This window comes from uncultured Mucilaginibacter sp. (genome assembly GCF_903893715.1).
Lineage (GTDB): Bacteria > Bacteroidota > Bacteroidia > Sphingobacteriales > Sphingobacteriaceae > Mucilaginibacter.
Genome location: NZ_CAITNG010000048.1, coordinates 1 through 53,782, shown reverse-complemented (window position 1 = coordinate 53,782; position 53,782 = coordinate 1). Strand labels below are relative to the sequence as shown.

The 53,782-nt window shown below is 46.4% G+C and carries 51 protein-coding genes and 1 pseudogene; 33 read left to right on the top strand and 19 right to left on the bottom strand.

Annotated elements, in window-relative coordinates; translation table 11 throughout:
* Positions 1-253: 253 nt before the first annotated feature.
* The 9 genes from QZX97_RS06925 (at position 254) to QZX97_RS06885 (ending at position 9,985) form a co-directional block, all read left to right on the top strand.
* A complete protein-coding gene (locus QZX97_RS06925; protein WP_295652540.1) occupies positions 254-892 on the top strand; it encodes a hypothetical protein in 639 nt (212 codons plus the stop codon).
* A 166-nt stretch (positions 893-1,058) separates the two neighbouring features.
* Entirely contained in the window at positions 1,059-3,296 is a 2,238-nt protein-coding gene (locus QZX97_RS06920) for a carboxy terminal-processing peptidase (RefSeq protein ID WP_295652539.1), read from the top strand.
* An 88-nt stretch (positions 3,297-3,384) separates the two neighbouring features.
* Positions 3,385-3,921 carry a GNAT family N-acetyltransferase gene (locus QZX97_RS06915; protein ID WP_295652537.1) on the top strand — a complete coding sequence of 179 codons (537 nt, stop codon included), beginning with the start codon at positions 3,385-3,387 and terminating at the stop codon, positions 3,919-3,921.
* Positions 3,922-3,972: 51 nt separating this feature from the next.
* Positions 3,973-4,722: an SDR family NAD(P)-dependent oxidoreductase gene (locus tag QZX97_RS06910; protein WP_295652535.1), complete on the top strand. Its 750-nt coding sequence runs from the start codon at positions 3,973-3,975 to the stop codon at positions 4,720-4,722.
* A gap of 162 nt (positions 4,723-4,884) precedes the next feature.
* On the top strand, positions 4,885-5,232 hold the full coding sequence (rplS, locus tag QZX97_RS06905; RefSeq protein WP_295652533.1) for a 50S ribosomal protein L19: 348 nt from the start codon (positions 4,885-4,887) through the stop codon (positions 5,230-5,232).
* Between the two features lie 138 nt (positions 5,233-5,370).
* Positions 5,371-7,962, top strand: coding sequence for a glycoside hydrolase family 2 TIM barrel-domain containing protein (locus tag QZX97_RS06900; RefSeq protein WP_295652532.1), 2,592 nt, complete (start codon positions 5,371-5,373; stop codon positions 7,960-7,962).
* 189 nt (positions 7,963-8,151) lie between these two features.
* Positions 8,152-9,003: a methylated-DNA--[protein]-cysteine S-methyltransferase gene (locus QZX97_RS06895; RefSeq protein WP_295652530.1), complete on the top strand. Its 852-nt coding sequence runs from the start codon at positions 8,152-8,154 to the stop codon at positions 9,001-9,003.
* Positions 9,003-9,275, top strand: coding sequence for an Ada metal-binding domain-containing protein (locus QZX97_RS06890; RefSeq protein ID WP_295652529.1), 273 nt, complete (start codon positions 9,003-9,005; stop codon positions 9,273-9,275). Before QZX97_RS06895 ends, QZX97_RS06890 begins: the two co-directional genes overlap by 1 nt.
* Positions 9,272-9,985: a 2OG-Fe(II) oxygenase gene (locus tag QZX97_RS06885; RefSeq protein WP_295652528.1), complete on the top strand. Its 714-nt coding sequence runs from the start codon at positions 9,272-9,274 to the stop codon at positions 9,983-9,985. The genes QZX97_RS06890 and QZX97_RS06885 overlap by 4 nt, the downstream gene beginning before the upstream one ends.
* A 112-nt stretch (positions 9,986-10,097) precedes the next feature.
* On the opposite strand, the gene eutC is transcribed toward QZX97_RS06885, so the two are convergent.
* The 3 genes from eutC to eat form a co-directional block, all read right to left on the bottom strand.
* Entirely contained in the window at positions 10,098-10,841 is a 744-nt protein-coding gene (gene eutC / locus QZX97_RS06880) for an ethanolamine ammonia-lyase subunit EutC (protein WP_295664493.1), read from the bottom strand.
* A 146-nt stretch (positions 10,842-10,987) separates the two neighbouring features.
* A complete protein-coding gene (locus QZX97_RS06875) occupies positions 10,988-12,364 on the bottom strand; it encodes an ethanolamine ammonia-lyase subunit EutB (RefSeq protein ID WP_295652524.1) in 1,377 nt (458 codons plus the stop codon).
* Position 12,365: 1 nt separating this feature from the next.
* Complete coding sequence (gene eat, locus QZX97_RS06870) at positions 12,366-13,739, bottom strand: ethanolamine permease (protein ID WP_295652523.1); 1,374 nt, start codon at positions 13,737-13,739, stop codon at positions 12,366-12,368.
* Between the two features lie 69 nt (positions 13,740-13,808).
* Here eat and QZX97_RS06865 point away from each other — a divergent pair, with 69 nt between their 5' ends.
* Complete coding sequence (locus tag QZX97_RS06865; protein WP_295652521.1) at positions 13,809-14,588, top strand: hypothetical protein; 780 nt, start codon at positions 13,809-13,811, stop codon at positions 14,586-14,588.
* Between the two features lie 51 nt (positions 14,589-14,639).
* Here QZX97_RS06865 and QZX97_RS06860 read toward each other — a convergent pair whose 3' ends face one another.
* From QZX97_RS06860 to QZX97_RS06845, 4 genes are all read right to left on the bottom strand, one after another.
* Entirely contained in the window at positions 14,640-15,623 is a 984-nt protein-coding gene (locus QZX97_RS06860) for a type IX secretion system membrane protein PorP/SprF (RefSeq protein WP_295652519.1), read from the bottom strand.
* Positions 15,624-15,645: 22 nt separating this feature from the next.
* Positions 15,646-16,590, bottom strand: a complete 945-nt coding sequence (locus QZX97_RS06855) for a gliding motility-associated C-terminal domain-containing protein (protein WP_295652517.1) — start codon at positions 16,588-16,590, stop codon at positions 15,646-15,648.
* 76 nt (positions 16,591-16,666) lie between these two features.
* Positions 16,667-17,353 carry a hypothetical protein gene (locus QZX97_RS06850; RefSeq protein ID WP_295652514.1) on the bottom strand — a complete coding sequence of 229 codons (687 nt, stop codon included), beginning with the start codon at positions 17,351-17,353 and terminating at the stop codon, positions 16,667-16,669.
* A gap of 28 nt (positions 17,354-17,381) precedes the next feature.
* A complete protein-coding gene (locus tag QZX97_RS06845; RefSeq protein WP_295652513.1) occupies positions 17,382-18,467 on the bottom strand; it encodes a hypothetical protein in 1,086 nt (361 codons plus the stop codon).
* Positions 18,468-19,134: 667 nt separating this feature from the next.
* On the opposite strand from QZX97_RS06845, the gene thrA reads away from it, so the two are divergent.
* The 3 genes from thrA to thrC all read left to right on the top strand — a co-directional run bounded on the left by thrA (position 19,135) and on the right by thrC (position 23,970).
* Entirely contained in the window at positions 19,135-21,582 is a 2,448-nt protein-coding gene (gene thrA, locus QZX97_RS06840; protein WP_295652510.1) for a bifunctional aspartate kinase/homoserine dehydrogenase I, read from the top strand.
* A 145-nt stretch (positions 21,583-21,727) separates the two neighbouring features.
* Entirely contained in the window at positions 21,728-22,660 is a 933-nt protein-coding gene (locus QZX97_RS06835) for a homoserine kinase (RefSeq protein ID WP_295652509.1), read from the top strand.
* Positions 22,660-23,970 carry a threonine synthase gene (thrC, locus tag QZX97_RS06830; RefSeq protein WP_295652507.1) on the top strand — a complete coding sequence of 437 codons (1,311 nt, stop codon included), beginning with the start codon at positions 22,660-22,662 and terminating at the stop codon, positions 23,968-23,970. The genes QZX97_RS06835 and thrC overlap by 1 nt, the downstream gene beginning before the upstream one ends.
* Before the next feature lie 143 nt (positions 23,971-24,113).
* Here thrC and recG read toward each other — a convergent pair whose 3' ends face one another.
* The 3 genes from recG to QZX97_RS06815 form a co-directional block, all read right to left on the bottom strand.
* Complete coding sequence (recG, locus tag QZX97_RS06825; protein WP_295652506.1) at positions 24,114-26,222, bottom strand: ATP-dependent DNA helicase RecG; 2,109 nt, start codon at positions 26,220-26,222, stop codon at positions 24,114-24,116.
* A gap of 94 nt (positions 26,223-26,316) precedes the next feature.
* Entirely contained in the window at positions 26,317-26,694 is a 378-nt protein-coding gene (locus QZX97_RS06820) for a RidA family protein (protein ID WP_295652504.1), read from the bottom strand.
* Positions 26,691-26,834 (bottom strand): DUF6728 family protein, encoded by a 144-nt coding sequence (locus QZX97_RS06815; RefSeq protein ID WP_295652503.1) that lies wholly within the window; start codon positions 26,832-26,834, stop codon positions 26,691-26,693. Before QZX97_RS06815 ends, QZX97_RS06820 begins: the two co-directional genes overlap by 4 nt.
* 173 nt (positions 26,835-27,007) lie before the next feature.
* On the opposite strand from QZX97_RS06815, the gene QZX97_RS06810 reads away from it, so the two are divergent.
* The 3 genes from QZX97_RS06810 to QZX97_RS06800 are packed head-to-tail and all read left to right on the top strand — an operon-like array spanning position 27,008 to position 28,994.
* The gene (locus QZX97_RS06810; protein WP_295652501.1) at positions 27,008-27,229 is read left to right on the top strand and encodes a hypothetical protein; all 222 of its coding nucleotides are present in this window, start codon (positions 27,008-27,010) and stop codon (positions 27,227-27,229) included.
* The gene (locus tag QZX97_RS06805; RefSeq protein ID WP_295652499.1) at positions 27,229-27,687 is read left to right on the top strand and encodes a type II toxin-antitoxin system VapC family toxin; all 459 of its coding nucleotides are present in this window, start codon (positions 27,229-27,231) and stop codon (positions 27,685-27,687) included. The genes QZX97_RS06810 and QZX97_RS06805 overlap by 1 nt, the downstream gene beginning before the upstream one ends.
* 50 nt (positions 27,688-27,737) lie before the next feature.
* On the top strand, positions 27,738-28,994 hold the full coding sequence (locus QZX97_RS06800; protein WP_295652497.1) for an aminotransferase class I/II-fold pyridoxal phosphate-dependent enzyme: 1,257 nt from the start codon (positions 27,738-27,740) through the stop codon (positions 28,992-28,994).
* Positions 28,995-29,036: 42 nt separating this feature from the next.
* Here QZX97_RS06800 and tnpA read toward each other — a convergent pair whose 3' ends face one another.
* Positions 29,037-29,465, bottom strand: coding sequence for an IS200/IS605 family transposase (tnpA, locus tag QZX97_RS06795; RefSeq protein WP_295652495.1), 429 nt, complete (start codon positions 29,463-29,465; stop codon positions 29,037-29,039).
* Between the two features lie 123 nt (positions 29,466-29,588).
* Complete coding sequence (locus QZX97_RS06790) at positions 29,589-29,954, bottom strand: DUF3127 domain-containing protein (protein ID WP_295652494.1); 366 nt, start codon at positions 29,952-29,954, stop codon at positions 29,589-29,591.
* Between the two features lie 81 nt (positions 29,955-30,035).
* On the opposite strand from QZX97_RS06790, the gene QZX97_RS06785 reads away from it, so the two are divergent.
* From QZX97_RS06785 to QZX97_RS06775, 3 genes are read left to right on the top strand one after another with little or no spacing between them, the layout of a single operon-like run.
* Positions 30,036-31,211, top strand: a complete 1,176-nt coding sequence (locus QZX97_RS06785) for a class I SAM-dependent RNA methyltransferase (RefSeq protein ID WP_295652493.1) — start codon at positions 30,036-30,038, stop codon at positions 31,209-31,211.
* Positions 31,211-31,711 (top strand): hypothetical protein, encoded by a 501-nt coding sequence (locus QZX97_RS06780; protein ID WP_295652492.1) that lies wholly within the window; start codon positions 31,211-31,213, stop codon positions 31,709-31,711. Before QZX97_RS06785 ends, QZX97_RS06780 begins: the two co-directional genes overlap by 1 nt.
* A gap of 13 nt (positions 31,712-31,724) precedes the next feature.
* Positions 31,725-32,378 carry an HD domain-containing protein gene (locus QZX97_RS06775; RefSeq protein ID WP_295664490.1) on the top strand — a complete coding sequence of 218 codons (654 nt, stop codon included), beginning with the start codon at positions 31,725-31,727 and terminating at the stop codon, positions 32,376-32,378.
* A 141-nt stretch (positions 32,379-32,519) separates the two neighbouring features.
* On the opposite strand, the gene QZX97_RS06770 is transcribed toward QZX97_RS06775, so the two are convergent.
* Entirely contained in the window at positions 32,520-33,038 is a 519-nt protein-coding gene (locus tag QZX97_RS06770) for a hypothetical protein (RefSeq protein WP_295652488.1), read from the bottom strand.
* Between the two features lie 174 nt (positions 33,039-33,212).
* Between QZX97_RS06770 and QZX97_RS06765 the strand changes: the two genes are divergently transcribed.
* The 13 genes from QZX97_RS06765 (at position 33,213) to QZX97_RS06705 (ending at position 48,541) form a co-directional block, all read left to right on the top strand.
* Positions 33,213-34,124, top strand: coding sequence for a hypothetical protein (locus QZX97_RS06765; protein ID WP_295652486.1), 912 nt, complete (start codon positions 33,213-33,215; stop codon positions 34,122-34,124).
* 58 nt (positions 34,125-34,182) lie between these two features.
* Positions 34,183-35,007 carry a GMP synthase gene (locus QZX97_RS06760; protein WP_295652470.1) on the top strand — a complete coding sequence of 275 codons (825 nt, stop codon included), beginning with the start codon at positions 34,183-34,185 and terminating at the stop codon, positions 35,005-35,007.
* An 81-nt stretch (positions 35,008-35,088) separates the two neighbouring features.
* Positions 35,089-35,250 (top strand): FeoB-associated Cys-rich membrane protein, encoded by a 162-nt coding sequence (locus QZX97_RS06755; protein WP_295652468.1) that lies wholly within the window; start codon positions 35,089-35,091, stop codon positions 35,248-35,250.
* Between the two features lie 42 nt (positions 35,251-35,292).
* Entirely contained in the window at positions 35,293-38,655 is a 3,363-nt protein-coding gene (locus QZX97_RS06750) for a glycosyltransferase (protein ID WP_295652466.1), read from the top strand.
* A 176-nt stretch (positions 38,656-38,831) separates the two neighbouring features.
* Positions 38,832-39,815: a pyruvate dehydrogenase complex E1 component subunit beta gene (locus tag QZX97_RS06745; RefSeq protein WP_295652464.1), complete on the top strand. Its 984-nt coding sequence runs from the start codon at positions 38,832-38,834 to the stop codon at positions 39,813-39,815.
* Positions 39,816-39,895: 80 nt separating this feature from the next.
* Complete coding sequence (locus QZX97_RS06740) at positions 39,896-40,684, top strand: hypothetical protein (protein ID WP_295652462.1); 789 nt, start codon at positions 39,896-39,898, stop codon at positions 40,682-40,684.
* Between the two features lie 78 nt (positions 40,685-40,762).
* Complete coding sequence (locus tag QZX97_RS06735) at positions 40,763-42,055, top strand: hypothetical protein (protein WP_295652461.1); 1,293 nt, start codon at positions 40,763-40,765, stop codon at positions 42,053-42,055.
* A gap of 135 nt (positions 42,056-42,190) precedes the next feature.
* Complete coding sequence (locus QZX97_RS06730; RefSeq protein WP_295652459.1) at positions 42,191-42,673, top strand: nuclear transport factor 2 family protein; 483 nt, start codon at positions 42,191-42,193, stop codon at positions 42,671-42,673.
* Positions 42,674-42,737: 64 nt separating this feature from the next.
* Positions 42,738-45,209 (top strand): gliding motility-associated C-terminal domain-containing protein, encoded by a 2,472-nt coding sequence (locus QZX97_RS06725; protein WP_295652458.1) that lies wholly within the window; start codon positions 42,738-42,740, stop codon positions 45,207-45,209.
* The gene (locus QZX97_RS06720) at positions 45,206-46,183 is read left to right on the top strand and encodes a type IX secretion system membrane protein PorP/SprF (protein ID WP_295652456.1); all 978 of its coding nucleotides are present in this window, start codon (positions 45,206-45,208) and stop codon (positions 46,181-46,183) included. Before QZX97_RS06725 ends, QZX97_RS06720 begins: the two co-directional genes overlap by 4 nt.
* Before the next feature lies 1 nt (position 46,184).
* Positions 46,185-47,912: an OmpA family protein gene (locus QZX97_RS06715; protein WP_295652455.1), complete on the top strand. Its 1,728-nt coding sequence runs from the start codon at positions 46,185-46,187 to the stop codon at positions 47,910-47,912.
* Positions 47,913-48,009: 97 nt separating this feature from the next.
* The gene (locus QZX97_RS06710; protein ID WP_295652453.1) at positions 48,010-48,225 is read left to right on the top strand and encodes a hypothetical protein; all 216 of its coding nucleotides are present in this window, start codon (positions 48,010-48,012) and stop codon (positions 48,223-48,225) included.
* Positions 48,215-48,541 carry a type II toxin-antitoxin system RelE/ParE family toxin gene (locus QZX97_RS06705; RefSeq protein ID WP_295652451.1) on the top strand — a complete coding sequence of 109 codons (327 nt, stop codon included), beginning with the start codon at positions 48,215-48,217 and terminating at the stop codon, positions 48,539-48,541. Before QZX97_RS06710 ends, QZX97_RS06705 begins: the two co-directional genes overlap by 11 nt.
* A gap of 15 nt (positions 48,542-48,556) precedes the next feature.
* Here the strand turns inward: QZX97_RS06705 and QZX97_RS06700 are convergent, their stop codons facing one another.
* The 6 genes from QZX97_RS06700 to QZX97_RS06680 form a co-directional block, all read right to left on the bottom strand.
* A complete protein-coding gene (locus QZX97_RS06700) occupies positions 48,557-50,302 on the bottom strand; it encodes a S41 family peptidase (protein WP_295664487.1) in 1,746 nt (581 codons plus the stop codon).
* Positions 50,303-50,388: 86 nt separating this feature from the next.
* Positions 50,389-50,604, bottom strand: coding sequence for a hypothetical protein (locus QZX97_RS06695; protein ID WP_295652448.1), 216 nt, complete (start codon positions 50,602-50,604; stop codon positions 50,389-50,391).
* A 60-nt stretch (positions 50,605-50,664) separates the two neighbouring features.
* Positions 50,665-50,955: a type II toxin-antitoxin system RelE/ParE family toxin gene (locus tag QZX97_RS19070; RefSeq protein WP_363152070.1), complete on the bottom strand. Its 291-nt coding sequence runs from the start codon at positions 50,953-50,955 to the stop codon at positions 50,665-50,667.
* Positions 50,955-51,170: a hypothetical protein gene (locus QZX97_RS06690; RefSeq protein ID WP_295652446.1), complete on the bottom strand. Its 216-nt coding sequence runs from the start codon at positions 51,168-51,170 to the stop codon at positions 50,955-50,957. The genes QZX97_RS19070 and QZX97_RS06690 overlap by 1 nt, the downstream gene beginning before the upstream one ends.
* 28 nt (positions 51,171-51,198) lie before the next feature.
* Entirely contained in the window at positions 51,199-51,717 is a 519-nt protein-coding gene (locus QZX97_RS06685; RefSeq protein WP_295652444.1) for a biopolymer transporter ExbD, read from the bottom strand.
* A gap of 139 nt (positions 51,718-51,856) precedes the next feature.
* The gene (locus QZX97_RS06680) at positions 51,857-52,582 is read right to left on the bottom strand and encodes a hypothetical protein (RefSeq protein ID WP_295652443.1); all 726 of its coding nucleotides are present in this window, start codon (positions 52,580-52,582) and stop codon (positions 51,857-51,859) included.
* Positions 52,583-52,736: 154 nt separating this feature from the next.
* Here QZX97_RS06680 and QZX97_RS06675 point away from each other — a divergent pair.
* Positions 52,737-53,782: pseudogene (locus tag QZX97_RS06675) on the top strand (glycoside hydrolase family 65 protein); the annotation flags it as partial.

Here is a 53,782-nt window from a genome sequence, read left to right as displayed (position 1 = left end):
TTCGGGCTCGTGTTGCCACCTTAATCCTTCCAGATATCCAATACAGGCTTCCTGAGTTGAAAATCTCGTAAATACTTCACTTACATTCATTTGCATAAATATACAAAAATTAAATGTCTATTCATGGGCTATTACTCTCAAGAGGGGAACCGCACTACCCAACCCTCTTTTTTATTCTTTCGAACACTCCAGGTTTCAAACCCATCGCTATTTGTGTTAAAAATCGTTATATTTGAAAATTACTCAACAGTTGATGATGTTTAGAGTTTTTATACTCGTCCCTTTATTGTTTATATTGGTTTTGCCTGCCAGCGCGCAGTTTGCCTGGCTCAAAAAAAAGCCGGCGGTGGTTGTTGTTCGTTACCCGGATTTGCCGGAAGCGCACAGCCTGGGTATCCGGATTGATGCGGCAAATGCGCTGAGCCATCCTGAAATTAAAGCTGATTTGGTGTTTGGGATGACGGAATATGGCTTTGACCTAACTGAGGCCGCGCTTTTAAAGGTTTTATATCATACGCTGCGTTTTCATCAGGACGGTGAGAGCATTGTGAATTATCATAACCTTATCGACTTGTACGTGAGTCAAAGCCATTACTCGGAAGCTAAATGGCATTTGCTGCAATGCAACCTTTTGGCGCAAAAGATTGGCGATACCGACGCTATTATTTATACCCTGACCAGCCTGGCCATGGTAAAAGGCGAAATTGGTGAGTTTGAACAGGCCGCGCAGGACCTTGCTGATGCCCGCTCCATCGCTTCATCGCTCGGGCGGTTTAATGATATTGTGCTTATCGATAAAAAACTAAGCAAACTAAAAGCCCGGCAGCTTACGTATGTTAAAAACGAAAGCAGCTACGCCGAACTTAACCCTGATAAAAAAAACACGCAATAAAGTAACTTCACCGCACCTGCATCGTCAAACAAATAAAACAATAGTGTAAAATTGTTAGTTGTATTTGTAACAGCTATGGTGCTGTTTCTTTTTTTGTATACTTTAGGCAAAATATTACGTTTAATAAATGTTTGATTTGAAATTTAATTTAACTACAGTAAAAGATATGTTTAAGAGGATATATGTACTGCTGATTTTGGGAGCCGCGCTGGCATGTAATGCAGCTCCGGCAGGTTCGGGTAACGAGATTGATTTGGGTTCGTTGCACTTGGAAGATGGGTTGGGGAAAGCAGTTAAAACTCCCAAAAAGGTTGACGGCGATGATTTGCAACCTGATGAAAGGCAAAGCCTTGTTTCGCGGGTGGTGTCGCAGATGATTACCAACAACAATTACAAAAAAGTAAAACTGAACGACTCGCTGTCGGCAGTGATTTTTGACCGCTACCTGAAAAGTTTGGATGACAACCACGACTACTTTTTGGCTTCGGATGTGGACGCTTTCCAACAATTCAAATACAAACTGGACGATGACCTGAAGACAGGTGACCTGAGCGATGTTTTCTACATGTTTAATGTGTACCAAAAACGCTTTAACGACCGGATCAATTTTTCGATAAACGCGTTAGCCGGAGATTTTGATTTTAGCAAAAACGAAACTTTTGCTTACGACCGTGAAAAACTGCCTTATGCAAAATCGGCAGAAGAGAGCGATAAACAATGGATGCTGCGTGTAAAGTACGATTTGCTTAGCCTTAAATTGGCTGAACCCAATTTGGCCAAGGATAAAGAAACCCTTAAAAAACGTTACCAAAACCTGTTGAGCCAATCGGAAAAATTATCATCGGCCGATGTGTTTCAAAAATACATGGACGCGGTTACCGAAGCTGTTGACCCGCATACCAATTATTTTACGCCCTTTAACGCTTCGCAGTTCAATATGGAAATGTCGCGGTCACTTGAAGGTATAGGCGCTACGTTGACTACCGAAAATGAGATGGTAACCATCGCCAGCATTGTGCCGGGTGGCCCTGCCTACAAAAGCAAGCAAATTGACGTTGGCGACCATATTGTTGGCGTGGCACAAGGAAAAGATGGCGAGTACCAGGATGTGATAGGCTGGCGCCTGGATAATGCCATCGGTTTGATACGTGGCCCCAAAGGCACTACTGTTCGCCTGAAAGTTATCCCGAAAGGAAAGGCCGCTTCTGACCAACCAAAGATTGTGGAGATTGTTCGTGAGAAGATCATCCTGCAAGACCAGTCGGTTAAAGAGGAGATAAAAACTTATAACAGCAATGGCAAAACCCTGAAGATAGGGGTTATCAATATCCCTGCCTTTTATATCGATTTTAATGCTTACCGCTCCGGCGACCCTAACTATAAAAGTACCACGCGCGATGTGCGCCTGATACTGGATACTTTAAAACAAAAAGGGGTTGATGGTGTGGTGATTGATTTGCGCGAGAACGGAGGTGGTTCACTATCGGAAGCTATTAGTTTAACAGGCTTGTTTATTAAGACAGGCCCCGTGGTACAGGTGCGTGATGCGGAAGACCGCATAGAAGTGGATACCGATGATGACCCATCAATAGCGTACGATGGCCCAATGGCCGTATTGGTGGACCGTTTTAGCGCTTCGGCATCCGAGATATTTTCGGGCGCCATACAGGATTATGGCCGCGGATTGATCATCGGCACACAAACCTATGGTAAGGGCTCGGTACAAAACGAGATTGATTTGGATAATGTGATCAATCCATCGATAAAGAAAAAAATTATTGAAGATATGAACGCCCGCAATACAAAGCCGGGTGCTGATGGAAAACCAATTACTGTTAACCCTGCTGCGCCTACCAATCAAAGCACTTTTGGTCAGCTTAACCTGACCATTGCCAAGTTTTATCGCATCAGCGGCAGCTCGACACAACATAAAGGGGTTATGCCGGATATTGTGTTCCCGTCATTGATTCCACTGGATAAATATGGCGAAGACACCGAACCATCGGCCATGCCCTGGGATACCATAGCGCGCAGCAGCTATACCAAAGTTGGCAGCTTTACCGCGGTGATACCTAAGCTTACCCAGTTATACAAAGCCCGTCAGGTAAACAGCCCTACGTATAAATATATGACAGAAGTTATTGCCGATTACAAAAAAGAAGACTCGGAAAAGACACTGCCTTTAAACGAGGCAGCGCTAAAAAAACAACGCGATCAGGATGCAGAGAAAAACCTGGAGCGCGAAAATATCATCCGCGTGGCCATGGGCTATCCTGCCTTAAAAAAAGGCGATAAGAAACCGAAAGAAGAAGATCTGGACTTCATCAAAAAAGAAGCCGGCCAGATTTTGACCGACTATATTTCGATGGACAATAAACTGACTAAAGTGAACATGGCGCATTAAGGAGCCTGTTCCCGTTTTACAAAAAAGCCCGCATTACGCGGGCTTTTTTGTAAGCTTTTTTATAGTTAATAATTGATTTTTTTGAGTCATGCAACTCACATCGCGTTTGGCCACTTTTGATGATATCCCCGCGTTGCAGCAACTGATCGCGGCATCTGTGCGGAAATTGAGTATCGGTTATTATACCGATGCGCAAATAGAAAGTTCCATCAAGTACATTTTTGGTGTGGATACACAACTGATAGTTGATGGAACTTATTACGTTGCCGAAGCGGATGGTTTATTGGTTGGTTGTGGCGGGTGGAGCAAACGAAACACCTTATATGGCGGCGACCAGCATAAAGCCACTGAAGACCCCCTGTTAAACCCGGAACTTGACGCCGCCCGTATACGGGCTTTTTTTGTACATCCCGATTATGCGAGGCGTGGTGTGGGTACTTATATTATGAATGTTTGCGAAACTGCGGCAAAAGCCAACGGCTTTAAAAGACTGCAATTGGGTGCCACTTTACCGGGTGTACCGCTTTACAGCAAAATGGGGTACGAGGCTTTTGAACTTGTGGACGAGACTTTGCCTGATGGCGAGTTTTTGAGTTTGGTGAAGATGCGAAAAGCTTTAGCCTGAGTAAAACCACCAAATCAAATAATTATTACCTTAGCCCATCTATTCAATAACATGACCTCAAAAACATATCTCATTAGCGGCGCGGGCAGTGGCATTGGCCGGGCTATTGCGCAAAAACTAAGTGAAAAGAATCAATGTATTTTATTGGGCCGCAATGAGGGTAACCTAAAACAAACGCTTGCCACTTTAAATGGTGCCGGGCATAAAATTTTGGTTGCCGATATCCGCAGTATTGAAAGCCTTGCCAAAGCTGTCAAAAGTATTGAGGATGTTGCCATACATGGTTTGATAGCCAACTCGGGCATTGGAGGTGAAAACCAATGGGGGCCTAACGATCGCTGGGACGATATCATCGGTACCAACCTGACCGGGACTTACAATTTTGTGAATAGTTTTTTGCCGAATCTGAGAAATGGCGAGGATGAGAAGCATATCCTGATTACCTCATCGGTACTGGCGCGTTTGGGTGTGGCCAATTATTCGGCTTATTGCGCTTCGAAAGCGGGTTTGCTGGGGCTGATGCGAAGCTGGGCGGTACAATTTGCTCCCGAGAAGATTTTGGTAAACGCTATTTGTCCGGGTTGGGTGGATACGGAAATGTCGCAAGAGGGGCTACAGGGCATTGCCGATGGGATTGGCATTACCGAAGACGAGTTTTATGATATCGCGATGCAAAGCGTGCCATTAAGACGCATGAGCAAGCCGGAAGAAATTGCTGATTTGGTGGCTTATATGGTCAGTCAGAAAGTAATAACCGGCCAAACCATGGATATTAACGGCGGTGCGGTGATGAACAGCTGAGGCGCTTTTGCGTAGGGAAAATGGCAGATGGAAGACGGAAGATGTGGGTTAGTGCCGTTCTTTTTCAAAAAAAATAAAATCTGTTTTTTTAAATCAAAAAAAAGCCCTATAATTGCAATCCGATTTTCACGGGTTGAAAATTGGCTTTAAGCGCTAAAAATCATGAATTTAGTAAAATTTGTTGAAGAACAATCAGTAGAAAAGAAAGTACACCCAAGCTTTAAAGCTGGCGATACCATCAGTGTACACTATAAAATAAGGGAAGGTAACAAGGAACGTATCCAGGTTTACCAAGGTGTGGTTATTCAACGTAACAGCACCGGCAGCACCGAAACATTTACCGTACGTAAAGTATCAAACGGTATTGGTGTTGAGCGTATTTTCCCATACAACTCGCCAAACATCGATAAAATTGAGCTGAACAACCAAGGTAAGGTGCGTCGTGCAAAACTATACTACCTGCGCGAACTGACCGGCAAAGCCGCTCGTATCAAATCAAAACGCGTTTAGTTTTCGGTTTAAAATATTAAAAAAGCCTTCCTGCCAAACAGGGAGGTTTTTTTTGTTTTAAAAAAACATAACAGTGCAGGATGGGCATAATTTGATAATGATTGATTTTTACAAAACCAAATTATACCTGTTTAAGCCATGAAAAAAACTTTGAAGCGAGTTAACCTTGCGGTGTTGTTGCTTGTGTCGCTTTTTTATTCCAATACAGTGTCGGCGCAAAGTAATACAACGCCTGTCCGTCAAAAAATCAACATTAACCGCGAATGGAAATTTATACTTGGCGACCAGCAAAACGCCGCCCAACCCGGCTATGTGGATTCGGCATGGAAAAACGTCAATTTGCCGCATAGTTTCAGCACACCGTATTTTGGAACTGGACAATGGTATACCGGTTATGGCTGGTATCGTAAATATTTTAACGTACCTGCCAGTTGGAAAGGCAAACGCCTGTTTGTTGAGTTTGAAGGCGCTTTTCGCGATGCGGAAATATTTGTGAACGGCAAACCTGTGGGCCATCACCAAAGCGGCTATACCGGTTTTAGTTATGATGTGACCGATGCGGCGGTGCCCGGCAAAAACGTGTTGGCCGTTCGGCTGAACAATTTGTGGAACGCGCAACTGGCACCACGCGATGGCGACCATAATTTTTGCGGCGGTATTTATCGCGACGTGTATTTGGTGGTTACCAATCCGGCCCATGTTACCTGGTACGGTACTTTTGTAACCACGCCGGTATTGTCTAAAGCATCGGGCACGGTAAATGTGAAAACGGAGGTAGTCAATCAAAGCAATTTGGCAAAAACCTATTTGCTTAAAACTTTGGTTATCGACCCGAACGGGAAAACGGTGGACAGTTTTTCATCGTCCATAAAAATTGACGCGGGCGCTACGGTCAATTTCGACCAAACGGGCAACGCTATCCCAACGCCAAAACTTTGGCACCCGTTACATCCTTTTCTGTATAAAACTGTAAGCCGGTTGTACGATGGCAAAGCATTGGTTGATACCTACGAAACGCCATTTGGTTTTCGTTGGGTAGAGTGGACGGCTGATAAAGGCTTCTTTTTGAATGGCGAACATTACTATTTCCACGGCGCGAATGTACACCAGGACCATGCCGGTTGGGCCAGCGCTGTTACCAACCAGGGTTTTGCCCGCGATGTTAAAATGGTAAAAGATGCCGGTTTCGATTTTATACGCGGTTCGCATTACCCGCACGACCCGGCCTTTTACGATGCCTGCGACACGTTGGGGGTGATGATGTGGTCGGAGAACAACTTTTGGGCAGCGGGCAATTTTACGAAGGAGGGCAGTTGGTACGAACGCTCAGGCGCGTACCCTATCCACCCGGAAGACGTAAAGCCGTTTGAAGAAAGTGTAAGAACCAGCTTACGCGAAATGATACGCGTAAACCGCAACCATCCTTCGGTAGTGATATGGAGCATGTGTAACGAGGTGTTTTTTGCAGAAACTTCGACCAAGCCCCGTGTAAAGGAATTTTTGAAAGAGCTTGCGGATTATTCACATCAACTCGACCCAACACGCAAGGTGGCTATTGGCGGTTCCCAGCGTGGGGGTATTGATAAGCAAGGCGATGTGGCAGGCTATAATGGCGATGGCGCAAGGTTGTTTATCAATCCGGGTATACCGAGCGTGGTGAGCGAGTATGGCTCGACTTTGGCCGACAGGCCGGGCAGGTATATACCGGGCTTTGGCGATGTGCAGGCCACACCATTTGATTGGCGCAGCGGGCAAGTGCTTTGGTGCGCTTTTGACTATGGCACCCATTTTGGCGATGGGAAGTTTGGGCGTATGGGCATGATAGACTACTTCCGCCTGCCAAAGCGCATGTGGTATTGGTACCGTAACGAATATTTGCACATACCACCACCTGAGTGGCCGGTTGAAGGAGCGCCGGCGGGCTTATCGTTAACCGCCGACAAAACAAGCATCAGCAACACTGATGGCACGGATGATGTACATTTGATTGTTACGGTTTTGGATAAGAACGGCAAAGCCATCAGTAATTCGCCGGATGTGACGCTGACGCTTGAGTCGGGGCCGGGGGAATTTCCTACGGGTAGCGCCATTAAGTTTTCGGCGACGTCGGATGTGGCTATCCGTGCGGGGCAGGCGGCCATTGAGTTCCGGTCGTACTATGGCGGCAGGAGTGTGATCAGGGCCAGCTCGCCGGGTTTGAAAGACGCGCTCATCACCATCGAAACCAAAGGATTGCCGGCTTTTATACCCGGCAAAACACCGGTTAACGCTTACGTTCCTTATGTAAAATATGGCGACTATAAAAACTTTTCGCCCGTAGTGAGCAAAAGCAATATCATTTTCCAAAAACCAACAAGAGCCAGTAGCGAAGCTGAAGGACACCCGGCAGGTATGGCCGATGATGAAAACGCTGCAACTTATTGGGCCACTGCACCTAATGCCACCGAAAACTGGTGGCAGGTAGACATGGAAAGCCTGACCAGCATCACCAAAGTGAACCTTACCTTTGCGGATGATACCGATTTTGGGTACAAAATGCAGGTTTCGTTCGATGGGGTGCAATGGACGGATATTTATACTGCCCCGGCAAGCCATCAAACCGATAAAAAACGGACCATCAACATTAGTAAAGCTCCGGAGAGCCGGTTTTTAAAGATTATTTTTACCGATGTGCCGCCGGGCAAACAAGCTAACGTGAGCGAGGTGGAGGTTTACGGGAAGAGTAATTAATTGGTTCACTTGTTCATCCCGATAGCTTTCGGGAGTTGATTGGGAATGTAGGTGAGGGAACATTTCCTGTTTTTTCCCGTTGACTTCGTGCCTAACCGCTGCTTTATAGGTTAAATATTTAACTTGGCAAGAACCGGGTTTTATAGCAGTGTGCGGCCGGGTACATTTGTATCGTTAAAATAAAAAACGATGGAAAAACAAACCGAACTGGATTATAAAAGGATAGCCGAAGCCATCGGCTTTTTACGGTCGAACTATAAACGTCAGCCTGCATTGGAAGAGGCAGCGGCCCATGTACACCTGAGTCCGTTTCACTTTCAGCGCATGTTTAAAGATTGGGCGGGGGTTACACCTAAACAGTTTTTGCAGTACCTGAGCATTGAACATGCCAAAAGCATGCTGAAAGACAAGCAAGCCTCGCTTTTTGATACGGCCTTTGAAACCGGCTTATCAGGCACCGGTCGCCTGCACGACCTATTTGTAAAAATAGAGGGAATGACGCCCGGTGAATACAAGAACGGGGGCGAACAATTGCACATCAACTACAGCTTTGCCGAAAGCCCTTTCGGGAGTGTGCTGGTGGCGTCGACTAACAAAGGAATTTGTTATATGGCTTTTGCCGATGAGGAGCATGACGAAGCTTTTGCCTTGCTGCAACAACGTTTCCCGAATGCCAGGTATCACTGCTTGTTGGATATGATACAGCAAAATGCAATTTTCATTTTTACGCAGGACTGGGGCAAGCTGAGCGAGATAAAACTTCATTTAAAGGGCACGGCTTTCCAAATAAAAGTGTGGGAAGCCTTGCTTAAGATACCAATGGGTGGTTTAACCAGCTACGCGGACATAGCGGACCGTTTGGATTATCCGAAAGCTAACCGGGCGGTTGGCTCGGCGGTGGGCGATAACCCCGTGGCGTTTCTTATACCTTGTCATCGGGTCATCCGGTCGACCGGCGAGATAGGACAGTACCATTGGGGCAGCGACCGCAAAAATGCCATCATCGGCTGGGAAGCATCCAAAACATTCGCGATGGTTTAATGTGGCGGCATACGCAGTTGGGTGAAACCAATTTTGCCCGAAAGCGCGAACTGTATCGGCTTATCAAAAGTGGACAGATAACGCTTGGCGGCTATAGCAAAGCTAAAATTTACGGCACGCTCAACTGTTCATCGGGCAAACGGATGAAGGCGGAAAACCGTGTTTTCTTTAGCTGCGACAACGAAGCTATTGAAGCGGGTTACCGCCCCTGCGGACATTGCCTGCCCGAAAAATACCGGCTTTGGAAAAACAATCGGACAAACAAATTATGAATAAAATAACTGAACGCCTGCATGTTAAGAACTGGGGCGAAATTACAGGCAACCTTGACCAAGAGGGCTACGTTGTTGTGAGCGATGTGCTGACAAAACAGGAGTGCGATGACCTGACAGCCAATTATGACGCAAGCGATATTTACCGCAAAACAGTTTTGATGGAGCGTTACCGTTTTGGTAAAGGTGAGTATAAATACTATCAATACCCGCTGCCGCAGCTTGTTACCGACGTTAGGGAAACGGTTTATCCGCACCTGGCAAAAGCGGCCAATAAGTGGATGGAAGAGTTGAAGATGGATACTGTTTTCCCGGATACGCATGCGGAGTTGAAAGCGAAATGCCACGAGGCGGGTCAAACCAAGCCTACGGCATTGATACTGAAGTATGGCGAGGGCGGGTTTAATACCCTGCACCAGGATTTGTACGGCGATATCTACTTCCCGATGCAGGTGGTGCTGTTTTTAAACGAACCCGGCAGGGACTATACCGGCGGCGAATTTGTTTTAACCGAACAGATACCGAGGGCACAATCGAAAGCGATTGTGTTACAGCCAAAACAGGGCGATATGTTGATTTTCACCACAAACTTTCGTCCGGTAAAAGGCAGCAAAGGTTATTACCGGGTGAATATGAAACATGGTGTAAGCCCGTTGCACAGCGGGCAGCGCCATACGTTGGGTATTATTTTTCATGATGCATTAAGCTAATCCCGATTAAGGGCCAACGATACTCCCTTTGTTCTTTATCGTTTTTTCATATCGTAAAATGAAAGGTCAGTTAATAAGCAAAAACGCCCGCCCGAAGGAGCGGGGGGTGTTTTTAAGATAACAAACCGGCGTTGTCTTTCAGGTTGACGCCCGATAGTTGGAGTTGAAAAGCCTTTTGAACCAAATAGAATATCTTTTGAGCGGCAGCAGCACAAGGCAGTCCCTCGGGACGGATGTTGGATATGCAGTTGCGCATCTCGTCGGTTAGGCCGGGCCGGGGGTTAAAGGTGAGGTAGGCGCCCATGCTATCCGCCGAACTGAGGCCGGGACGTTCGCCGATGAGCATGATGGACAGTTTAGCTTGCAGGCCATGCGCTATCGGGTCGCCCAGGGCTACGCGGGCTTGTTCGGCCAGGCAAATGGGGGCTATTTTATAGTTAAGCATGGGCAATAAAGCTTCCAATAGGGGCAGCGCGTTTTGGTTTACTGCTGTTGCTGATAAGCCATCGGCAATAATGATGCATACATCGCAGGGGTAGGCGCTTTCGCTGATAAGTTGTGCGGATGTATCATTCAACAGGCGTCCGTAATCGGGGCGCTGCAGGTATTGCGGGCGGTTTTGGGCTTGGCTATGTAGTGCCAGCCTTGGCAAGCCGAAAGTTTTGATACGTTCCATAAGGGCATCCACATCTAAAGCGGAATATACCGCATCGCGGGCGTGGGCATGCGCCAGTTGAAACTCGAGCGATTGTTTGAGCGGGATGCTGCTGCCCACGCGGCCCATGGCAATACGCGCCGCGGTAAACGCTTTTAGCGATTCCCATCCATCGGTGGTGGTGCGTTGTATCTTTTTCATAAGTCATTTTTTTCATGGCACACCCCTGCCTCCCGAAACAAGTTCGGGACAGGCTCTCTCGAGAGGGGAGCCTTACGCTCAAGGCCATTTATGTTACTTACATCTTCCTCCCGATAGTTATCGGGATTACGTTTTACATTTTCCATTTAAAAAAGGTGTTCTATCATACGGTTCATGGTTTGGGTATGGGCCAGTTTGCCTTGCGCGTCGGTGATGCCTTGTTTGAGCAACCATTGTTCAAACTCGGGCGCAGGGCGCAGGCCAAGTACCTTACGGATGTACAAGGCATCGTGAAAGGAGGTGGACTGGTAGTTAAGCATGATATCATCAGAACCGGGTATGCCCATCACAAAATTGCAGCCGGCAACGCCCAACAGGGTAAGCAGGTTGTCCATATCGTCCTGGTCGGCTTCGGCGTGGTTGGTATAGCATACATCCACACCCATGGGCAGGCCCAGCAATTTGCCGCAAAAGTGGTCTTCGAGCGCGGCGCGGATAATTTGTTTACCATCGTATAAATATTCCGGTCCGATAAAGCCTACCACTGTGTTTACCAATAGGGGATTGAATTTACGGGCTACGGCGTAGGCGCGGGCTTCGCAGGTTTGCTGGTCGATGCCATGATGCGCGTTTGCGGATAGGGCGCTGCCCTGCCCGGTTTCGAAGTACATGACGTTGTTGCCGATGGTGCCCCGGTTTAGGGATAGCGTAGCTTCGTGCGCTTCGGACAATAAAGCGAGGTTGATGCCAAAGCTGCTATTGGCTTTTTGCGTGCCCGCGATGGATTGAAAGCACAGGTCGACAGGCGCACCGGCATTGATCAACCCGATGGTGGTGGTAACATGGCTCAGCACGCATGATTGGGTTGGGATATCGAACTGCCGGCGCAGGGTATCTATCAGATTGAGCAGGTTGGTTACGGCGGCAGGGCTGTCGGTGGCGGGGTTAATACCGATGACGGCGTCGCCGCTGCCATACAGCAGGCCGTCTATCATGCTGGCGGCAATGCCCTTCGGGTCATCTGTCGGGTGATTGGGTTGCAGGCGGGTAGAGAAATGCCCGCGCAGGCCAATGGTGTTGCGGAAACGGGTAATTACTTCGCACTTTTTAGCTACGGCAATCAGGTCCTGGTTGCGCATTAGTTTGGATACGGCGGCGGCCATTTCGGGGGTGATGCCCCATTTCAGGCTTTGGAGCACGGGGCCATCGGCTTCGTCGCCCAGCAGCCAGTCGCGCAGTTGGCCAACGGTCAGGTGGCTTATATGGTCGAAAACTTCATGGTCGTGGCCATCGATGATGAGGCGGGTAACTTCGTCATCCTCATAAGGTACCAGCGTTTCGTTGAGGAAGTTTTTAAGGGGTACATCGGCCAGCGTCAGCTGCGCGGCTACACGTTCTTCGTAAGTTTCGGCGGCAATCCCCGCAAGGGCATCACCGGTGCGGAAGGGCGATGCTTTGGCCAGCACGTCCTTCAGGTCGGTAAACCGGTAAACTTTATGGCGTATGGTATGCTGATAGGCCATCTTAGTCGTTGTTTATCATTACGGCGGCGGGTTGGAGCAATACATCGTCCTGTATCTGTATTTTGTGGCGGCCCATCGATACAAATATCAGCACAGCGGCAGCCATCCCACCAAAAAAGATAGAACTCACCACGAGGTGAAAGTACATAATGGCAAACAGGCATACTGCCGAAAGCACCAACGCGATGAGTGGAAAAGCCGGATAGAAGGGCAAGTTAAACGGGCGGGGCAAAGCAGGTTCTTTTTTGCGCAATACAAACAGGCTGATCATGCTTGCTAAGTACATCACGATAGCACCTAAAGCAGATAGCACAATGACCGGGTTAATGACGTTATCGGGATTGGCGGCAAATTTATTGGCGATGTATAGGGTAATAAAGCTGACCAACCCACCGGCAATTAAGGCCCAATGTGGCGTTTTAAAGCGGTGGTTAATGGCAGACAAACCGCGGGGTAAATACCCACCCCTCGCCATGGCGAATACCTGGCGTGATGAGGCCAAAACCATACCATGAAAGGATGCCACGAGCCCGAACAAACCTATCCCCGCAAAGGCTTTGGTGAGCGTATTGGTTTTGCCTAATACAAGGGCAATGGCATCGGGCAGGGGGCTTGCGGTGCTGCTGAGTTTATGCCAGTCGGTAATGCCGCCTGTCAATACCATTACGCCGATGGCTAAAATGGTAAGCGTAACGATGCCCGATATATACCCTTTCGGGATGTTTTTGGAGGGGTCTTTTACTTCTTCGGCCACCATAGCTACGCCTTCGATGCCGAGATAAAGCCAAACAGCGAACGGCAAAGCGGCGAAGATTCCCGCCCAGCCAAACGGCAAAGGATTGGTAACATAGTTGGCCATTTTAAAGTGCGGGCCTATGATGCCCATGAATAACAGCAGTTCGGCTACAGCCAGAATGGTGATAAAAACTGAAAACACGGCCGACTCTTTAATGCCCAGTATATTGATGATGATAAACACGATATTAAAAGCTACCGCCGATTGGAACACCGAAATAACCGGGTACAAAAAGTGCATGTAACTGCCGAGGGCATAGGCAATGGCGGGCGTGGCCAGCAGGAAATCGATAAGGGTGGCGTAGCCTGCGATCAGTCCGCCGAAAGGGCCCATGGCGCGGTAAGCGTAGGCAAAAGCCCCGCCCGCGTGCGGTATACTTGTGGTGAGTTCGGTATAGCTGAAAATGAAGGCGATGTACATCACTGTGACTACGAGCGTCGCGATCAACAAACCGATGGTACCTGCTACGCCCCAACCTAAATTCCAACCGAAATACTCGCCGGATATGACCAGGCCTACGGCAATGGCCCACAGGTGGATGGGGGTTAAGGTGCGTTTAAGGGTGTCGGTTTGAGACATTGTTAGGGACTGTTTTTTTCAGGTTTAAGATAGGAAATACTCCGCACAATTTTATTGTATATTAGATTTATGGAATTACAAAAATTGACCCATGAGTTGTTGACGGCAGCGAACGAGCAAAACCAGGCTGTTCGCCAGTTTGTTACGGATGCGATGACAGTTGCATCTAACATCCAAATAACCTCAAATACCGCTGTGCTCGCAGCAAGTGATATGGGTGCGGTAAAAGCTATAGTAGCTGCATCGGATGTAGGTAGTCAACTTGCAAAACTATGTAATGAAGCTGCTGATATGATGAACAAAGCTGCTAATGCCGCTGAATTATGCAGTGAGGCAGGAATGGAAATTGCTATGTTGGCCTCGCCAATATCATCCGCGAGACCCTTGGATGAGATGAAAATGATATCGAGCCTGCTTGAAAATTATAATGTGTCGAGTTTATCCGGGCTTAATTCGAATGAAAGGAGTCAAATTGCGTTCAGTGCTAATGATTTATATCAAAACTCCGAAATTGTTTTTCGGGAAATAGCCGAGGCATATCTAAAAGCAGACGACCTGTTTGAGAAAATGGAAAAGTTAAACCATCAACTGAGAACAAGTGGCGAATTGATACACGCGCTAAATCAAACCATCATCAAAAGAAAGTCGCTTAACCCGCTTATACCCGATGACCTTGTTGCGCTTATCAATAAGGCGGCAAAAGATATTGATGACGCAATAGCATTAAATAGCCCTGCCCTAAAGTTGGTAAAGACTATAAAAACGGCTGCGGGAGATTTATCGGGAAAGTCGGCCGATTGCCTTGATTTGGCAACAGGGCTTAGTAAGTCGGCACAGACATTAAAGTAATATTGAGCAGCGTTTATTATCTCCACTTGGCGGAGGCCTGGGTACCTTTTCTTAAAAATAGCAGTGCCTCGAAATGTAGTAATCGCGTTTTGATGATTTGATGATAAAATCGAGGGAGAGCTCGTGCGAACCATAGCCGTAACCACCCAGTTTGTTGAGCGAATAATCGAAGGCGTAGCCTACGCGGAAATCGGGACTGACGTAAAACGAAGCCATGCCCACCAAGGCACTTGATGGCGGCAGGCCCGATTGCAGGTTATTGTTAAATATGCTGAACCCCGTGCGGTAAGTGCCGCCAACCCATAGTTTATCGTTCAGCAAAACAAAAGTATTGATATCGATACTGGTGGGCGTGCCGGAGGCTTGTTTTATTAAAATAGAAGGCTTGATCTTGGTTTGATCGTTCAAATCGAAAAGAGCGCCAACGGTGAAGTATTTGTGCGGCGATGGTATGACAACGATAAGGCTTTGATCGCTGGAGGAGGGGTGCATGTATTGCGCCAACAGGTTATCGACAGACAGGCCGGCGAAAAAGTTATTGGCGGTGTACAATACGCCCACCCGGGCATCGGGCAAAGCTGTTCCCTGATAAGTTGTGGGGACATTTGGGTCGCCGCTTTGCGTGGCATAAAGCTTGGATCCGTCGATGCCGGTTTGCAAAACCCCAAAGCCTAAACCGAACGACAGCCAGGATGCATCATCGTGTTTGCCGAACTTGATACGATATGAACCATTGGCATAGGCCGCTGTAGTACTTTGCGCCCCTAAAGCATCGTGGCTTGCCAAAACGCCTAAGCCTACGGTACCGTCTAAAATGGCAACATCGGCAGCACTCGAAAAGGTTTGCGGCGCGCCCTCAAGGCCCGTCCATTGCGAGCGGTAAAAGCTGTTTATCTGCAAGTCCTGCTTGTATCCCGCATAAGCTGGGTTGATGTAAATGCCGTTAAAAATATACTGGCTAAACTGGGCGTCCTGTTGTGCCCGGGCGGTTAAAAACCCGCCGAGCAGTATGGTAAACAATATGATCCTTTTCATCTTCATCGTTTTGTAAAATGTATTATGTCTTCTTTCGCAACAGGGTTACATAGCCTTTGTAGGTTTCCCAATCGCCTAAGGGGTTTTTAGCTTTTAACACGTAGTAGTAGGTTCCTTCCAACAGGCCTTCGCCGGTCCAGTCGTTGGTGTAGTTTTTCTTTTGATAAATTGTATTGCCCCAGCGGTTGATGATCACGATTTCGTTTTCGGTATACTGGTCGAGGCCGGGTATCATAAAAGTGTCGTTAATGCCATCGCCGTTAGGCGTAAAAACATTAGGAACTTTTAAGCCCGATATTTCCTGGGTATCGGAAGCCTGATTGTTATCCATAATGGGGTCCTTTTCTTTACCGCTCACATACACCGTACTGGTAATAGCCCCGGCTTTGGTTATTTTCACCATTGTGTTTAAGCTTATAGAGGCGCCGCCCTTCAACTCGGAAATAAACCAGGTAAAGACATGGGTACCTGAATCGTACGTAAAATTCCCTACGGCCAGCACATTTGATTGCGGTAAAAACTGCAATATATTAGGCAAGGGATATTTTAAAGTGACATTATGCCCGGTAGGTATACTATGGTTAGTGATGGTCAATCCGTAAACAAAACTTTCGCCCAGGCGCGCGTTTTTATTGGATGAATGAATGGTTACGCCCAAATCGACCAGGGTGTCTGCTTTGGTAATTATTGATCCGATAACGACGATGACCTGTACCTCATCCGACTGGCTGGACTTGCAACCCTCGCTATTAAACGCAACAACCGAATACAAGCCCGCGGCGCCTGTTGTATAAGTACTATTTATAGCGCCCGGTATTTTAACCCCATCCTTATACCATTGATAGGCACTTGCATTGGCACTGCCTGCACGTAAGGTAATGGTTGCCCCCTGCAGAATAGTATAGGCAACAGGATTGTGCTGAGATGGAAAACTACCCGCCTGCGAAAAGGCTAAGGTAGTCTCCATCAAAAAAAGTATGCTTATGCAAACAATTTTCCAGCAAAATTTCATGCCACGGTTTGTTACATTGGTGGAAGTACTATTAGTTAATTACAATAGTTGGCTTGCCTGGTGTAGGTGTAACCGTTACGCTTTGTGTAGCCGTACCCGGACATCCGCCATTTAACGAGTAGCTTATCACTACACCTATGGTTACCGAACCGCTATTAGTTTCGGACAGCGAGTAGGTGTTGCTTGTAGCACCGGCTATGTTTACCCCATTCCTTGTCCACTGGTAGGTGTAGGTATAGGTTGTTGGGTTTGATGGCGTAGCAGTTAGCAAGATAGAGCCTTCGTTTTGGGCGCAAATGGTATTGTTTGCAATGTTTGATGAAATGGTTGCTGTAATTGGCGGCAATACGTATATCTTGATGATATCGGACATGGGTGAAGTACAACCATTAGCGTTTACTGTAACCAATTGATAGTTGTAATAGCCCGGCGTGGTTGGCGTTTCTGTATAAGTACGGGTTGTAGTTGTTGTTAGATGCGCCGTGCCCGATGCATCCAGTTTGTACCATTGGTAGGAAGGGTAGTCGACCCCGCCAACGTCTTGCGGGCCTGTTAACGAAATGTTTTGGCTGGAGCAGATAATCTTATCTGCAGTGCCGGTAGGTGGCGGAGCCGAAGTTCCGTCGCTTGGCCCCGCTGTTTGCGAGAAGCCGGTTTTGGCAATCACTAAGAACAGCAAAGTGATGATAATGCGGGGGATGATGTTGATGTTTTTCATATTGTTGTGTTTTTTGTTTTGATGCGTTTTAAGGAATTATTACAGGCTTGCCTGGTTTTGTATTGATGGTTAAGTTTACTGTTTTGGCTGTTGATACGCAGCCGGTAGCGGTATTGGTTTCGGTAATGGTGTAGGTACCGCTTAGCGTGATGCTTTGTGCTGCGGCGGTAGTGATAACCGTGCCCGAGGGGTTTTTAAATGTATAGGTGTAGGTACTGGTGTCATAACCAACGATGGCTGTGGTGAGGTCGTACGTGGCGCATGATGCCGGCGATGCTATCACACTCAATACCGGTATGGGGTTAAGTGTAACTTGTATGGTATGGCGGTACACCGGCGAGAATGAAATGTCGTCGATAGCGAAATCGTTACCACTGGCGGCGGTATTTTGGTTAACCAAAGAGATAACTGCCGATGTACTGCTGCCCGAGCTCCATCTGGTGGTGAAATTTTGCCAGAGCCCTGTTGTTGATGATAACTGGATGGTGGTGCCTAACTGAACACCGTTAATTGAAAAATTTAGTTGCCCTGGGCTTGCAGGGTTTGCCGAAGCGAACCACACGGAAAAGACGTAAGTATTGTTAGGGACGACGGTGATATTTTCGGACCATACGTTTACATTGGCTGTTGAGGCGCCGTTGATGACCATCATTTTGCCCGATGCAGTGCCAATGGTATGGTCGAAAAAAGAGGAGAAGCCGGAGTGTACGGTATTGGGGTTGCCGATAACGTAATAAGTACCCTCGGGATATAACAGGGTATTGTTAACGGGCCCACCCGGCACTACGTAACTGCTGCTAAAGCCGGTAAAGCCCGACGAGAAGTTTCCGTTTACAACTTTGTTGTTGGTATAATCCACTGTTTCCCACCAGTAAGTGCCCGATGTGGTGGCCGTGATGCTCTGCGTAGTTGCCCCGGTGCTCCAGGCATAGTTGGTTAAACCGGAAGTTGCACTTAATACCACACTGCTGCCGCAAACTGTGGTATCGATAAATGAACGGTGAAAAGATGCGCCGGACAGGCCAAAACCCGATGCAAACAAGCAGCAAACCATCCAAATTGAGGACAGGAATGCTGTTTTTGCCGTAAACGAGTTTTTGTAGCAGTTGTGCATAAATTTCCCCATCTGGTTTTTGACAGAAATCTTATCCTGATCAATGCCCAGATGAGCCTATTTTTACGGATTTGTGCACCAGCGAGTTGCCTTTTTTGGTGTAAAACCAAAAGAAATTTTACTCTTAATTAAAAATTAACATATATTAAATAATAATTATCAAAATGATTGTAAAAAGCTTAAAATATTATCATTTGGTGAAATAAACGGGCGTTTATGCAATCATATCACTTACTTTATAAGTTGGTCAAAAAGGGGGTGTCTTTTTTTGATGTTTTTTGTCGTTATACCGGATCCGGTTTCGAATAAATACCCGGTATGGGGAATTTTTTACCGAGCGGTTGTTGGTTGATAATCTACTGATTCTATATACTATCTATAAAAAATTAAACTTTGTTTTGCTATTTTAAAATAATACTGCTTACTTTACAGCCGTAAACCATAGGCTTACAAACAAACATGCTATTTAACACATCAATTACTACAACAACCATTACCACAACCACCGGCAGCGAGCAGGAGGAAGGGTAAATATTGGGATAGTAAATGACGAAACCATAAAGAAGCCTTCCTCCACAAGAGAAAGGCTTTTTGTTTTATTAATAACTGAGCCAAACCGTAAAGCCATCCATCGCAATACGCAATACGCTCTACTCAATACACAAAAATGAAAGTTCTAAAATTCGGGGGCACATCGGTAGGCTCGGCAGGTAGTATCAAAACAGTGCTCGGCATTTTAAAGCAGCAAAGCGCGGACGGCAATAACCCGGTAACGGTGGTATCGGCCATGAACGGTATTACCAATCTGCTCATTAACATGGCCGAACACGCTGCTATCGGCGAAAGCTTTACACCACAACTGGCCGAACTGGAACGCCGGCATTTTGATGTGGTAAAAGAACTGATGGACGTGCAGGCGCAAAACCCGGTGTTTACCCGCCTTAAAATTTACTTTAACGAGCTTGAAGACCTGCTGCAAGGCATTTTGAGCTTGCGCGAACTGACCGCCCAAACCCGCGACCTGGTATTGAATTACGGCGAGCGCTGCTCGGCGTTTATGATCAGCAAGATAGCGGCGCAGCATTTTAAAAACGCCGTGTTTGTGAATGCTGCCGATCTGGTTAAAACCGATAGCGCTTTTGGTTATGCCAAGGTGAACATGGAGCTGACCGAAATGCTCATCCGTAATTACCATAACGAGAACAGGGATAAGCTGCTGTTTGTTACCGGCTTTATTGCCAGCAACGATGCGGGCCGCATAACCACTTTAGGTCGTGGCGGCAGCGACTATACCGCGGCCATATTTGGTTCGGCGCTGAACGCCGAAGAAATACAGATTTGGACCGATGTGAACGGCATGATGACCGCCGACCCGCGCATGGTGAAGAAGGCGTTTTCGCTGCCTGAACTATCGTATACGGAAGCGATGGAGTTGTCATTTTTTGGTGCGAAGGTGATTTACCCGCCCACCATGATTCCGGCCTTCCTGAAAAAGATCCCGATTGTTATCCTGAATACTTTTGATACGGCATTTGGCGGTACTTATATCAAACACGACTGCGGGCCGTCGGACTTGCCGATTAAAGGCATCTCGTCTATCAACGAAGTAAGCATTTTGAACGTGGAAGGCAGCGGCATGGTAGGGAAAGCAGGCTTTAGCGGCAGGTTATTCAGCATGTTGGCACGCGAGCAAATCAACGTGATATTGATTACCCAATCCTCATCAGAGCATAGCATTACCTTCGCCGTTAACCCGGCTGATGCTTTGAAGGCAAAAGCGTTGATCGGGCAGGAATTTGAACTGGAGGTACAGGCCAAAAAACTGGAGTCGCCGGATGTGGAAGACGGGCTTTCTGTGTTAGCCATAGTTGGCGAGAACATGAAGCATACCCCCGGCGTATCGGGCAAACTGTTTTATGCCTTGGGCCGCAACGGTATCAACGTCAGGGCGATAGCGCAGGGCTCGAGTGAGTACAATATTTCGGTCATCATTTCGCGCGGCGATTTGGCGAAAGCGTTGAATGCCGTGCATGATGCCTTTTTTGTAGAGCTGAACAAAACGCTGCACGTGTTTTGTTTGGGTACCGGGAATATCGGCACCACCTTGTTTCGGCAATTAAAAAACCATGCGGAATTTTTAAAACAACATAACGGCATACAGGTAAAGATTGTCGGCATCAGCAATACCCGCAAAATGATGTTTGATGATGACGGTATTGATTTGGATAGCTGGAAAGATAAATTGGAAGCATCGACCATTGTGGCCGACCTCCCGGCTTACATCGAACGGATGAAAGAGATGAACCTGCCCAACTGCGTTTTTGTGGACAATACGGCCAGTGCAACGCCGATCAGTTTTTATGAGACGGTATTTAAGGCGAACATATCGGTAGTAACCTGCAACAAAATAGGCAACTCGGCATCGTATGCGCAATACAAAACTTTTAAGGATACCGCCCGCAAGCATGGCGTCGATTTTTATTATGAGACCAATGTGGGCGCGGGTTTGCCCATAGTGCGCACATTGAGGGATTTGATGATGAGCGGCGACCGGGTGATCAAAATTGAGGCTATCCTTTCGGGGACGATATCGTACATCTTTAACAACTTTAAAGGGGATGCCACTTTTCACGATGTGGTGAAGATAGCGCAGGAAAAAGGCTATACCGAACCTGATCCGCGCGATGATTTGCGCGGTACCGATTTTATGCGCAAAATGCTCATCCTGGCCCGCGATGCGGGTTATGCCCTGGAGCCAGGCGATGTAAAAATAGAAAGTATGCTGCCAAAAGCCTGCCTGGATGCGGGAACGGTAGCCGAGTTTTATGCCGAATTAAAGAACGAAGAAAAGTTTTTTGCAGATATGAAGGCGAAAGCCATTGCCGAAGGTAAAGTATTGCGCTATATCGGTAAACTGGAGTACGGGCAGGTATCCATCACGCTGCAAATGGTTGGGGAGGAACATCCTTTTTATACCCTTTCGGGAAGTGATAATATCATCTCTTTTACTACCGAAAGGTATATAGACCGGCCGCTGGTAGTAAAAGGGCCGGGTGCGGGTGCAGAAGTGACCGCGGCCGGTGTGTTTGCGGATATTGTGAATGTGGGGAATTAGAAAAGAATGATCAATAAATATGTCATTTCGAAACGAGGTACGAGTGAGAAAACTTTACAAAGCGAGTAAAGCGCCAATGCATGGTGGGAATGCAAAGTTTGTAAAGGTTTCTCCCGTTGGTCGAAATGACAGATAGTATAAGATAATGAAAACAATAAAAGTATTTGCGCCGGCAACGGTGGCCAATGTAGTTTGCGGGTTTGATGTGCTGGGTTTCGCGGTGGATGCACCCGGCGATGAGGTAGTGATGCGCCTGAGCGATACACCGGGTGTGCGCATCCTGAAAATTGAGGGCGATGGTGGCCGCTTACCCTTAGTAGCTGATAAAAACACCGTGAGTGCCAGCGTGCAGCATTACCTCAAACATATCAATCGCCCGGATATTGGTGTGGAGATAGAACTCTATAAAAAAATGCCTATTGGCAGTGGTTTGGGTTCGAGTTCGGCAAGTACGGTGGCCGGTTTGTTTGCCATTAATACTTTGTTGGATAACCAATTGACCCCGATGGAACTGGTGCCCTTCGCCATGAAGGGCGAGGAACTGGCCTGCGGTTTTGGGCACGCTGACAACGTTGCACCGGCTGTTTTAGGCGGCTTTGTTTTGATACGCAGTTATGAGCCGCTCGACATCATCAAACTGCCTGTACCCAAGGGTTTGTATTGCGCGATTGTATTCCCCGATGTGGATGTGCCGACAAGGGATGCAAGGCAGATGATACGGAAAAACGTTTTGTTGAAGGACGCCGTGATACAATGGGGCAATATAGCCGGCCTGGTGAGCGGTTTGTTTATGAACGACCTCGACCTGATAGGCCGCAGCATGCAGGATGTTTTGGTGGAACCCACCCGCTCTATCCTCATCCCTGATTTTTACAAACTGCGGGAGTTGGCGCATGAGCAAGGTGCCATCAGCTTTGGTATATCGGGTTCGGGGCCATCGGTTTTTGCTTTCGCGAAGGATGAGCAGACCGCGCATAACATCACCAATAAAATACAGCAACACTTAACCAAACTGCATATCAACAGCAATACTTATGTATCGGCCGTAAACGAGCAGGGGCCTAAAATAATAGGATAATGAATTTTTACAGTACCAATAACCCGAAAGTACAGGTTCCTTTTAAGGATGCCGTGTTTAACAGTCTGCCGCAGGATGGTGGCTTGTATATGCCGGTGAGCATCCCGAAGCTTAGCGAAGACTTTATCAATAATTTAGATAAGTATACCCTTCCGGAGATCGCTTTTGAAGTGGCTAAAAATATCCTTGCCGGGTCTATTCCCGAAAAGGATCTGAAAGCCATTATAGATGATGCCATCAACTTTGATGCGCCGGTTGTAAAGTTGGAAGAGGATGTTTACGTATTGGAATTGTTCCACGGGCCATCATTAGCATTCAAGGATTTTGGCGCGCGCTTTATGAGCCGTGTGATGAGCTATTTCCTCCGCGACGGCGAGAAAATGCTGGATGTACTGGTAGCCACTTCGGGCGATACGGGCGGAGCGGTTGCCCTGGGCTTTTTAGGCGTACCGAATACCCGCGTAACCATACTTTATCCCAAAGGCAAGGTGAGCCCCATACAGGAGCAACAGCTCACCACCAACGGACAAAATATCCGCGCTATTGAGGTGGACGGCACTTTTGATGATTGCCAGGCATTGGTGAAAGCGGCCTTTGTGGATACTGAGTTGAACGCGCAATTCCGCCTCACATCGGCTAACTCCATCAATATTGCGCGGTTGATACCGCAAACCTTTTACTACTTTAACGCTTACGCCCAACTATTGCGGCAGGGTAAAAGCGAAGTAGTGTTTTCGGTGCCGAGCGGTAACTTTGGTAATATAGGCGCGGGCATTTTGGCCTGGAAAATGGGCTTGCCTGTGAAACAGTTTTTAGCCGCTACCAATGCCAACGATACCGTGCCCGAATACCTGAACACGGGCATTTACCAGGCTAAGCCATCGGTAGCCACACTATCGAACGCAATGGATGTGGGTGCGCCGAGCAATTGGGTACGCATATCGCACCTGTTTGAAGATAAACTGGGCGACCTGAAAAAACTCATTACCGGCTATACTTATAACGATGCCCAGACTTTGGAATCGATAGAAGCAGTTTTTGCGCAATACAATTATGTGGTTTGTCCGCATACGGCCATAGCCTGGCGTGCGTTAAAAGCCTGGCAATTGCACCATCCCGAAAGTAAAGCGGCGGGTATATTCTTGTCTACAGCCCATCCCTGCAAATTCCCGGAGGTATTTGCCCCCGAAATAAGCACCAAGATTGTAGTGCCGGCATCGGTATTGGAAATGGAAGGCAAAGCCAGTTTATCGGTGCCTTTGGGGAAGGGTTTTGATGGGTTTAAGGCGTGGTTGTTGGGGAATGGGTGAATGGGGGCGTTATGGGCGTGCCGGTAGGTAGTCGGAGACTACGGGCATAGTCGTCCGTAGACGGAGTCTGCGGACAGCGGGGGGAGGCCATTTTAAGGGCTCATTACAAAGGAGCGCAAGAATAATTTATTAGTGCATGAGGTTCATGAAATCTTATCCCAGCTCAAACCACCATCGGGCAGTTGCGTGGCCTGGTTCAATATAGCGTGTTGGGGCAATTCCAGCCGCGGGTCTTCGGCAAAAATATCTTCCACGCATTTACGGCATATCATCAGCAATTGTTGGTCGGTAGCCAGGTTGGCCAGTTTCAGGTCGAGCACGCCGCTTTGCTGGGTGCCTTCAATATTGCCGGGGCCACGCAGTTGCAGGTCAATCTCCGATATCTCGAAACCGTTGTTCGTTTTTACCATCGTATCCAAACGTATCTTCCCATCATGACTCAACTTATGGCTGCTCATCAAAATACAATACGATTGTTCGGCCCCACGCCCAACCCGGCCGCGCAACTGGTGCAATTGCGACAGGCCAAAGCGCTCCGCGTTCTCAATGATCATCACCGAAGCATTGGGCACATTCACCCCCACCTCAATCACTGTTGTCGCTACCATAATATGCGCGTGCCCGCTCACAAAGCGTTCCATTTCCATTTGCTTTTCGGCGGCTTTCATTTTGCCGTGCACAATGCAGATGCGGTATTGCGGCAGCGGGAACTCGCGGGCCATCACCTCAATGCCATCCGTCAGGTTTTTCAGGTCGAGCGTTTCGCTTTCCTTTATCAGCGGGTACACCACGTATATCTGCCGGCCTTTGGCAATTTCCTCTTTCATAAAACCGAACATGCGCAGTCGCTGGGTTTCATAATAGTGCAGCGTCTCAATCGGTTTACGCCCGGCGGGCAGCTCGTCGATGATGGAAATATCGAGATCGCCATACAAGGTCATGGCCAAAGTGCGGGGAATCGGCGTCGCCGTCATCACCAACACATGCGGTGGTACGGCGTTTTTGCGCCAAAGGCGGGCGCGCTGCTCTACCCCAAAGCGGTGCTGTTCGTCTATCACCACAAAGCCCAGGTTTTTAAACTGCACCTTATCTTCAATGAGCGCGTGGGTGCCGATGAGTATTTTCAGTTCGCCGCTTTCCAGTTTCTGGTGCAGCACCCGGCGTGCTTTCGCGCTGGTAGAGCCGGTAAGCAGGGCGACTTCCAAAAAGTCATCATCAATCAAACTCTTTATCGAGGCATAATGCTGCGTGGCCAAAATCTCCGTGGGCGCCATAATACAGGTTTGGAAACCGTTGTCTATCGCCAGCAGCATGCTCATCAGTGCCACCACGGTTTTGCCGCTGCCCACATCGCCCTGTAGCAGACGGTTCATTTGTACGCCGCGCTGGGTATCCTGCCGAATTTCTTTCAGCACGCGTTTTTGGGCATTGGTGAGGGCAAACGGTAGCTTATCCCTGTAAAAGGTGTTAAAGTATTCGCCTACGCTGCCAAAAACATTGCCTTTAAACTTGAGCGTGCGCAGGGCTTTGTTTTTGAGCAGTTTAAACTGGATAAAAAACAGCTCCTCAAATTTCAAACGATTCGTGGCCGCTGCCAACGTTGCCGCATCCGCAGGGAAGTGGATATTCCAGTAAGCCTCTTTGCGGCCCATCAGTTTAAACTGTTTCAGCAAAGTTTCGGGTAGGTTTTCCTGGATATCTTTAGCGCATTGCTCCAGCAGGTTGGCTACAAGGTGTTGTATGCCCTTGCTATCCAATTGGAAGGCCTTGAGTTTTTCCGTCGAAGAATAAGCCGGCTGCAGGGTCATATTCCCCCTTTCTTTCAGTGCCTCGGGCGAATAGCGTTCAATTTCGGGGTGCGCCATTTGGGTTTTGCCGTTAAACGAGCCGGGCTTTCCAAAAATAATATAAGCCTTACCGGGGATCAATATCTTTTCCACCCAACGCACCCCCTGAAACCAGGCCAGTTCCATCACGCCGGTATCATCATACACCTGGGCCACCAGGCGCTTGGTATGCTTTTCGCCAAGTATTTCCTTACTGCGCAAGCGCACAATGAGCTGCACGTTGGGCAAGTCGGGGTTCAGTTCCTTTACTTTATAGAAACGCGTCCGGTCGATATACCGGAAGGGGAAATGCCGCAGCAGATCGGCAAAGTTGCTTATCCCCAACTCCTTTTGCAGCACATCGGCACGCGACGCGCCCACACCTTTTAAATAGGCAATCGGAGTTTGGAATATTTGCTGATTCATAGCCCCCTCTAAATCTCCCCCGGTAGGGGAGACTTTTTTAGTTAAGCGCTTAATTTTTAAAAACCCTCCCTACCGGGGAGGGTTTGGGTGGGGCTCATTTATACGCCGTTACCGATATCTCCACATTCACATTTTTGGGCAATACCGATACCTGCACGGTTTCCCTTGCCGGGAAATCGCCGGTGAAGTAAGAGCCATACACGGCGTTCACTTTGGCAAAAGTGCCCATATCGCTCAGGAAGATAGTGGTTTTCACTACATGCCCAAAGTCGACACCGGCCTCGGTTAAAATGGCTTTGATGTTTTTCATCACCTGGTGGGTCTCGGTCTCGATGTCGTCCATCACCAATTCACCTGTCGGCGGATCGATAGCCACCTGGCCCGAAACAAATAAAAGGTTGCCGGCCCAAACGGCCTGGTTGTACGGCCCAATGGGTGCAGGGGCCTTATCGGTTTTTACAATGGTCTTCATTTATGTAGTATAAAATGCTTAACAAGAGCGTAAATAATGCCAACCAAAAACATAATAATAGCCGTGGCATTAATGGCATGCATTACTTTAAGGTTAAAGCTGGTAGGCCGGTTAGGGTCTTTCTTCCTGAAAAAGTACATACGTCAAATATATTAAAAAGCAGGGTTGGTTTTGTGTAAAAACAAAGGTAAGTAAATAGGGAAATAAAGAGTGGGGAGGTATTTCATGTGGATGTAAAATGCGTAACAAAGCAAAGCACAATTTTATATTTAGACCGTTTATGCTTATATTTGATAGAAGAAAGGGGAAGTACATGAAACCAAAGAACATTTCGGGCAAGGCAAGCCCATTCAGGCAGCATAAATCATATTCGCCCGAAGAGATATTGGCCGCTGGGGGTACTACGGCATTTGCTATTAAGATGGGAAAATCCTACGAAAATTTAGTTAAAGCCCTTGAAAAACTTCCTCCTGCCGAGCCATTTACAGAAGAGGAGTGGAATGATTTGCTTGTGCAGATGGCTAATGACAAATAATGAACCTTATTCTTGATACCAATATTTTAATCGCGCTCGTGAGGTCGAAAAATATAAACGACCTCCATGCTTTTATAAATCCCGATCAAAAGAAACTGTATATCTCAATTGTTACCGAAGCTGAAATTCGCTCTTTTAGCATTAGAAATCAATGGGGCGTAGGGCGGATGGATATACTTGAAAGTTTTTTAGACGAAGTTGGCATCATTGATATAAATCAATCGCTCATTAATGTATATGTTGAAATATATTCGTTTTCCCAACGTTCAAATGCGGCTTTTACAAATTATAATTTCAGTTCACCAAGGAACATGGGAAAGAATGATCTCTGGATTGCCTCTTCGGCTGCTTTCTTAGGTTTAAAGCTAATTACTACCGATACCGATTTTGATCACTTAGATGGCATATTCTTTGAAGTCAAAAGGATAAACCCAGCCGAGTTTGTTACGTTCTTTTGAGGTTCATACTCAAATAAACCCCTATATTTGCAATCCAAATTACCACTACCATGACATCATCATTATTGGCCCAAAACCTCCGCGGATCTGAAATTATCAAGATAGCCGGCGAGATCAATGAGCTGAAACGACAGGGACAAAATATCGCTAATTTAACCATTGGCGATTTTGATTCGGACATTTACCCCATCCCCGCGCAACTGAAGGCCGGCATTATTGATGCCTATAATAAAAATCAAACCAACTATCCGCCTGCGGATGGCATGTTGAGCCTGCGCGAAAGCGTATCGGCATTTTTAAAGGAGCGTTGCGGTTTAGATTATAAAGCCAACCAGATACTCATTTCGGGTGGTTCGAGGCCTTTGATATATTCAATTTACTTAGCCTTGGTGGATCCCGGCGATAAAGTGGTTTTCCCCGCACCGTCGTGGAACAACAACCACTATTGCGACCTGCTGAAAGCCCGCGGCGTAATGGTGGATACCCAACCGGAAAATAATTTTATGCCCACTGCCGATGAGTTGCGCCCACATTTAAAGGGCGCTACGCTGTTGGCGCTATGCTCACCGCTAAACCCTACCGGCACCATGTTTTTGAAACAGAACCTGGAAGAAATATGCGACCTGGTCATCGCTGAAAACAAGACCCGCAAGGCTGGCGAAAAACCGCTGTACATATTGTACGACCAGATCTATTCGCAACTCACTTTTGGCAGCTACAAACACTACGACCCGGTAACCCTGCGCCCGGAACTGAAAGACATGGTGGTATTTGTGGATGGCGGCTCAAAATGCTTTGCCGCAACCGGCGTGCGCGTAGGTTGGGGCTTTGGCCCTGCCGATATCATCAATAACATGAAAGCCATTGTTGGCCACATGGGTGCCTGGTCGCCAAAGGCCGAGCAGGTGGCTATGGCTTCTTTTTTAAAGGACGGCGCCAGCGTTACCACCTATCTCGACAGCTTAAAAGAACGCATACAGGCCAGCCTGCAAACGCTGTACAAAGGTTTTGTACAATTAAAAGCCGAAGGGTTTAAGGTAGACGCTATAGAGCCGATGGGCGCTATTTACCTCACTGTAAAGATCGACTACACCGGTAAAACCACGCCCGATGGCGACCTGATCAAAAACTCGGCCGATGTAAATTTCTTTTTGATAAAAGAGGCTGGCTGTGCTTTGGTGCCGTTCTCGGCATTTGGTACGGATGAAAGTTTGAACTGGTTCCGCGCATCGGTTGGTGCCAGCACACTGGAAGATATTGAAGCCATGCTGCCAAGGATTAAAGCGGCATTGGAGAAGTTGAAGTAACTCAAATAATTATAGCGATGGGTTTCAAACCCATCGCTATAATTATTTTGCAGAAGACCTTACCGATTCCTTTAATTGCTTCAATTCGTCGCTAAAAGCTTTGCTTTCGTGGTGTGCCTCCTGATTATAAATATACCCCCTCACCCTTTTAATATTATCCGGGCTAACTGAAAATGCCGCGAACCCATCCTGCCAACTGATATATTTTTCAGGATCATGTTTAAAATGCTCCCACGAATTTCCTTTAATGGTTTTTACCACCTCAGCTACCGATTGATCTGTCCTTAACCTTACCAATAAATGAACATGGTCTTCTACGCCATTCAAGCAATCTATATAAATTTCGTGGTCTGTGGCTATGTCCAATATCACTTTAAATACTTCGGCCCTTAAAGGCTTGGTCAGTATTGGCTCTCGGTTTTTTGTCGACCAAATAAGGTGTATCCATAAAGCAGAATAACTATGTGGCATTGTTGTGTTTCAAAAATATGCCACAAGCTACACAAAATAATATTCCCTTAAAACACAAATAGCGATGGGTTTGAAACCCATCGCTATCTAATCATCGCTATTTTTTTTGAACCATCTTACCGCTTAAAACGGCAGATCGTCATCCTCGCCAGGCGCTGCGCTCAGGTTGGCCGGAGCGGCGTACTCAGGTGCTGCGGCAGCGCTGCCCCCACTCAGTACATTGATCTTCCACAATGCCATCGAGTTAAAATATGATTTTTTGCCTGTTTTGTCTGTCCAGGGGCGGCCGCGCAGGTTGAAGAAAACTTCAACATCGTCGCCAACTTTAACATTGTCCAATAAAGCGCAACGGTCTTGTATAGCCTCAAACTTCAGATATTCAGGATATTGTGGGTTCTCGATGTATTCGAGTATCATTTCTCTTTTTTTCAGCGACTCAGTAACCTGTGTAGTCGGCGTAATTTCGTGTATTTTACCTTTGATCTCCATGTGTCATAAAAATTAAAACGTAAAGTTAAGCGTTCATAAATAAAATAGGGAGTTTTTAATCGTTAAATTCGCCCCAATTATATGCAAGTTTTCCACACTGACAGCAAGATCATCCTAACCTGTAATAAAAGGTTATCGCCCTACTTAAAAGACGAAGTTGAAGCCTTGGGCTTCGAGATCAAAAGAATATTCCCTACCGGCATCGAATTGTTCGGTACCCTGACCGATTGTATACCGCTTAACCTCAACCTGCGCTGCGCAAGCCAGATTTTGTATTCGCTGGGCAGCTTCAAAGCGGCCGATCCGAAAGAGCTGTACGATAACCTGATCCAAATTGAATGGGAAAAACTCATCGACTTTGCCGGCTACTTCAGCGTAACCAGCAATGTGAACAACGAGCACATCCTCACCCCGCTTTTCGCGAATGTGAAGGTAAAGGATGCCATTGTAGATAGGATAAAGCAGGTAAAAGGTATACGGCCCAACTCCGGCCCCGACCAAAACAAAACCGTAGTGCATCTTTATTGGCAGGATGATGAGGCCGAGATTTTCCTCGATACCTCTGGTGAAACCCTGGCTAAACACGGCTATCGCAAAATTCCCGGCAAGGCGCCGATGTTGGAAGCCTTGGCCGCATCCACTATTATGGCTACTGGCTGGGACAAAAAAAGCCCCTTTGTAAACCCCATGTGTGGTTCGGGCACTTTGGCTATCGAGGCGGCTTTGCTCGCAACAGAAAAAACACCTGGCCTGTTCCGTATGAACTATGCCTTTATGCATGTTTTAGGTTACGATGAGCAGGTTTTCTTTACCGAGCGACGCGCATTAAAAGATAAATCGATAAAGGAACTCAGTTTTAGGATCGTTGCCACGGATATATCTGAAGACGCGGTGGATATCTCCCGCAAAAATGCAAAAACAGCGGGTGTAGAACATTTGATTGATTTTAACGTTTGTGATTTTGCGGAGACCGAAGTACCGGAAGGGCCGGGCATTGTGATGTTTAACCCGGAGTACGGCGAGCGCTTGGGTGTGCATACTAAACTCGAGATGACCTACAAACGCATTGGAGATTTTATGAAAACCAATTGCAAGGGTTACAAGGGTTATGTTTTTACCGGCAACCCCGATTTGGCCAAGAAAATAGGACTGAAAGCTTCGCGCAAAATTGAATTTTATAACGGTAAGCTGGATTGCCGCCTGTTTGAGTACGAACTGTACGACGGCAGCAAACGCGAACCCAAACCCGAAGAATAATGAAAAAAGTACTTGTTTTATTTGCTGTGGTATTGCTTTCGCGATGCGCCATGGCGCAGATGATGCCTATTAATACCGACCTGCCCCAACCTTACAAAGGCGGTGTGGAGGCCATGAAGCAATTTTTTAAAGATAGTTTGCAGGTTACGCCAGCTATTGAAGCGGCAAAAGCATCAGGCATGGTTATCTTCAAATTTAGTGCTGACTCGAAAGGGACTGTAAGTAAAATGGTAGTGTATTATGCCGACGATGTAATGCTCACCGAACCCATAATTGACGCGTTAAAAAGAACGAGCGGCAAATGGATTATCCCCGCCGACCATAAATATTACGACTTTATCATCCCTTTTTCCATCAACTACAAGCCATCGGGCACGCCAAAGGCTTCGGCTATGCAGGCCGTGTTGGATTACCAGTTGAAACGCCGGCCTATTACCGCTGCCGACCAGGTACCATTAAATGCTGCTACCCTGTTGCCAACGGTTGTGATAAACTATTAACCATCATCGGCCCATGGAAAATGAGCAACTGATAGCCAAAACGGCAAATTATGTGCATCAAACCTTAAAAGGTGCCGAAGCAGGGCACGACTGGTGGCACATTAACCGTGTGTGGAACAATGCCAAACTCATTGGCCAAACCGAAAAGGTGGATATGCTGGTTGTGGAACTGGCGGCATTGTTGCACGATATTGCCGACAGCAAATTCCATAATGGCGACGAAGAAGTTGGTCCGCGCATGGCCGGCGATTTCCTGAAGGCACTAAACCTTGACACAACTATTATTGAGCATGTACAACAAATCATCCGCCACATGTCGTTCAAAGCGGGTTTTGGTGCGCAAGTCTTCAACTCACCGGAAATGGAAGTAGTGCAGGATGCCGACCGTCTGGATGCTATTGGCGCTATTGGCATTGCAAGGGCCTTTACCTACGGCGGCTACAAAAACCGCGAAATGTACAACCCGGATATCCCGGCAAATCTCAACATGAGTAAAGAGGAGTACAAAAACACATCGGCGCCCACCATCAACCACTTTTACGAAAAATTACTGCTCCTAAAGGATAAAATGAACACCGCTGCGGGCAAACATATCGCCCAAAAAAGGCATGACTTTATGCTGCAATACCTCGAACAATTTTACGGGGAGTGGAACGGAATAAAGTAAATAAGATCAAAAACTAACTTCTTAATTTTGATTTTTCCCCTTCGATATTCCTCATTCAAAATTCAGTGTTCGATATTCTACAAAAGAAAGCCGCTTCCTTTACAGAAAGCGGCTTCCGATTAATTCCCCCCGGCTAATCTTTTATTTTACAGCGCGTTTAACAGGGTGTTTTACACCATCGCGTTTTGCTTCGCGGATATCTTTTTTAATGTCCTTTTTGTCGGCTTTGATATCGGCAGTTTCCTTTTTGGCATCGGCCACATCACCTGCTTTAACATCGGCAGCGCGGGCTGTTTTATCAGCCTTTACATCCTTGATATCGTTACGCAGGTCTTTTTCGTCGCCCCTTTTAATTTGTCCATCAGCTTTAGCAATAGGGTGTTTAACACCTTCACTTTTTAAAGTGGCGGCATCGGTTTTAATATCGGCACGGTCGGCTTTTACATCGGCTTGCGCGGCTTGGGCGCCGGTAATGTTGCCTGTTTTAACATCCTTAGCTTCGGTAGCCTTATCGTTGCGTATGTCGCGTTCGTCATGGCGCAGGTCTTTCATTTGTGCAGGCACAGGGCTTACAGGTGTAGTTGTTGGAGGAGTTGTTGTTTGAGCGAAAGTAACTGCAGAACAGATAATTGCAGCGGCTAATAAACTTAACTTTTTCATAATTTTCGTTTTTAAATGGTTATTAATTTGTGTGTTTTTGGTTCTATGACCTGTCGATCATACGGATAGTTTAAAATAATTATATAAATTTTTTGTAGCTAAACTTTTACATTTGTGGGCAGTCATACGGATTTTGTAAACATAATGTTACTTTAATCCGTAAAACCCATTCATATGAAACCTAAATTTAAATTATTCGCAATCAGTTTATTACTGTTGACTTTTTCTTCGGCATTCGCCCAAAAAGATACAACAACATCAAAATCCGACACCAATCCGCCAAAAAAGTCTCACCTAAAAATTGGCGTAAGCTATTTAAGCAACAACGTATTTTTAGGCCGTGTGGATACCGTTACAACGCCAACCTTTTCACCTAAAATCAGTTACACGCTTAAATCCGGCTTTTACGTATCGGGCCAAATGGATTTCATCACCAACCGAAACAACAACAAACTGGATGGGGGTAATGTAGAATTGGGCTACGACTATACCGAAGACGATAACCTGGAGTGGGGCGCGTCGTTCACCAAACTTTTCTTTAACTCTACCAGTACGCAGGTTGCTTCATCATTAAGCAGTACCGCCAATGCCTATATTGATTACGATGTTGCTGATATCATTACACCGGGCTTAAGCCTAAGCTATAGCTTTGTAAAAGGTGGTGGCAGCGGCGACTTACTGTTAAGCCCCAGCCTTTCGCACGACTTTTTGATAGAATCTATTTTTGCCGATGATGATAAATTACTCATCAGCCCACAGGCGGGTTTCAATGCCGGCTCGCAAAACTTTTATTCGGAATATCTGGTACGTAAAGGCAAAATCAACCGTAAGGGTGTAAACGCGGCTTATACTACTTACAATAACGATTTGGGCAATTTTGCTTTGTTAGACTACGAGTTGACAGCCCCCATTGTGTACATAGCCGGCAATTTTAGCTTCTCGTTTACGCCAACCATGGCTTTTGCGCAGGATGCCCTGCCCACAAATACGGCCGCTGAAAAACTAATAACCGACACGATTGAAAAAGCACAACCTTTTAAAAGCAGTGTTTTTTACTTCGAGGCGGGTATATCTTTTAAATTTTAGCACTATCCATATCAACGACAAAAAAATGGCTATATTAGGTAGCCATTTTTTTTGTTAAATGCGGAACATACAAGCAGCCATCATCGACCTTTACGACGGTTACCCTAACCAGGCCATATCGTCTTTTCAGCATATTTTAAACACTTATGCCGCAAATAACGGCTTAACCGTCAACAGCCGGGTGTTCGACCTTCGCGGGAAGAACGAGGTGCCCGACACCGGTTTCGATATTTATATTTCGAGTGGTGGCCCGGGGAGCCCCATAGAAAGCGAAGGCTCGGAATGGGAACAGAATTACTGGAATCTGCTCGGCGCGATCGATACACATAATCAATCGGATGCACCCAATAAAAAACACGTATTGCTGGTGTGCCACTCTTTTCAATTGATTTGCCGTCAATATAAATTAGCCGATGTAAACCGTCGCACAAGCGAATCATACGGTATTATGCCTACTGCACAAACCGAAGCAGGCAAAGCCGACCTGGTTTTGCAGGGCTTGGCCGATAATTATTACGTTTTCGATTCGCGCGAATGGCAGGTGGTTAACCCTGATATGAAACGCTTTGAGGAAATAGGCGCCACATTGCTGACAATAGAAAGGGAACGGACGGATCCGAATAACCCCCGCGCTCTAATGGCCATCAGGTTTGGCCCTTATTGCTTCGCCACGCAATACCATCCAGAGGTAGATCCTGCTGATATGAAAGCCCGTATGTTGACCGACGAGTACAAAAAACACATGGTAGACGAATATGGTATTGCCAAATACGAAGAAATATTTGCCGACCTTGCCGACCCTGCTAAAATAGGGCTTACTTACCAAACCATTATACCCAATTTTTTAGCCCAGGCGCTTAAAAATCAGGATATACCATCCTGATGTCATCATCCAAAAAACCGAAATAAAACCAAATACAAAACGTTTTGTATATACTAAACAGAATTGTATTAAATTTGTGACATGAATTTCCAGTTAGTCATTGTTTTATTGCTTTTTATCGCGGCCGTTTGGTACGTGGGCCGTACTATCTACCATAGTGTTTCGGCAAAAAAAGGCTGTGGAGCTAATTGTAAATGCGGTGTCGATTTTTCCAATATCGATCAGTTAAAACCCGGAAAATAATTGCTGATAACTTATTGATTTTGCTAAAATTTAAAAACATTAATGGCTGATAAGCAGGTTTTTCAGGCCGACACCCCCGGGCGATGGACCCGTTTTAAGTGGATAAGCCGTTCGTTGATTATTTTATTGATAGCCGGTGTTATCGGTGCGGCCATTACCATTACATCGCAGCAATACCCATCTTTACCTAATCTTGATTCTGCTCCCAAAAAGCTTTCTAAAGACGAGTTGGAGGCCTTAAAGCACTCTACCAAGTACAAGGATTTTAAACTGCAGGAAACCGAAATACAGGAGCTTCGGCACGACCTGCGCCTGCACCAGATAAAACACCCGAGTAACAAAAACCGTATCAACGCCGGCTTTTACCGCGCCTGGGAAACGCAGGCCCTGTTTTCGCTCGCCGACCATATCAGCAAACTCGATATGATTGTAAGCGAGGGCCTGGTATTAAAGCCCGGTGCCGATACCGCCATATTTAAGCTGGATACCGGACTGGTGCATGTCAACAAAAAGTACCACAAGCCCGTTATTATTTCGCTGTCCAACTATATCAATGTTAACAATACAAGTGGTTACCTCGATACCAAGGATGTTTACCGCATTGTTAAATCAAAAAAATTGCGCACGCGTTTTATCAACGATATCGCCCAAAAGTTATTGAAAAACCATGTTCAGGGTGTTAACCTGGAATGGGAAGACATAAAGGACCGTAGCGACGATTACTATGTCGCTTTCGAAAAAGAGTTATATGCCACCTTGCACCCCTTGAAATTATTGGTCACCCAAAACGTAAACGCTGGCGATGATGGTTACGATGTGGAAGACTTGCAAGCCTTTAACGATTACCTGTTCATCTTCGCTATTGAGCAACATACCGAATCGAGTAATGCCGGCGATATATCCGATCAGCATTGGGTTGAACAAACACTCGACGACGTTTGCGGACAAATACCCAGCGAAAAGGTAATTCTGGTTGTTGGTGCTTATGGTTACGATTGGCCCGAAAACAGCATTGGCACAGCCGTATCCTACCAGGCGGCTATCAGTACCGCTTTCGAACATAAAAGCCCGGTCATTTTTGATAAAAAATCGGCCAACCTGCATTATAACTATATTGATAAAGACAGCCTTTCGCACGCGGTGTACTTTACCGACGCGGTTACCAATTTCAACATTATCCGCATGGCGGATGATTGGGCCACCGGCGGCATAGCACTGTGGCGGCTGGGTACCGAAGACCCGCGTCTATGGAGCTTCTTCGATAAGAATTTATCCATCGATTCCCTGAAAAAAACAGGTATCGACACCAAAAAACTGACCACCGTTGGTTTAAATAACCGTATCGATTATTCGGGAGATGGCGAGGTGCTCGATTTGGTTTCCACCCCGTCGCCGGGCCTCATCAACATCACGATGGACCCCAAAACCTTTAACATTACCGACCAGCAGTATGTGAGGGTCCCAACAAAATACCAAATCAGGAAATACGGCTACGCCCCGCATAAAATTGTACTGACTTTTGACGATGGCCCCGACCCTGATTTTACCCCCCGCATCCTCGAGATATTAAAAAAGGAAAAGGTGCCTGCTGCGTTCTTCGTTGTTGGTTCGATGGCCGAAAAGAGCATCCCTATACTGCGCGAAGAATATGAAGACGGTTTTGAAATAGGCAACCACACCTTTTTCCACCCCGATGTATCCACCATCAGCCTTCAACGCGTAAAACTCGAACTGAACGCCACGCGTAAATTGATTGAATCGGTTACAGGCCGGAGCACCATCCTGTTCAGGCCGCCGTTTAATGCCGATGCCGAGCCGCAAACCGTTGCCGAGGTAATCCCCGTGGCATTGAGCCGCGAGGAGCGTTACATCAACATAGGTGAATCTATCGACCCGCACGATTGGGAACCCGGCGTAACCGCCGATACTATTGTGGCACGCGTTATCGCGCAAAGAGACGCAGGCTCCATGCTGCTGCTGCACGATGCCGGTGGCGATACCCGCGAAGAAACCGTAAAAGCACTGCCCCGCATCATCGAATATTTTAAAAGCCACGGCTACCAGTTTACCACCATTGCCGATGTATTGCACAAAACCAAAGGCGACCTGATGCCCAAAATTAGCGACGATGCCGACAGCGGCATTGTGGGTACCCTGTACAACTTCATGATCATGAGCGTGTTTTATGGCAACTGGTTTATGCTTTACCTGTTCTTTTCGGCCATATTTTTAGCCGTGGGCCGTATTGTGCTCATTGGCATACTGGCCTCGCGCCAATACGCCGAAAACGGCAAAGAAAATGCAGAGCGGTTGGCCCGCACAGAGCTGCCGCCCGTGAGCATCATCGTACCTGCCTATAACGAAGAGGTAACGGCTATAAAAACCATCGAAAGCTTACTCGGTACCAAATACCCCGATTTCGAGATTATTTTTGTTGATGACGGGTCGAAAGACAAAACCTATCAGGTAGTGAGCACTGCCTACAGTGATAACCCCAGGGTTAAAATACTCACCAAACCAAACGGTGGCAAGGCAACGGCGTTAAACCATGGTATCCAAAACGCGAGTCATGATTTTGTGGTTTGTATTGATGCTGATACGCAATTAAAAGACGATGCCGTTTACCACCTGATGACCTATTTTGACGATGAGGAAATTGGCGCTGTGGCCGGTACAGTTAAGGTAGGGAATGAGAACAACCTGATCACCCGCTGGCAATCTATCGAGTACATTACCGCGCAAAACATGGACCGCCGCGCGTTCGATTTGATCAATAGCATCACCGTGGTGCCGGGCGCTATTGGGGCATTTCGTAAATCGGCTATCGCGAAAGCAGGTGGCTTTACATACGATACCCTGGCCGAAGATTGCGATTTGACTATGCGTATCCTAAAACAAGGTTATATCATCCGCAATTGCGCAGAAGCACTGGCTTATACCGAAGCACCTGAGTCGATCGAAATGTTGCTTAAACAACGCTTCCGCTGGAGCTTTGGCGTCATGCAAAGTTTCTGGAAAAACAAGGATGCCCTGTTCAACAAGAAGTATAAGTATTTTGGCATGGTGGGCATGCCCAATATCCTTATCTTCCAAATCATACTGCCCTTGTTCTCACCCCTTGCCGACCTCATGATGGTGATCGGCCTTTTTGGCGATCACCGCGAAAAGATCATCGGCTACTACGTGGCTTTTGTACTCATCGACTTTATAGTAGGCATCATCGCCTTCTGGATGGAGAAAGAAGATTACAAAAAGCTTATCTACATCATCCCGCAACGTTTTATTTGGCGCCAGTTGATGTACTATGTACTGTTCAAATCCATCCGCCGTGCCGTTAAAGGTGAGCTGAGCGGCTGGGGTGTATTGAAGCGCACCGGCAATGTAACCGCCCGCGCTGTTAAGTAGGTATTTATGCCACGAAGAAACAAAGTCACTAACAGAAAAGCTCCGTGTCTTAGTGCCTTCGTGGCAACACTAAAATAAGCGTGATTTTTTACGTCAAACCCAACCTAAGCACAGTTGCATTATTAACATTACTCCTTATATTTGCAATCGCTTAAAAACAATGATTTAGACACATAATGAGAGAAATACAATTCAGGGAAGCACTTCGCGAAGCAATGCAGGAAGAAATGCGCAACGATGGTACCATTTATCTGATGGGCGAGGAAGTTGCCGAATACAATGGCGCTTACAAAGTGAGCCAGGGTATGTTGGATGAGTTTGGTGCCAAACGTGTTATTGATACCCCCATATCTGAATTGGGTTTCGCCGGTATCGCTGTAGGGTCAGCCATGAACGGTTTGAAACCTATCGTCGAGTTCATGACGTTCAACTTCTCGCTGGTAGCTATCGACCAGGTGATCAACGGCGCGGCTAAAATCATGTCGATGAGCGGCGGGCAGTTCTCGGTCCCTATCGTGTTCCGCGGCCCTACAGGCAACGCGGGTATGTTAAGCTCACAGCACAGTCAGTGTTTTGAAAGCTGGTATGCCAACTGCCCCGGTTTAAAAGTAATTGTACCGTCAAACCCGTACGATGCCAAAGGCTTGTTAAAATCGGCTATCCTGGATCCCGATCCGGTTATCTTTATGGAGTCGGAACTGATGTATGGCGATAAAGGCGAAGTGCCCGAAGAAACCTATTATATTGAAATTGGCAAAGCCAAAGTCGTTACCGAAGGTACCGATGTTACCCTGCTTGGTTTTGGTAAGATAATGAAAGTGGTAATTGCCGCCGCGGCCGAATTGGCTAAAGAAGGCATCAGCGCCGAAGTGATCGACCTGCGCACCGTGCGCCCTATTGATTACGCTACGGTGATCGAATCGGTTAAAAAAACCAACCGTTTGGTAATAGTTGAAGAAAGCTGGCCATTAGGCTCTATAGCTACCGAAGTAGCCTTTAAAGTGCAAAAAGACGCATTCGATTACTTAGATGCCCCAATCCTGCGCATTATGGGTGGCGATGTACCATTGCCATACGCTCCGACACTTATACAAGAATACCTGCCAAACCCTGAGCGCGTAATTAAAGCGGTTAAGGAAGTAATGTATGTGAACAAGTAAGCTTAGGCGACAAAATATCGAAAGCCCGTTATGAAAATAGCGGGCTTTTTTGCGTAATTTTCTTTTGTTAAAATCAAGTTATGAAAAAGGCTATTTTGTTAGCATTCTTGCTATTAATAACAACTTCAATATTTGCTCAAGAAGACGCTACCATTAAAGAAATTCACAATGACAGAAATAAGGAATTTAGGCATATTATTAAACTGATAAAAGAAGACAAGGTTAACGAATTATCAAAACTTGTAATGTATCCGCTTAAACGACAAAACCCCTTGCCGAATATTGCTAATTCGAAGGAGTTCATTGCGTATTATCCAATTGTGTTTGATGAAGAATTTAAAAAGAAGCTTAACCTTTATAACGATTCGGATGTGTTTGAGCATGACGGAATGTATGGACTGGTAGGCGGGCCTTTTGCAGGAGACATTTGGATGGATGACGACGGAAAGATTGGCGGCATAAATATCAATTCAAAAAAAGAAATAGCGCTGCGTAAGCAATTGACTAAGAGTATACAAAGCAAAATGCATCCAAGTGTTAATTATTGGGAAGACAATCTGATTGTTGGAAAGTCTCAAAATTTGTTAATACGGGTTGACTATTCAGAAAAATATGGAATCAGATATGTGTCATGGAGTAAAGGAAGGTTGACCTCAGAAAAACCAGATCTGATTTTATATCATGGAAAAGATGAGGCACAAGGTACAATGGGCGGCTGGACTTATACTTTTAAAAATGGGGACTGGACTTATATTGTTGACGATGTCCAAATGTGTGCCGATGATAACCCAAGTGATTGTGGCCTTTTCCTCCGTTTACTTTATAAAGGAAATGCTAAAAGTACGGTAAGATTAAAAGAGATCAAATAATAAACCTCATATTTAGTCCAAAAAAACAAATAGTTGTAACTATTTGTAAAAGCCAACGTCTTGTAAAAAAATAGACAAATGAAATCAAAACTGACCCTTGTTGCATTATTGCTTTGCTGTACTTCATACGTAAAAGCCCAGCAATGGACACCTGCCCAATTATCATTTGGGGATTTTGCGCGTGGTAGCGATAGCTTACGCTCGATCGCATACAAAAAGCAGGACGCTAAAGCCTATGCTCAGTTAGTTGATCAATTTGAGGCCAAATACAAGGCTCAAAGTATCGAGATTCAAAAAATGTTTAAAGGAAATTATAACAGTGCCTGGTATAATCTCGCCTGTGTGTATTCGCTGCTCAACGATAAAGAAACCGCTTTAAATATGCTCGAAAAGAGCATCAAGCTCGGCTTTATATGGTATGATACTATTATGAAGGACAGTGACATGGATAACATCAGGCACGAGGCGCGGTTTGCCGCCCTGGTACAATCCCTCCGCGAAACAGGCGACTACCTCTATATTTTGAGAAAGGCCGAAAAATATAATGCCGCCGATGTACGGCCCATACCCACCTTCACCTATCAACCACAAACCGAGCCGCATTTGGTTGCTTTGCGAAAGGCTTTTAACCTCGATTCGATAGCCGGGAAAGGCAACGAGGTTTCGCAGATCATCAACATGCTGCATTGGATACATTACCTTGTTCCGCACGACGGGCAGCACGATAATCCCGTAATCAAAAACGCGATGAGTATGATAGCCGAATGTAAAAGAGATAACCGGGGCTTAAATTGCCGGGGGCTGGCTACGGTGCTTAATGAGTGTTATTTGGCAATGGGTTTTAAATCGAGATTTGTTACTTGTTTGCCGAAGGATAGCTTGAAAATTGATAACGATTGCCATGTAATTGATATGGTTTACGCAAAATCGTTGAAAAAGTGGATATGGATTGATCCTACCAACGATGCTTACATCATGAATGAAAACGGAACTTTGTTAGGTCTTGCCGAAGTACGCGAAAGAATTATTAAAGACCAGCCGCTTATTGTTAACCCCGATGCCAATTGGAACCGCAGGCAATCGACAGTAAAATCGGATTACCTGTTTAATTACATGGCCAAAAACCTGTATATTTTGGAATGCCCGGTAATGAGCTGTTACGATGCCGAAACCGCACAGGCAGAAAAAACTACCGAATACGTAATGCTGTTACCGCTCGATTACTTTAAACAAGGCCCCGATAAATCAGCAAACACCAACGAAAAAACAAAATATACCACAATAGTTTACAAAACCAATAACCTCAATTTGTTTTGGGCATTACCGCCCGCTGATGATAGCAACAAACAGGTTTCATCGCAGGTAAATTAAATTTTCGGCGGCGGATACTTTGCGTTTTTATTGATACAGAAAGCCCGTTGTGCAAACAGCGGGCTTTTTGCATAATAAATGCATGGTTTAATTATAGATTAATATCCGTAATTTTACCCTACCAATTATATCGTCATGACGCCTAACGAAGCCCTCATCACGCAATTTTATACCGCGTTTCAGCAAAAAGACTATAAAACCATGCAGGCGTGTTATGCCGATAACGCCACCTTTAGCGACCCTGTATTTACCGAACTGGACGCCGCGCACGTAAAGGCTATGTGGGAAATGCTCTGCAAACGCAGCGGTGCCGATTTTAAGTTGGAGTTTAAAAACATGCGCTCATCGGCCAATTTGGTAAGCCTCCGTTGGACAGCCTGGTACACCTTTAGCGCGACCGGCCGTAAAGTTATTAACCATGTAAAAGGCGGTTTTGTTATTGAAAACGGCAAAATTGTAAAACATGTGGATCAGTTTAATTTTTACACCTGGGCGCGGCAGGCCTTTGGCATTACCGCCATGCTGCTCGGCTGGACGATATTATTCAAAAGCCGCGTAAGGTTAACGGCGCATGGCAATCTGGAAAAATTTATGGAAAAGATGCGCATTGTTGATTGAATGTGTTAAAACGTAATTCATGAGCGTTTTTTTGTAACTTCAATCTTTATTGTGGTTTTATACAATGTTTATACGGCTACCCTTCTATTGGTTTAAGGTTATCAAACGCTTAATTTGCGGTTTTGCATGGCTTATCGCGATGCAGGGGATGGTATCGGCCGAGGGCAGCAAAGAGTTGAACGCCAACGGGGGCAACAGGGCTTATCTGTTTTCGGGCAATACGGCCAACCTGTCCTTCCCATTCCCTACCATGGGCACCATGAAGGTATATGCCAAAGCCGGCGAAAGCATTTACTTTGGCTCCAGCGCGCAAGGCATTAGCGCAGGTACAATGGTCATCCGCTCGCCCGATGGTAAAACCTATACCAGCGGATCGTCTGCAACCGTAGGCCTCATCGCCAATCGCGCGCAGGAAATTGCAGGCCCATTGCCTAACGCCGGCGGTTATGCACCTTTCATCCAACCGGTGTTGGCCGGGCAAAGCGGCGTGTGGGAGGTCGATTTTATACCCACCAGCAACAATGCCATCAATGTTAACCCCATAGCATCAAATGCAGCATGGGTTCAGCCCGACGGGCAATACATTTGCGCTTTTGATGTTACTGTACGAGATGCCGCCAACGCCAATTTTTTAACAGGCAGGGCTTATACCAATGTATTTATGGGTTTGTTGGGTGCTTACGATATCGGCTTTAATGCCATCGTAAAAGTGCTCACCAAAGACGGTTACCTGTACAACCTGAACAACAACGGCCAGGCCGGCGATGGCTTCTCCTTCTTTGCCGATAACAAAGGCTTTAAAACCGCAAGCGGATTGCCATCGTACAAAAGCGTGGATAATGTAACCAACTTTAATGTGCAGGACCCAACGGCTAATGACAGCCAGTCGGACATTACCCATAAAATATTCTTCAACACCCCCGCCGCCGATTTGCCTGCAACCGCCAATACGCCCGAGGGTAGCACCTGGCTGTTAGCTGCGCCGGTAGCCCCCACTATTACCAATGTTACCTTTACGGGGATAGAGGGCACGGCAGGCAAGGCCGGAACCAGCCCTTTGGGCGCGTATATCGGCTTTACGGCATCCGAAAACGGTTTTTACAACATCACAATCGACGTGAACAAAAACGGGGTTTTTACCGACCCGATAGACCGTAAACTGACAGGCACCGTAAGTCAGGGTGCAAATTCCATTTACTGGGATGGGTTGGATGGACAAGGCAACGTAGTGCCTGTAAACACCTACAGCCTCAACATCAGTTCCGTACTCAATTCGGGCGAGGTGCATTTTCCTTTTTTTGATGTGGAACGTAACGTAAACGGCATCATAGTAACCCGCCTTAACGGCTACAAAGCGCCCGATGATACCATTTACTGGGACGATTCGCCTATTACTATTGTAGGTACGCCCTCAAATCCGATTACAAATTTAACAGGCATCAGCAGTACCTTGAACGGGCATAAATGGGGTACGGCCGGCGCCGGTCCGCTGGAGTTTGGCAACGAAAAAAGTATTGATACCTGGGCATACGTTCCCTCGGCGCCCATACTGGCATCGCTCAGCTTCCAGTTGCAACAAGCCGACTTGGAAGTGGTGAGCGTTACCGCGACCTCGGCCTGTGTGGGGCAGCCGGTGGTGATCACGGCGGTAGTGCGCAACAACGGCCCGAGCGATGTAAGCGGGGCTAAGTTCGCGCTCACTTACCCAACGGCTATAACAGGCATCAGCGTAAGCAATACCAAAACTACCGGCGCAAGCAGCATCAGCGCTTCAACAACAAGTGGTACCGAATACGACGCCACTTTAACCATGGCCAGTGGCTCGGTCATCACTTTTACGCTTGGCGGCATTGCATCAACCATACCTTCCGGCGGATTATTGAATACCACCGCGAGCATTTTACGCCCTGCTGATGTTACCGACCCTGATGCCACCAACCCCGCCGACCACGCCCCGCCAACCGACCCCCTGGGCGAATGTAACGCTCTGCCATCGGGTACAGGTTGCAACAATGTAAAAGTCGCTACGGCCACCATAGGCACCACACCCAATGCCGGTGCCGATCAAACCATTGTTAAAAACACGCAGGTTAGTATGATGGCAACCGGCACCGCTACCTGGGCGCAGGTGGGCAGCACACCGGCGGCAACAAATATTGCCAATACTACCAGCCCAACTACTACCGTCACCGGTTTTAGCGTGGCAGGCAATTATACTTTTGTTTATGCCAATGGTGCGGGTTGCGCCGATACGGTGGTAATCCGTGTACTCGACAATATTACCGTACCAAACATCATCACGCCCAACGGCGATGGCAAGAACGATACTTTTCAGATTGTGGGCCTTTCGTCATTCCCCAACAGCGAACTCATTATTTTTAACCGCTGGGGCGCCGAAGTGTACCGCTCGGCCAATTATTTGAACGATTGGGACGGCAAGGGCTTATCCGAAGGGACATATTATTACATACTGCACCGCAAGGAATTGGACAGCAGTATTACCACATTTAAAGGCTGGGTATATTTAAAACGATGAGGGCACAGGCTAAACATATCTTGTTATTGCTGCTGGTTACCGGCTTCGCGAAAAGCTATGCCCAACAAACCATACAGTTTAGCCAATATGTTTTTAACGGTTTGGCTGTTAATCCCGCCTACGCGGGATATAAAGACGACTGGACGCTCAACCTGAGCAGCCGCATACAATGGGTGGGAATTAACGGCGCGCCCAAAACCAATACCATATCTATCGACGGCCTCACCAACGGCGAAAGCAAAAAAGTAGGCCTTGGCCTTTGGGCCTCAACCGACCAATTGGGCCCGCAAAGTACTTCATCGGTATATGCCAACTACGCCTACCGCCTGCAGTTGGATGCCAATGATACCAAACGCCTTTGCTTCGGCGTAGCGGCCGGGCTGATACAGTACAGCCTCGATGCCTCCAAATTTAACGCCATTGATGTAAGCGACGGGCTGGTGCCATCGGGAAACCAAAGCCAGCTCACACCCGATTTTAGGGTTGGTCTGTATTTTTATACGCCGACGGTGTACATAGGCGCATCGGTGCTTAGTTTAATACCGGCCACCACCACGCCGGGCAGCAATGCCATCATCCAACAGGTGAGGCATTATTATATCACCAGCGGCGTGATGGTGCCGTTATCAGGTTTCCTCGATTGGAAACCCTCTATCATGTTTAAAGAGGATTTTAACGGTCCGGCTAATCTGGATGTCAACAGCTTTTTTCTACTCAAAAAGGTGTTATGGCTCGGGGCTTCATACCGCACAGGCGTACCTTACCTTAACGGAAAAACCATAAGTGGCCTGTATAAAAGCGATGCCATAGCCGCCATGTTCGAGTTTTACGCCGCCGATAACCTGCGCATAGGTTACTCGTACGATTTTAGTACGAGCCCCCTGGCGGGAAACCAGAGCGGTTCGCATGAGTTGTCGTTGAGTTATAGTTTTAAAGGCCGCAGACCAAGGATATTGAACCCACGCTATTTTTGATATGAAAAAGTTGCTCAGCTATATCCTCTTCATCTGCCTGGCTACCAGCCTCATGGCACAGGAGCAGCCTACCAAAAAACAACAGGCCGACCAGCTGTTTGAGCGCTATGAGTATTACAAGAGCCTGAACCTGTACCTCGACCTTGCATCAAAAAACAACCCTGACCTGGGGATATTAGAACGCGTTGCCGAATGTTACCGCCTGACGAACAATTATGCCAGCGCCGAAGAATGGTATGCCCGCGTAGCCGATGACGAACGAGCCAGCCCCCAATGTATTTATGCTTACGCCGAAGTGTTGCTGCGCAATCAAAAATTCGACCAGGCCCGGGCTACTTACAAAGTGTATTATGATAAAGTTGGCAAAGCTGCGGAATATGCCGCTAAGCTGGCTACCATCGATTCGGCGGTACGTTGGATGGCCTTAACGCCTCGTTATAATGTGCAGAACGCGGATAAATTCAATACCAGCTCGTCCGACTGGGGTTTGGCTTATTATGGTAAAACCGGTTTCGTTTTTACATCCGACCGGAATATGGACAACCAGGATAAACGCACGGGCGAGGGTTATTACCGCCTGTACCAATCCATCGATGGCAATATTGGCGAACTGCCCATGAATACCAAAGGCAACCCGCTTTTTAATACCGATTACCATACCGGCCCTATGGCCATAAACGCCTCCGGCGACACGGCATATATCACCATTACTACCCGTTCGCCGAAGCGTAAAATAGTTATAGACAAAAACTATAATACGAAGCAAAGATTATATACAAGGTGGCTGCAACTCATCATCGCCACCAAAACAAAAGGCGAATGGGGTAACTTTAAAAACTTTCCCTACAACAATATCGAACAATATTCGGTGGGGCACGCGGCATTGTCTAAAGATGGCAACATGCTTTACTTCACGTCCGACATGCCGGGCGGCATCGGCGAAACCGACATTTGGTACTGCCAAAAACAAGCTGATGGTACTTGGGGAAAACCCCTTAATTGCGGCCCCATCATCAATACTGCGCAGGAAGAAGCCTTCCCGACCATTAGTGGCGATACGCTGTATTACTCATCCAAGGGACTACCGGGCATGGGCGGTTTTGATATTTTTAAAACGGTCGGACAAAAAGATAGCTGGAGCAAGCCGGTAAACATGCAATACCCCATCAACAGCACCAGCGACGATTTTTGCCTCATTACGCACGACGGCATCAGCGGTTACCTGTCGTCGAACCGGGAAGTGGGAAAGGGCAGTGATGATATTTACAGCTTTACCAACCATGAACCACATGTGCCCTTCCGTGTACCTTTGGGTAGTGATAATGCCGGGCGATTGCCGGCCAAACAATTTAAACCGCCTTTCGAGGTAGGCAAAAGCTATGTGTTCAATAATATTTATTACGATTTGGATAAATCGAATATCCGCCCTGATGCGGCCATTGAACTGGATAAATTGTACGTCATACTACGCGATAACCCGACCCTCAAAATCGAACTCTCATCGCATACCGATTCGCGGGCATCGCACAATTACAATATGGCGCTATCGCAACGACGGGCTGCATCGGCAGTGGCCTACCTTGTTAGTAAAGGCATCGACCGCAGCCGCATGACCGCTAAAGGTTACGGCGATACCCAACTACTCAATAAATGCGCCAAAGGCGTACCCTGCACCGAAGCGGAGCATCAGTTAAACAGGAGGACAGAGGTTAAAGTGGTGGGGTATTGATTCGCAAAGCGCAAGGAGCATAGCGCAAAGCGTTTGGTTTTCTGGTGTTTTACCGTCGTTGTTGTTACTAACAACATTTAGTATATTTGTATTAACAATGAAACTCATTATCGACATAGCGGACAATAAAGCTGAAGGCTTTATGGAAATGGTGAAAGATCGTTTTAATATAAAGGCTAAGGCACTCTCTGCGCCTGATGCCGCTCTGTTTGAAGAAATCAAGGAGATAAAAAAGGCGTTTAAATATGCCGGGCAAATTAAAGCGGGCAAATTAAAAGGCCGCCCGGCTGAAGACCTGTTGAATGAATTATAAGGTTTCGACAATTGCCCCTTTTGACAAACAACTTAAACGTCTTGTCAAAAAATACCCCTCGTTAAAAAACGAACTCAGAACGCTTATTAAAGAACTAAATACCGAACCAAACAAAGGTACCGCTCTTGGCAACGATTGTTATAAAATACGTTTGGCCATAGCATCTAAAGGCAAAGGTAAATCGGGCGGGGCACGCGTCATAACCTATTTTGCCATTACCGATAGTGAAGTTTTCCTGCTATCTATTTATGACAAGTCAGAACAAGCTGATATTTCGGACAAAGACCTACTGAGGCTATTGGATGTTGTAAGGTGATTAAATCTCCGCACATCAATTCTCATCCGTCTTCTCTTCCGCTTTCAAAGCGGCCATTGCCGGGCCGGGTTTGCCGATAACTTTGTATTGGCCATCGCCTTTTAGAATACTGGCTACCTCGTTTTTGTCTTGCATCAATTTAACGGCCTGAGCCATTTCTTTGTCGTATTTAAAGTTGCACTCGTAGCGACCTTTTTCAAAATAATAACGCGATACGATTTCATTTTCGAGTATCTGTTTTATCTCGTCTTTATGTTGTTGCAAGTCGTCGCCTTTGGTAGCGGCCAGTTTGGCTTTCAGTGCTTCGTATTCGTTTTTTATGGCCGCAAACTCTTTGTCTTTATCGGCTTCTGTTTTCAGGTCGGCCAGCACCTTTTCCGATTTGTTGCTGTAGGTATAATTCTGGGTCGACAGGAATTTTACAAAGTCGGCATAGTCGGCATCGGTCAGCGTAAAGCTTTTTGCATCGGGTATCTTTGGATGTGTGTTGCGGTATTGTGTGGCGTAATCAAACACCAACAACTTGTTTACCAGCACCTGGGTAATATTGGCAAAGTGCTCCTGTTTTACAAAAACGTCGGGAAAAATAGCGCCGTGATCGTAAACCGAGCGGCCCGCTTTGGTTTTAAACTCGTGCATTACAGAATCCGCAACGCGGTCAACCGTGCCATCGGCCTTGCGGTTTGTATAATCTAAACTCTGTATGCACCTGCCCGATGGCGTATAGTATTTCGCGATGGTGATTTTTACCAAACTGTTATAAGGCAGGTTAAAGGTTTGCTGCACCAACCCTTTACCATAACTGCGTTGTCCGATGATGACGGCACGGTCCAAATCCTGCAGTGAACCGGCCACAATTTCGGATGCGGATGCTGAGTGGCTGTTCACCAACACTACTAACGGCAGGTCGGGCTCAACCGGGGTATTCTCGGTATGGTAAACATAGTTTTTATCCTTTACCTTACCAATTTGCTTTACTACCAATACGCCCTTAGGTACAAACAGGTTCACAATTTTTACGGCCTCCTGCAAAATACCACCACCGTTGGAGCGTAAGTCGAGGATGATACCGTTAGGGTTGTTTTTTTTAAGTGCGATAAGTGCGTCGGTAACTTCCTGGCCCGAGTTCTCTAAAAATTTATCGAGCTTGATATAGCCCATATTGTTGGCCACCATGCCATAGTACGATACGTTAGGTTGTTGTATCTCGTCGCGGATAAGGTCTTTTTCTATCGGTTCGGCAACTTTATCGCGTTTGATGAGCAGTTTGATGGCCGCGCCTTTGGTGCCTTTGAGCAGGGTGCTTACCTGGTCGCTGTTTTTTCCGGCAAGGTCAATGTCGTTTATTTTAAGGAGTTCGTCGCCGGGGCGTATATCGGCTTTTTGGGCAGGGAAACCTTCATCAACTTCTGATATGATAACTTTTTTGTCTTTCGCGAAGATGCCCGCGCCAATGCCGCCATATTGGGTGCTTACGTATTTAAGTTTATAATCTTCGATTTCCGATTCGGGTACGAACTCGGTATAGGGGTCCAACCCGTCGAGCATGGCATCAACGCCGGTTTTTACCAGTTTGGCCGGTACAACCTCGTCAACATAATTTACATTGATTTCTTTATAAACCGATGCAAACACATCGAGGTTTTTGGATATTTGGAACAAATCATCGTTAAAGCTCCATAAAACTATTGCAAGTGCCAGCACACCCGCTGCCCATCCCCATTTTTTATAGGTCTTGGTCAATACTACACGCCTTTCCATTCTATATTCGTATTAAGAATATAAATGTAATAAAAAAAGGATAATAGGTTTTAGTGTTAGTTAAAAATATTACAATGGCTTGGTAATTACAGCCTGTTGGTATCCAAATTTACCAATGCCTTTTTGAGGGTAAACACCACATAAGCGCGGTCGCGGTTTACTAATGCCATCAGGCGGGTAATCAAATCGTCTTCCTGGCCCTCGGCATATTGCAGCTGTTCGTCGGTTAAGTGGTTGTATTTACGCTGAAATTTGATTTTGATGCGTTCCCATTCTTTACTGTTGAATTTTATCTCGGCCATGGTTCGATTGTTTTGTGCAAAAATATAAAATTATAACATCAATAGCCATGCTTACTGATGTTATAATTGAACGGGGTTTCTGCTGGTGTGGAACACGGAATTTATAACCACCGTGGTTTGCTCTTCGTTAATAATATATACAATGCGATATGAAAAACGTTTTAGAGTAGCAAACCTGAACCGCTCAGAAAATTGAACATTAAATTGATATGGGTTTTGGCTGATTAGGGAAATATAATGATCAAGTTCGGCTATAAATTGTTTTCCTAAGCCAAATACCTGCGATTCATACCAGTTGAAAGCATCTTCGGTTTCAATTATAGCAATGGTTAATATGTCAACAGTATACATCAGGACCCTAAAAAACGCTCTTTCACATTGTTCCAGGGTTCTGATGTCATTTCACCGGCTTCAAATAAAGCTTGCCTTCTTAAAACTTCAGTTTTTTGAGTTTCAGATAATTCATCAACAGCGTTGGTACGATAGTCATATTTGAGGCTGTTCAAAAAGGCTATCAGTACCCTTTCTTCGTCCTCGTTACGAATATCTACCGTTAATGTTGTCATCCTCACAAATTTAATAATTATCTTTAAATCAATACACCTTTTTGTCTTTCAAGTAGGCAATATCTTTATCCATTATATCAGCTACGGCATACTGCTCTACATTGTTTATTTTTATTTCGTCGAGGGCACCCACCATATCGCCGTAAAGCGATTTATCGCTTGGTTTTACAATAACCAGCATGCTTTTGTGGGTCTTTTGTTCCACATCTCGCTTCATATCGGCAATTGTTTTGCCTAGGCCATCTTTATCAAACCCAACCAGATTTGGCCCCACAATGGGTTTATCCGGCAGGCCCAGATACGATACCACCTGATGGTTGCTGCCCAGGCATACGGTTAGCGTACGGCTGGCCGCTTCGCCGCCGGGGTCGCCAACAGGCATATCCATTTGGAATATCCTCGCCTTTTGCAGCGTAGTGGTGAGCATAAAAAAGGTAATCAGCAAAAATGCCAGGTCGACCATCGCTGTCAGGTCAACGCGTGCTGAAAATTTTTTCCGCGGACTTTTTCCGCCTTTTTTTTCGGGAGAAGAATTGAGCTCTGCCATGGTGGTTAAGTTTAAAGGTTGAACATTGGGTTATCATTGCACAGGAGGTCGCAATGTTATTAGTTCAACGCCATGACAAAGAAGATGTTGTGCGATTTTTGAAATATAGTTATTAAGCAATAAATGGCTTAATAATCTCCTACTTTTTCAACTCTTCATCAATCTCGGCTACCATTATTCTAAGTCTTTTTGCCAGTTGCAATTTATGCCTTTTCCGCTCATCGAAAATAAACACGTAACGCAATATTTGGTAGCGCACCGCAGGGTCGTTCAGTAGCTTTGAAACGCCGATATTTTCTGAATATTCAGTTCCTTTTATTCCGATGTAGGTATTATAATCCCTTTCGCGGGTGCGAAAAACGTTCATATCGGCATCCCTTTCAAACGGCATATAGCTGGAATATAAAATAACCAAATGCTTTAACAGCTCCTGATTTTCAATCAGCCTTAAATAGCCCGATGATTTGAAACCCTCAAAGCGGCTATCATCAAAAATAAAATAATTGGTGTTCATCAAGTAGTCGGCATTGCTGTCAACGTAAGCAGCATTAATTTTATGCATTTTTACTTCTTTCCACACCTCGTTATAATAGTCGACAGTAGGTTGAAAGGTTTTTACCGAAGCCTCAATATCATCGGCACTACCTTTCAGGTCATTCCTGATACCTTGAAGAAACTCACGCGCCAGTTTCTTCTCGTGCCGCTCATCGTTCCAGTTGTGAAACAACAAGGTAATACTTACCGCCAGCACAATAATGAGAATCTCACCTAAAAACTCTTTTATCTTTTCGAGCCACGTTTTGTCGGGGCTTTTCAGTGCCTTCAGTGCTTTTTTTGAATGTTGAATTACCTTTTCTTCTGACATGAAACTTGTTTTACGATTTAAAGATAATTAAACTTTTTAAACATAAAACAGCCTTAAACTACTAAAAAATGCATATTATGTTGCTATTTTTTATTTGCCGGCGTTACTATAAAATAAGAAAGCATAATTTAGTGCCTCAATTACACCAATTATAATGAAGAACTACATCATCCCGCACGAGTGGAACATCATAGAAGAAGGTTTCGACCCGCATTTAAACAAAGTATCCGAAAGTATTTTTAGCTTGGGCAACGGCCGCATGGGGCAGCGTGCCAATTTTGAAGAAGCCTATAGTGGCGAGACTTTGCAAGGCAACTATGTTGCGGGTGTTTACTATCCCGATAAAACCCGCGTGGGCTGGTGGAAGAACGGTTACCCCGAATACTTCGCCAAAGTATTGAACGCCGCCAACTGGATCGGTATCGATATAAAAATTGGAGACGAGGTGTTGGACTTGCACCAATGCAAGGTTAGCGCTTTTAAACGCGTGCTCAACATGCACGACGGTTATTTGGAGCGCAGTTTTACCGCCGAACTGAAAAGCGGAAAAAAAGTAAGCGTTACAGCTACCCGCCTGTGCAGTATTGTGGACGAAGAGGCTGGTGTCATCAAATACGCCATTACGCCATTGAATTTTAGTGCCGATATTACCGTTACGCCTTACATCGATGGCGATATATCAAACGCCGACTCTAATTACGACGAAAAATTTTGGGAGCATGTAGCTTATGCCGAAGATGGCAACGATTTTTACCTTACCATGCGAACCAAAAAAACGGGTTTTGAGGTGTGTACAGGTAGTAAATTTACTGTTTCGCAAAAGGTGAGCGCGGAAAATATCCTGAAAGAAAAGTATGTGGCCTCCACTTTTACTGTTCAGGCCAAACAAGGCGAAGAGTTGGTGATTTGCAAATACGCCGCAAATGTATCCTCGCAAAACCATGCCCCTGCCGATTTGCTCGGCGCCTGCAAAAAAGTGATTGCGACGGTATCCCTAAAAGGCTTTGATACGATGCTTACCGAACAAGCTGCCGCATGGCATAAAAAATGGGAGCACAGCGATATCGTTATCGATGGCGATGTGAAGGCACAGCAGGGCATCCGTTTCAATATTTTCCAGCTCAGCCAAACCTATACCGGCAGCGATGCCCGCCTCAACATAGGCCCCAAAGGTTTTACCGGCGAAAAATACGGGGGCTC

Excerpts from the sequence above, each read along its gene's own strand:
- QZX97_RS06925 (WP_295652540.1), top strand. The coding sequence starts at position 254 with ATGATGTTTAGAGTTTTTATACTCGTCCCTTTATTGTTTATATTGGTT.
- QZX97_RS06920 (WP_295652539.1), top strand. The coding sequence starts at position 1,059 with ATGTTTAAGAGGATATATGTACTGCTGATTTTGGGAGCCGCGCTGGCA.
- QZX97_RS06915 (WP_295652537.1), top strand. The coding sequence starts at position 3,385 with ATGCAACTCACATCGCGTTTGGCCACTTTTGATGATATCCCCGCGTTG.
- QZX97_RS06910 (WP_295652535.1), top strand. The coding sequence starts at position 3,973 with ATGACCTCAAAAACATATCTCATTAGCGGCGCGGGCAGTGGCATTGGC.
- rplS (WP_295652533.1), top strand. The coding sequence starts at position 4,885 with ATGAATTTAGTAAAATTTGTTGAAGAACAATCAGTAGAAAAGAAAGTA.
- QZX97_RS06900 (WP_295652532.1), top strand. The coding sequence starts at position 5,371 with ATGAAAAAAACTTTGAAGCGAGTTAACCTTGCGGTGTTGTTGCTTGTG.
- QZX97_RS06895 (WP_295652530.1), top strand. The coding sequence starts at position 8,152 with ATGGAAAAACAAACCGAACTGGATTATAAAAGGATAGCCGAAGCCATC.
- QZX97_RS06890 (WP_295652529.1), top strand. The coding sequence starts at position 9,003 with ATGTGGCGGCATACGCAGTTGGGTGAAACCAATTTTGCCCGAAAGCGC.
- QZX97_RS06885 (WP_295652528.1), top strand. The coding sequence starts at position 9,272 with ATGAATAAAATAACTGAACGCCTGCATGTTAAGAACTGGGGCGAAATT.
- eutC (WP_295664493.1), bottom strand. The coding sequence starts at position 10,841 with ATGAAAAAGATACAACGCACCACCACCGATGGATGGGAATCGCTAAAA.
- QZX97_RS06875 (WP_295652524.1), bottom strand. The coding sequence starts at position 12,364 with ATGGCCTATCAGCATACCATACGCCATAAAGTTTACCGGTTTACCGAC.
- eat (WP_295652523.1), bottom strand. The coding sequence starts at position 13,739 with ATGTCTCAAACCGACACCCTTAAACGCACCTTAACCCCCATCCACCTG.
- QZX97_RS06865 (WP_295652521.1), top strand. The coding sequence starts at position 13,809 with ATGGAATTACAAAAATTGACCCATGAGTTGTTGACGGCAGCGAACGAG.
- QZX97_RS06860 (WP_295652519.1), bottom strand. The coding sequence starts at position 15,623 with ATGAAAAGGATCATATTGTTTACCATACTGCTCGGCGGGTTTTTAACC.
- QZX97_RS06855 (WP_295652517.1), bottom strand. The coding sequence starts at position 16,590 with ATGGAGACTACCTTAGCCTTTTCGCAGGCGGGTAGTTTTCCATCTCAG.
- QZX97_RS06850 (WP_295652514.1), bottom strand. The coding sequence starts at position 17,353 with ATGAAAAACATCAACATCATCCCCCGCATTATCATCACTTTGCTGTTC.
- QZX97_RS06845 (WP_295652513.1), bottom strand. The coding sequence starts at position 18,467 with ATGCACAACTGCTACAAAAACTCGTTTACGGCAAAAACAGCATTCCTG.
- thrA (WP_295652510.1), top strand. The coding sequence starts at position 19,135 with ATGAAAGTTCTAAAATTCGGGGGCACATCGGTAGGCTCGGCAGGTAGT.
- QZX97_RS06835 (WP_295652509.1), top strand. The coding sequence starts at position 21,728 with ATGAAAACAATAAAAGTATTTGCGCCGGCAACGGTGGCCAATGTAGTT.
- thrC (WP_295652507.1), top strand. The coding sequence starts at position 22,660 with ATGAATTTTTACAGTACCAATAACCCGAAAGTACAGGTTCCTTTTAAG.
- recG (WP_295652506.1), bottom strand. The coding sequence starts at position 26,222 with ATGAATCAGCAAATATTCCAAACTCCGATTGCCTATTTAAAAGGTGTG.
- QZX97_RS06820 (WP_295652504.1), bottom strand. The coding sequence starts at position 26,694 with ATGAAGACCATTGTAAAAACCGATAAGGCCCCTGCACCCATTGGGCCG.
- QZX97_RS06815 (WP_295652503.1), bottom strand. The coding sequence starts at position 26,834 with ATGTACTTTTTCAGGAAGAAAGACCCTAACCGGCCTACCAGCTTTAAC.
- QZX97_RS06810 (WP_295652501.1), top strand. The coding sequence starts at position 27,008 with ATGAAACCAAAGAACATTTCGGGCAAGGCAAGCCCATTCAGGCAGCAT.
- QZX97_RS06805 (WP_295652499.1), top strand. The coding sequence starts at position 27,229 with ATGAACCTTATTCTTGATACCAATATTTTAATCGCGCTCGTGAGGTCG.
- QZX97_RS06800 (WP_295652497.1), top strand. The coding sequence starts at position 27,738 with ATGACATCATCATTATTGGCCCAAAACCTCCGCGGATCTGAAATTATC.
- tnpA (WP_295652495.1), bottom strand. The coding sequence starts at position 29,465 with ATGCCACATAGTTATTCTGCTTTATGGATACACCTTATTTGGTCGACA.
- QZX97_RS06790 (WP_295652494.1), bottom strand. The coding sequence starts at position 29,954 with ATGGAGATCAAAGGTAAAATACACGAAATTACGCCGACTACACAGGTT.
- QZX97_RS06785 (WP_295652493.1), top strand. The coding sequence starts at position 30,036 with ATGCAAGTTTTCCACACTGACAGCAAGATCATCCTAACCTGTAATAAA.
- QZX97_RS06780 (WP_295652492.1), top strand. The coding sequence starts at position 31,211 with ATGAAAAAAGTACTTGTTTTATTTGCTGTGGTATTGCTTTCGCGATGC.
- QZX97_RS06775 (WP_295664490.1), top strand. The coding sequence starts at position 31,725 with ATGGAAAATGAGCAACTGATAGCCAAAACGGCAAATTATGTGCATCAA.
- QZX97_RS06770 (WP_295652488.1), bottom strand. The coding sequence starts at position 33,038 with ATGAAAAAGTTAAGTTTATTAGCCGCTGCAATTATCTGTTCTGCAGTT.
- QZX97_RS06765 (WP_295652486.1), top strand. The coding sequence starts at position 33,213 with ATGAAACCTAAATTTAAATTATTCGCAATCAGTTTATTACTGTTGACT.
- QZX97_RS06760 (WP_295652470.1), top strand. The coding sequence starts at position 34,183 with ATGCGGAACATACAAGCAGCCATCATCGACCTTTACGACGGTTACCCT.
- QZX97_RS06755 (WP_295652468.1), top strand. The coding sequence starts at position 35,089 with ATGAATTTCCAGTTAGTCATTGTTTTATTGCTTTTTATCGCGGCCGTT.
- QZX97_RS06750 (WP_295652466.1), top strand. The coding sequence starts at position 35,293 with ATGGCTGATAAGCAGGTTTTTCAGGCCGACACCCCCGGGCGATGGACC.
- QZX97_RS06745 (WP_295652464.1), top strand. The coding sequence starts at position 38,832 with ATGAGAGAAATACAATTCAGGGAAGCACTTCGCGAAGCAATGCAGGAA.
- QZX97_RS06740 (WP_295652462.1), top strand. The coding sequence starts at position 39,896 with ATGAAAAAGGCTATTTTGTTAGCATTCTTGCTATTAATAACAACTTCA.
- QZX97_RS06735 (WP_295652461.1), top strand. The coding sequence starts at position 40,763 with ATGAAATCAAAACTGACCCTTGTTGCATTATTGCTTTGCTGTACTTCA.
- QZX97_RS06730 (WP_295652459.1), top strand. The coding sequence starts at position 42,191 with ATGACGCCTAACGAAGCCCTCATCACGCAATTTTATACCGCGTTTCAG.
- QZX97_RS06725 (WP_295652458.1), top strand. The coding sequence starts at position 42,738 with ATGTTTATACGGCTACCCTTCTATTGGTTTAAGGTTATCAAACGCTTA.
- QZX97_RS06720 (WP_295652456.1), top strand. The coding sequence starts at position 45,206 with ATGAGGGCACAGGCTAAACATATCTTGTTATTGCTGCTGGTTACCGGC.
- QZX97_RS06715 (WP_295652455.1), top strand. The coding sequence starts at position 46,185 with ATGAAAAAGTTGCTCAGCTATATCCTCTTCATCTGCCTGGCTACCAGC.
- QZX97_RS06710 (WP_295652453.1), top strand. The coding sequence starts at position 48,010 with ATGAAACTCATTATCGACATAGCGGACAATAAAGCTGAAGGCTTTATG.
- QZX97_RS06705 (WP_295652451.1), top strand. The coding sequence starts at position 48,215 with ATGAATTATAAGGTTTCGACAATTGCCCCTTTTGACAAACAACTTAAA.
- QZX97_RS06700 (WP_295664487.1), bottom strand. The coding sequence starts at position 50,302 with ATGGAAAGGCGTGTAGTATTGACCAAGACCTATAAAAAATGGGGATGG.
- QZX97_RS06695 (WP_295652448.1), bottom strand. The coding sequence starts at position 50,604 with ATGGCCGAGATAAAATTCAACAGTAAAGAATGGGAACGCATCAAAATC.
- QZX97_RS19070 (WP_363152070.1), bottom strand. The coding sequence starts at position 50,955 with ATGTATACTGTTGACATATTAACCATTGCTATAATTGAAACCGAAGAT.
- QZX97_RS06690 (WP_295652446.1), bottom strand. The coding sequence starts at position 51,170 with ATGACAACATTAACGGTAGATATTCGTAACGAGGACGAAGAAAGGGTA.
- QZX97_RS06685 (WP_295652444.1), bottom strand. The coding sequence starts at position 51,717 with ATGGCAGAGCTCAATTCTTCTCCCGAAAAAAAAGGCGGAAAAAGTCCG.
- QZX97_RS06680 (WP_295652443.1), bottom strand. The coding sequence starts at position 52,582 with ATGTCAGAAGAAAAGGTAATTCAACATTCAAAAAAAGCACTGAAGGCA.